Raw genomic sequence first — 49,049 nt, 5'->3', positions numbered from 1 at the left:
CTCATCCGCCGAATGGCGCTCAACCTACTCAAAACAAATGGTGACAAACCTAAAGTCAGCATTAATCGTAGAATGAACCGATGTGCATTGTCGGACAAGTATAGAGAAAATACCCTCAAATTTTAATGCGTTTGCCCTGCTACTATGACCGACCCTAAAACTGTGAAAAGGATAAGACGGATTTTCTTGACTAATTTTCTCTATTATTTTATAGAGATAAATCATGCGTAATTCTTTAGTACTATTCAGTTCAGCATTTTCAAGCTTTTCAATCTCATTTTTTAATTCTATTATTTGATTATTTATTTCAGATGTTTTTTCAATAATATATTGGTATCTGTTTGTAATCGTACTATACAGCTCTCCTTTATTTTGGCTTAATTTGGTGAAATCATTAGGATAAATATTTTTGTAGACTATCATTGCCAAAAGTTTATCTTGAGACAAACTTTCATTCAGTTTTTTGAAGTATACATGATACTCATTCATAATATTATAAAGTAGTCGCATGTCGTCAATAAAGAGTGAAATATCATCAACTAAACTTTCAGAAATTTTATATTTATTTAGTTCTATGAGCTTTAGTAATTTATCATTGGAGTTTGAAGAGTTTATAACAGGAATTACAGGAATCATAAAATCAAAGAACTTAGTTCGGTCTTTGTCTTGAAACATATCATCTCTTATAGCATAAATAAAAACAACATCATTTTCTATCTTCTTGGAGTTATTAATGAGAAGGTTTATTTCTCTTAGCTTTGTAAAAACATCTGTTTGCTCAAACCTGTCAAGGTCTTCGATAATTACAATGTTATATTTTGTAACTTCAAAGAAGTATAGGATCTCATCTATATGGTTATTGAGAATTGATTTGCTTATTTTATCATCAATTTCAATTGATGCATTATTTATCCCCAATTTTTTAACTGATAATCTTTTTAAGGTTCTAATTGAACTATAAACTATCAGTAAAATTCCAAAAGCAATTATTAGGACAGATAAATAATGAAAGAAAAAACTATTCTGAGCTGGTAGTTCTTTAAGGTAAAACTTTGCTAAAAAATCAGGAAATACTATGTGTAAAAATGATGTTGTAAAGATTAGCAAGCCAATAGTTATCAGCAATGAATAACTATTTTTTTGAATTTTAATTTTTTTAAACCTTGAGTCAGGTATTTTTGTGTCTTTTTCGTGATAAAAAAGCTGTTGTAAAATACTTAGTTCTATCAACCTTAGTAAGTCATCTTTAGTTTCAGGAATCGTTGTCTCACTATTCTTTTCTTCTTTAAAAGTTGCTAATGAAATAGGTAAAAATTTGTAATCATTATTAGATTTACACCTGTTTCGAAAAGTATTTATGATACTACTTTTTCCTGCTCCATAAGGACCTGCGATTGCAATATTTTTAATCTTATCCCTCTTGTTTAAAGCCCATTCAAGCGCATTTAAATAATCGTCAACTTTCTCTGCATTATCTGTAGGGGATAGTGAATTATAGGGTAAATTTATTTCTGTTTTTGTTAGTAGTTTTGTGTGTTGAATCGATAAAAAATCAATAAACAATTTTAATATTTTCAAAATACTATTCTTCATATTTTTAGTTTCTTTAAGTCTTTGGTTTAATTGCGCCCAACTTAAGCACTACCACAACTAAAATCTAAGTAAAACCCGCATTGCTTCTTTCACCTAGTCGTTAGCTGCGTGTATGTTTGCTTAGTCTACGGCTCATTTTATTCCGCCCAAGTGATTCAAAAAATTAATAATGCGTCACATTTGCGAATATAGCAAGGGATTGTTAATCCAACAAGCAATTACCCATTAAATTTTCCAATCATCAACCAGACTTTTAACCCAATTCCCCCTATCCTCGGTTGCAATTCCCCCCACATCCCCCTATCTTGCCCCTCGAAAATCTTAGATTAGCATGAAACCAAATCAATACTTCCTTTGGCTACTGGCATTCCTATGCTGTACCCTAGCCCAAACGAGTTATGCCCAAGCCGTCTGGACCGAGCCATTTTTCCCACGCCCCAACCAGCCCGTTACCGTGTATTTTGACGCTGCCCAGGGCACGGGAGGTCTCAAAGATTGTGGTTGTACTGTGTACGTCCATACGGGGGTGATCACCAACGCCAGCACCTCCACGAGTGACTGGAAAAACGTGCAGACCACCTGGGGGCAAGCCAATGCTGCCTGGGCCATGAGTGCCGTAGCCGGGCGACCCAATGTATACAAGTACGAAATCAAGCCCAGCATCAACGAGTATTACAAAATCACGAGCGGCACCGTACAAAAAATGGCTTATGTATTCCGCAATGGCACTGGCAACCGTGAAGGCAAGGACACTGGAGGCAAAGACTTCTTCCTGGACGTCTACAACCAAAGCGGCCTGCTGACCGCCCTGCTGGCCCCCACCAACCGCAACCAGGTGGTAACCGAAGGCACTTCCATCCTCGTCAAAGCCGTCGCCTCCGAAACCGCAGATTTGAAACTTCTAGATAATGGCGTTGAACTCACCCAAACCACTGGCACCGAACTCAACTACAATCTCCTCGCAGGCCCTCCAGGCAACCACAAGGTGCAATTCATCGCCGCCACTGCTTCCGCTCGGGACACCGAAATCTTCAATTACCTGGTGCCCATCGTCAAAGCGCCGCAGGATGCCCCCGCTGGCACCCAATTGGGCATCAACTACCTGGCCGACGACAAGGTGCGTTTGGCCCTTTACGCCCCCGGCAAAGTGGGCATTTACGTCATCGGCGACTTCAACGATTGGACCATTTCTACCGAATACCTGCTCAACCGCAGCATCAATGGCACCACCCACTGGATTGACCTGCCTACGCTCAAAGCGGGCGAAACCTACCGCTTTCAATACGTGGTGGACGGCACCCGCCGCATTGGTGACCCTTATAGTACGCTGGTGCTCGACCCTGACAATGACCGTTTCATCAGCGCACAAACTTTCCCGAATCTGCCTGCTTACCCTACCGGGAAAACCACGGGTATTGTTTCGGTGATGCAACCCGGCAAAGCGGCTTATCCCTGGAAAACCACCAACTTCCAGCGCCCGGCCAAGGAAAAACTGGCCGTCTACGAGTTGCTCCTGCGCGACTTTACCGCGCGGCACGATTACCAAAGTTTGATCGATACCCTGAATTATTTCCAGCGTTTGGGCATCAATGCCATCGAGCTGATGCCGGTCAACGAGTTTGAAGGCAATGTTTCCTGGGGTTACAACCCCTCGTACCACATGGCGTTGGACAAATATTACGGCACCCCCGAAAAGTTTAAGGAATTTGTGGATGCCTGCCATGCGCGCGGTATTGCGGTGATTTTGGATGTGGTGTTCAACCACGCTTTTAGCCAAAGCCCCTTGGCACAACTCTATTGGGACGACGCCAATTCCCGCCCCACTGCCGACAACCCCTGGTTGAACGTCACGGCCAAACACGATTTTAACGTCGGTTACGACTTCAATCACGAAAGTATCGCGACCAAGGAGTTTGTCAAAAAAGTCCTCCAATTTTGGCTGGCCGAATACCGGGTCGACGGTTTCCGTTTTGATTTGTCCAAAGGTTTTACCCAAAAACAAACCCTGGGCAACGTGCCACTTTGGGGCAATTACGACGCCTCGCGGATCGCTATTTGGAATGACTATGCAGGTTTTATCCGCTCCAATTCCACCGATGCCTACATCATCCTGGAGCATTTTGCCGACAACAATGAAGAAATTGAATTGGGCATCAATGGTATGATGTTGTGGGGCAACCAAAACAATCAATTCAACGAGGCCACCATGGGCTACTCCAATAGCTTGAGCAACCTGGATTACCGCACCCGTGGCATGACCAACCCCAGAGCCATTAACTATATGGAAAGCCACGATGAAGAGCGCCTGATGTACAAAAACCTGCAATTTGGGAATACCGCTGGGGGCTATTCTGTCAAAAACCTGAGCACGGCCCTCAAACGCCAGGAGATGGCCTCGGTGATTTTTTACAGCGTTCCCGGCCCCAAAATGCTCTGGCAGTTTGGCGAACTGGGCTACGATTACTCCATCAATACCTGTACCAATGGCACGGTCAGTGGCTGTCGCCTCGATCCCAAACCCATCCGCTGGGACTACCTCAATCAGCCGGACCGGAAACGTTTGTTCGACGTGACGCGGAGCATGTTGTACTTGCGCAAAAATTATCCGGTGTTCCACACCAGCGATTTCAGTACTCAATTGAGTTCAAGTGTGGAAAAACAAATCATCCTGCGCGACCCCAGTCTAAATGTGGTGGTGGCTGCCAATTTTGGGGTCTTGTCAACCAGCTTCAGCGTCAACTTCCCAGCCGCTGGCAAGTACTACAATTATTTTACCCGCGACAGCATCACAGTGAGCGGCACCAGCCAAACGGTTAATTTCCAACCTGGGCAATACTTTTTGTGGACTTCCAAGTTCCTGCCCGAAGCCCCAGCCCTGATTACCACCAGTACCCGGGCGGAATTGCAGGCGCGCTACCAGCTGGAGGTTTTTCCAAACCCTACCCATGGCGCCGCACAAATTCGCTTTGAATTGCCCGAGGCTACCCAGGTCAAAGTCCAATTGTTCAACAACCTGGGACAAAACGTGGGCACCGTTCACGAAGGTTACCTGAATGCTGGCAAACAGCAATTGCAATGGAATAAAGCTTTGAACCCCGGCCTGTATTATGTGAGCATGCAGATTGGGCAAGGAGTCCTAACTCAAACGCTAGTAGTGCAATAATTGTAATAGGTTATGACTTCGCCTTCGGCGAAGCGCAAACAAAATTTTTAGCCACAAATGACACAAATTTTCACAAATTAAGGCACGAACTTCGTTCGTGTTGGGAGCACAAACGAAAGTTTGTGCCTTAATTTGTGAAAATTTGTGTCGTTTGTGGCTTGATTTCAAAATAAGACGCCACCAAAGGTGGGGTCTTAAACTTGCACCAATAATTTTTCAATCCCTGACTGATGATCAATTGCCTGAACATCAGTCAAGGTAATATGCCTACATGGCATTTTGACAATTCATCATTTATCATTCATCTCTCATCATTATTTTTCCTATCTTCGCCCCGAAATTAGCAAACGCTAAGTGACATAAAACCATAGCCAACTAGCACATGGTGGGTGATCTAAAGAAAAAAAAAGCAGCTCGAGCGACTGAGAATGCGCAATGGAATCGGGAAGAGGTTCTCGAAGATTTCCGCATCTGTTGTGTGAGCCGCGAAGTCAGCCTGATGGCGCGGAAGGAAGTGTTGACCGGAAAAGCCAAATTCGCTGTAACGGGTGATGGCAAGGAGGTTCCACAAGTTGCGATGGCAAAGGCTTTTATGAAAGGGGATTACCGTGCTGGCTATTACCGGGATCAAACCTGGATGTTTGCCCTCGGAATCGTCAGTTTGGAAGATTATTTTGCCCAATTGTACGCCGATACCGAAAATGATCCATTTTCTGGCGGCCGACAAATGAACAACCACTTCGCTACCCCCATCGTTGATCCACAAACGGGGGAATGGGCCAATCAGCTCGAACAATACAACGTTTCATCGGATGTTTCCTGCACCGCAGGCCAAATGGCCCGGGCACTGGGTTTTGCCTTTGCTTCCAAGAAGTATCGGGAGAGCAAGGCCTTGTCGCAAGGCACCCCATTTTCGGTGAATGGCAACGAGGTTTGTTTTTCCACCATTGGAGACGCCAGTACTTCCGAAGGTATATTTTGGGAAGTCATTAATGCAGCAGGCGTCTTGCAAGTGCCGCTGGTCATTTCAGTATGGGACGATGGTTATGGCATTTCCGTACCCGTCGAATACCAAACCACCAAAGGCAGCATTTCGGCGGTTTTGAGTGGTTTTGAACCCGATGAAAACAACGCCGGAGTGCGTATTTACACCGAAAAAGCCTGGCGTTACCCCGAATTGGTGGCTTTGTACAAAAGCGTAATTGACGATGCGAGGCAGCAACACCAACCCGCGCTAATCCATATTCAGGAAGTGACCCAACCACAGGGGCACTCCACTTCAGGCTCCCACGAGCGCTACAAATCGAAGGAGCGTTTGCAATGGGAGCGCGATTTCGACTGCATCCTGCAAATGGAGCAATGGATGATCGCCGAGGGTTTGGCCAGCCCGGATGAAACCCGTCAAATTCGGGATAAAGCCCGCAAAACGGTTAAAGAAGCCCGCGACCGGGCCTGGAAAGCGTATGCAACGCCAACCATTCAAACCCGCAAACAACTGGAAGGCATTTATCAGGACATGTTGGGCAGTCACCCACGGATTCAGCCTTTGGTGAAAGAAGCCCAGGAATTGATTACCCCGGTGATCAGCGAGTTGTTGCAAAGTGCCCGCCGGATTGTGTACCAAACCATCGGTGAGGACTCTCCGGCAAGACAAACCTTGGTGAAGTGGGTAAAAGAAGTGGAAGCATTGGCCCAACAGCGTTACCATACCCACCTGTACAGCGAAACACCCAACGCGGCCCTAAAAGTGCCCGTCGTTGCACCTGAATACAGTGAAGATTCTCCCGTAAAAAACGGTTTTGAAATCCTCAACGCCTATTTTGACGCCATCATTGAAAAAGACCCTCGGGTGTATGGTTTTGGCGAAGATGTGGGCAAAATTGGGGATGTCAATCAAGGTTTCGCGGGCTTGCAAGCCAAACACGGCGAAGAACGGGTTTTTGATACGGGCATCCGCGAATGGTCGATCATGGGCCAGGCGATAGGCATGTCGATGCGCGGTTTGAAACCCATCGCTGAGATTCAATACCTCGATTACCTACTGTACGGTCTGGAACCCTTGTCCGACGACGTTGCTTGTCTGCGCTACCGCACCAATGGCATTCAAACTGCGCCGCTCATCGTACGCACCCGGGGCCACCGCCTGGAGGGCATCTGGCACGCGGGTTCTCCCATGGGCATGATGATCAACTCCTTGCGCGGCATGTATATCCTGACGCCGCGCAACATGACCCAGGCGGCTGGCATGTACAATACCATGTTGCTTTCGGACGAACCGGCCATCATCGTGGAATGCCTCAATGGATATCGTCTAAAAGAACAATTACCGGATAACATCGGCACTTTCACCGTACCCGTTGGTGTGCCCGAAACCCTGCAGGAAGGCACAGATGTGACCCTGGTGACCTACGGATCTTGTGTACGGGTGGCTCAAGAAGGTATGAAGATGCTGGAAAAAATGGGCATTTCGGTAGAACTGATCGATGCTCAAAGCCTTCTGCCCTTTGATGTACACCACCAAATCGTAGAGTCGCTGAAAAAGACCAATCGGGTGGTCTTCATGGACGAGGATGTGCCCGGTGGCGCCAGCGCCTACATGATGCGGGAAGTATTGGAAGTGCAGGATGGTTACCAGTTCCTGGATGCTGCACCCTTGACCATTACCGCCAAGGCGCATCGCCCACCTTATGGTTCGGATGGCGACTACTTCACCAAACCCAACCCGGAAGACGTTTTTGAAACGATTTATAAAATGATGTGTGAGGGGGAACCAGCTCGCTTTAAAGGCTTTTTAGGTTAATTCTAGGGGCGTCGCGAAAGCACACCCACACCTCACACTTCACACCCACACCTCTTATGTCCATTACTAAGGATTCGGAACTGTTAGGCATGAAACAAATCAGCGAAGTGGTGGGAGAAACCCTTCGCCTCATGCGTGAATTCGCCAGACCAGGCATGAGTGCTCAGGAACTGGACGATTATGGTGGTCAAATTCTGAATGGTTACGGGGCTAAATCTGCCCCTAAACTGACCTACGGTTTTCCTGGCTGGACTTGCATCAGCATCAACAACGAGATTGCCCACGGCATTCCCAGCGCCGGAAAAATCCTGCGGGAAGGTGACCTGGTCAACATAGATGTCTCAGCAGAAATGAATGGTTACTGGTCGGACAATGGAGGTTCTTTTGTCCTAGGCCGCGACTTGAACAAACACCAACACCTGGTAGATACCTCCAAACGCATCCTGCAAAAAGCCCTCAACAACATCCGCGGCGGCGTGCGCATCGCCGAAATTGGCCGCCTCATCGAAACCGAAGCAAAACGCTCTGGCTACCGCGTGATCAAAAACCTGACCGGGCATGGCATCGGCCGTAGCCTCCACGAGGAGCCACACGACATTGTAAACTATTACGATCGCTTCAATTATACGCGTTTTAAGAAAAATTCCGTAGTGGCAGTGGAGACCTTCATCTCTACGCGCACCCGTTATGCACACACGATGCCTGATGGTTGGACTCTGGCTTCCAGGGATGGGAGTTTTGTGGCGCAGCACGAGCATACCATTGTAGTGACGGATGGCAAGCCGATTGTGTTGACGGCGGGGAATGGGATATTTTAGGGTTGGATTGGCCCTGCTTCGCAGGTATTGCTTTTTCACCACCTAAGACATCTTAGTTCATCTTAGGCGCCACCTAAGGAAGATATTCCTAATTACTTCCATTCCATTCCTTGTCATTTAGGCGTAAAAATTCTGAAGTGCTGTAGGCTCTGAAGCTTGCGATCGTCGAGCCCGCTCGCGCAGCGAGCATCAAGGGATCGACGAGCGCCCACGAAGTGGCGGGTAAAATGCTCCGCTCATCGCATAGACATATTTCGGTTAACATCGCTCAAAACGAGCGCCCCAATAGTGGTACATAAAATGTTGGAGATTGTTTATATTAGAGCCCTTAGAAATGGATTAAAAAACTATGACCAGAGAAGGGATAAAAAACCTTATTGCCCAGGATTCTTTAGCTGATGCCATCGAGCAGTTGATGACTTCGGTTACGGCTTATTTGTTAACAGAAAAAGAGTCAGACGTTTTAGATATTCAGCATGTCCTTATTGTCAATTCTGCCAAGTTTAAAAAATGGGAAAAAGATAACAAGCGTGGTGTTTTGGATCATAAAGAAGAAGAGACCACCATCGCTCAAATTAGGGCTGCGGTACTTGATGTAATTGAAGCGTTGCCCGATAAATTTTGGACAATTCCATCCATTGCCGAGCAAGGTTTCGAAGCCCCCCCAAAAAAAATAGCAATTGAGGAAAGCGAAGGCTTTAAAACCTCTTTGCCTAAGCAGAAAGCAGACCTTTCAGAGGTTAAGAATTCAAACATGTTAATTGATTTCATCCTTAGCCATGGTGAAAAAGCTCCTGAATTTCAGTTTTTTCAGTTACACAAAGCAATTGAAAAAGAATTTGGCCGCATTTCTGAAGAGGATTTAGATAAATTAATTGTTGCTATTTCAGAAGAGGTGCAGAAGCGGGATGATGCGTTAAAAGTCCATATCCCCCAAGCAATGAAATTTTTTGTTGCAAAACACAAGGGAAACTGGGATCGGGAAGATGGATTATCCTTTATAAAGGAGCTTAATTTTAAATTTGAAGGTATATTGGACAAACTGGAGCTAGCCACTTTACTTGGAGAAGCACGTTCCACTTATTTAGCCCCTCTGCACGATTTCGTATTCATTAAAGGAGGTGATTTTTTTATGGGTACTTCGGATGATGAACCTGAATCGCTTAGTTATGAAAAACCACAACATAAGGTACAGATCTCGGATTTTTATCTTTGTAAATACCCAGTTACTTTAGCCCAATTTGAGGCCTTTATCTTGGCATCAGGTTACGAAACCGACGCAGATAAGTATGGAGGAATTAATAATTGGGATGGATTTAGGTGGGAAAAGAAAGAAAGTATCAATTGGCGATGTGATGTAGATGGAAAATGGCAAATGGATAAACAACACCCGGTCATTCAGGTTAGTTGGAACGATGCAAAAGCTTATTGTGATTGGTTAACTCAAGAATTAGGCTTGCCTGTGCGTTTGCCTAGGGAAGCGGAATGGGAATATGCTTGCCGAGCTGAGACATCCACTCCCTTCAACACGGGCGCAAACCTTACTTCGGCGCAAGCCAATTACGATGGGAATTTCCCCTATAAAAAATTCCCCAAAGGCTCTAGTTTGGAGCGTACCAGTCCCGTATGCAGTTACCCTCCAAATGCTTGGGGAATATTTGACATGCACGGCAATGTGTGGGAATTGTGCGAAGATTGGTACAGTGATGTCTATTATGAGGAATGTAATAAAGGTATCGAACCTGATCCAAAGGGCCCAGATTTAGGCTCTGTGAAGATTGTGCGTGGCGGCTCCTGGAGAGATAATGCTCATGACTGTCGCTCGGCTTTTCGCTACGGGTACGAACCTGAGTATCTCAGTACAGATACAGGTTTCCGTCCCGCAATTTCCTTGTAGCTCACAGGTATAGTTGGATGACAGCCACTGAACAGATGGACGCCCTGATCGGAAAGGCCTCTTGAGGTTTCCCGACAAAAACGTAGCGCTGGGGTGGTGCTAGTACAGGCAAATGATTTTTTGCGCCGAACGCTCTACAGGGGCAAAAAACTGGGCTTTAAACTTGATCAAGTTAAGGCCCTTCTTATTGGGGCTGAGGTAAAGTGGCTATCAAGCAATTGATAAAATTTAGGTTCAAGCAAGTTTATGATTTTTTGAGTGAAGAGTACATGAGTACATGACTTAAGAGTTTAGAAGTGGGCTACCGCAGCGACTTGTTCGGTGTCCTGCGTCTAGGTCGCTGCGGTAGCCCACTTCTAAACTCTTAAGTCATGTACTCTTAACTCATGTATTCAGTATGTAATGGGGTCTTTGCCAAAATCATTGAACAATTTACTAATTACCTGATAATCAAATCACCTCAAGTCTATCACTTATCCACCGCCGAATAAATCAACCTCGTAAACACCCCTTCACTACCCGGATCAGCCACCCCTTGCGTCTGCTTCATCAGCACCATGATCAACTTTTCCTTCGGGTCCGCCCAGTAATTCGTATTGAAATAACCACCCCAACTGAAGCGGCCAATGCTACCATTGCCCTTGTCTTGGCCCTGTTTGTTCAGTACACTGAAGGCCAGACTGAAGTGGGTATCACCCTTCTCGCCACCCAACAAATCACCGACCTGATTGGACTGGGTAAGCAAGTACACGTTGTAAGGTGCCAAAAAACGTTTGCCATTGAACACCCCACCGTTGACCAACATTTGTAGGAAAGAAGCGTAGTCTTTGGCCGTACTCGACAAGCCTGCACCGCCCGAAAACCAGGTTTTGGCTCCACTGATCGGGTAATTGGGATCGTAAAAAGTCACCGGGTACCGCTCCCATTTTTGGGCACCCTTGCTGGGGCGTTGCACGGGCACCAGGCGATCTTTTTTGGCATCGGGCAAATAAAAATAGGTATCGTTCATCCCCATGGGGTCGAGTAAGCGCGTGCGCAGGAATTGGTCGAAGGATTGCCCCGACCAAATCTCGATCAGGTAGCCCAACACGTCCAGGCCCAGGGCATAGGTGTATTTTTCGCCAGGGTTGTGTACCAGGGGCAATTTGCCCAGTTTTTTGATGTTGTCGGCTACCGTCACCGCTTTGGTGGTGTACAGGTCCACGATGCCCGCCTTGGCATTGATGGCGCTGAAGCGTTCATCGCCCGAAATAACCCCGTAGCTCAAGCCCGAAGTATGGCTCATCAGGTGCCTCACGGTGATTTCACTTTTGGCTGGAACGGTAGTGTAGCTTGTATCCCTCCAACTGAAACTTTGCAGCACCTGTGGGTTTTTGAACTCTGGAATCCACTTGGAAATCGGATCGTCCAGGGAAAATTTACCTTCCTCGTATAGCATCATCGCCGCTGTAGCCGTGATGGCTTTGGACATGGAGGCGATGCGGAAGATGTCATCGGTTTTGAAGGCGCGGCCCGTTTGGGCATCGGCGGTACCGAAGGCTTTGTGGTATACGATCTGTCCGTCGCGCACGACGAGGGCCACCATGCCCGGCAATTGATCCCGGCTGACGAACTCCTGAAAGACTTTGTCGATGCGGCTGAGGCGCTCGCTGGACATACCTGCGGCTTCGGGCGTTTTGGCCACGGTGAGCTGTTGGGGGCCACTGAGCTGGGCCGTGTTGGTTTGTGCGAAACAAAAACTGCTACTGAGCAGCAGGAAAAAAGTGTAGATGTAGGTTTTCATGAATCCTGTTTATAGCTTAAAAATAACAAAAGCGACAACAATTAAGTAAAGAGGGGCATTTCTGAGGTGTACCTTAAGTGCCTTAGGTTTCTTAGGTGGTGAAAAAATGTGCCGCTTTTTTTTTCCACCTAAGAAACCTAAGGCACTTAAGGTTCACCTTAGGAAGTTACCGCTCATCAAAACGAAAGCCCAGCCTCACGCCCACATACACCTGCGAAATCGCCGAATTATTCGATACCTCAAAATTGCCCACACTGGGATCGACCTCCAGCGCCTCCTCCAATCCAAACCAGCGTGCCTTCGGATAATACCGCAGCCCACCAAAAGGGGTGAAGGTGAATTGATCCGACAAACCAATGTCCAGTCCCATGCCCAGCCCCAAACTCGGCGCATAACTGCGACTGCGGGCCCGGGCACCACTGAACAAATCCGCTTTTCCTTCCAGCACGCTATACCCCGGCGATACTTGCAGGAACAATCCCTTGCCCAGTGTAGAACCCGACTTGGAAAAAGTTGGACATTGGCAATCCCCCTTCAAATCTAAAAAATAAAGGTTGAAATTGAGGAAAAGGCTACCCATTTGCTGCTCCAATTTTCCGATGTCGACAATCTCGGAGTCGTAGCGAGCATAGTTAAGCTCGGGCAGGAAGTCAAGGCGCAACCCTTTCATGGGAATCCAGACGTCGAGTCCAAAAGCAAGGTTATTGCCAGGCAGCTCATTGACGCTGTTGTTGACGGGATTGGAAAAACTCCAGCCGGGCGCATTGTTGAAGCGAAAGCTGGTGTTGATACCAAATTGAGCCTGAGCACTCAGTGCACAGAGGCTGAAACAAAACCACAGACCTATTCTAGACATGATGTTACCAGAGATTTTTTAGTTAAACGCATTAAACTTGGGCTAAAGTTTTCCTTTTAAAGGATTGCAGTTTTTATTTTTTTCCAAAAAGAATAAAAAAAATAAAAAGTATTTGCAGAATTCATGGCTTATACTACTTTTGCAATCCGGTGAGCGCACTTGGTGCTGCTCCTTCTAATCCCCCAGGGTGGAAACGCAGCAAGGGTACGAAGTTGAGCGCCCGTTGTGTGTCTCACCTTATTTTTTTCCTCTTCTTTGAGTCGTTCCGACCAGCTCTTACACTCCAATTCTGATTTCGTTCAAAAAGTGGACAATTGCCATTGACCTACATATCCCTGTTTTCCGACGATAATTAGCGGAAGCTTTGCTATTCCTTGTTATTTTCGCAACGTTCACAGAAAAAAGTTGTATACATGAAGAAATGGAGCCGCTTGGCGCAGATTGCAAGCTTCTTATGCTTACCGGTGCTGACCTGGGCACAAGCCGATCGTTGGCAACAACGGGCTGAATACCAAATGGAAATCGATTTTGACGTCGACAAAGACCAATTCAAAGGTACCCAACGCCTGGTGTACTACAACAATTCACCCGATACCTTGACCAGGGTTTTTTACCACCTGTATTTCAATGCTTTCCAACCGGGTAGCGCCATGGACGTGCGCTCGCGCAATTTGCCTGATCCAGACGGTCGGGTAGGAGCGCGCATCAGCAAGTTGAAGCCGAACGAAATTGGCTACCTCAAAGTCAACAAACTGACCCAGGATGGCAAGGAGTTGAAACACAGTACGGAAGGTACCGTTCTGGAAGTGACCCTGGACAAACCCATTTTGCCCAAAAGTAAGGTCGTTTTTGAGATGAATTTTGATGGACAGGTGCCCATCCAAATTCGCCGCTCGGGCCGCGACAATGCTGAAGGTGTGGACTATTCCATGGCCCAATGGTACCCTAAAATGGCGGAATACGACTATCAGGGCTGGCATGCCCATCCCTACATTGCCCGAGAATTTTACGGGATTTGGGGCGATTTTGATGTCAAAATCACCATTGATAAAAATTACGTCATCGGAGGCTCCGGGTATTTGCAAAACCCGGAAGAGATCGGCCACGGCTACTTGCCCGAAGGCCAAACGCCCAAACCTGCCAAAGGGGACAAACTCACCTGGCACTTCAAAGCACCCAATGTGCACGATTTTGTATGGGCCGCCGACCCCAATTACACCCATACCAGCCTCAAACGCCCGGATGGTCTGACCCTGCACTTTTTTTTCCTAAAAACCGAACGTACTCAGGACACCTGGGCTGCGCTTCCCAAGGTGATGGACAAAGCTTTTACGTACATCAACCGCCGCTATGGGCAGTATCCTTACCAGCAGTATTCCTTCATCCAAGGTGGCGACGGAGGTATGGAATATCCCATGGCGACTTTGATTACGGGGATTCGCTCGATGCCGAGTTTGGTCGGTGTATCGGTGCACGAGCTGATGCACAGTTGGTACCAGATGATCTTGGGCTCCAACGAAAGCCTGTACGCCTGGATGGATGAAGGTTTTACCGATTTTGCTACCCAAGACATTGAGAATTACCTGGCGGGTGAAAACCTGGTGCCTGGCTTAAGGAAAATGGACAACCCTTACCTGCAAACTTACGCAGGTTACTTCAATCTTGCTTCTTCCGGTGAGGAAGAACCGATGAGCACCCACGCTGATCACTTTTCCACCAACTTTGCCTATGGCCTGGCAGCCTACAGCAAGGGAGCCGTGTTTATGAATCAATTGGAGTACGTCATTGGTAAACCCGCTCTGGACAAGGGTTTGTTGCTTTATTTCAATACTTGGAAGTTCAAACACCCCAATTCCAACGATGTGATTCGCATCATGGAAAAGGCATCGGGCCTGGAGCTGGATTGGTACAAGGAATATTGGGTCAATACTACCCATACCATCGATTATGGAGTGGATGCCATTGAATCTGATGGCAATGGAGCCAAAATAACCCTCAAACGAGTTGGCAAAATGCCCATGCCCCTGGACGTGGTGGTGACCTATAAAAACGGCAACAAAGAAATCATCAACATCCCACTCGACATCATGCGTGGGGCCAAGCCCGCTGAAAACACCTCAACGCCTTATCGTGTAGCCGCCGATTGGCCTTGGGTCAATCCAACGTACGAGTTGCGCCTCAGTGTTCCGGCAACGGATGTGCAGCGTGTAGAGATTGATCCCAGCCTGCGCATGGCTGACGTAGACCGCAACAACAACAGCAGAAACTAAAAGATGGTAAAAACTTGAATCATCCCGATTTTTTGAAAGGCTAAAATCGGGATGATTCATTTTTGGCCCAACTACCAATACCATGATCAAAAAAAGCATCGCGGCAATCCCGCCTTTTACGGCTGGTGATGATACCCTCATTCGGGAGGTGTTGCACCCCAAGAATGAAGCAGTACCCATGTCTTACAGCCTGGCACATGCCGAATTGGAAGCAGGTAAAGCCTCTTTGCCCCATCGTTTGATGGAGCGTTCGGAGGTGTACATCATTTTGGAAGGGGAAGGTACAGCGTACGTGGATGGACAAGCAACTCATCTAAAAACAGGCGATGTGCTGTTCATTCCAGCAGGGGCAGAACAATACCTGGACAATACTGGGACACAAACCGTACGCTTTTTGTGTATTGTGGATCCGGCCTGGTCGGAAGAATCGGAAATCGTATAGATTTATTGAGTTGAGTTCCGGATACATGAGTTAATAGTTTAGAAGTGCTATGAACATCCTCCAATTGTGCAAAAAATTCCCTTTCCCACTCAAAGAAGGGGAAGCCATCGCGGTAAACTACCTCAGCCGAGGGCTCGTTGAGCAAGGCTGTGAGGTAGATTTGCTGGCAATGAACACCAGTAAGCACCCTTATACCCATGCGGAATGGCCGCAGGAATTTGACCATTATCGGGAAGTACAGGCGGTGGAGGTAGACAATCGGCTGAGTATTGGAGGAGCGATTAACAACCTTTTTTCCCGCACCTCCTATCATGTTTCCCGGTTCGATACTCCCGAGTTTGCAGCAGCACTCAGTGCTTTGCTCGAAAAAAATCAGTACGATGCCATCCTGCTGGAAACCCTTTACCTGGCGCCCTATATTTCGCTAATTCGCTCCAAAAGCAAGGCCGTAGTGGTCATGCGCAGCCACAATGTAGAATTTGCCATATGGGAGCGTGTTATAACTCATACCCGTTCTGCCTTCAAACGCAGGTATCTGTACTACCTCACCCAAAAACTGCGTCGATTTGAAATTGAGCAGTTGAAAAACTACGACCTGTTGGCCCCCGTCTCCGAACATGATTTACAGGTGTTCAAGGCATTGGGTTACACGGGGTATCATCTGGTGGCACCAATTGGCCTGGATCTGGAAGCCTATGTTGTAAAACCTTTGGACAAAAACGAAGCAATCAAACTCGGATTTATTGGTTCTTTGGATTGGATGCCCAATCAGGAAGGTCTGCAATGGTTTTTACAAAAAGTATGGCCATTGTTGCAAGGGCGTTTTCCGAATTTGGTTTTTGATATTGCTGGCCGCAATGCTCCCGAAGGCTTTTTGAGGGAAAAAATTCCGGGGGTGAATTTCCTGGGAGAAGTGCCCAATGCAGCAGATTTTGTGGCGACTCATCTACTTTCTCTTGCCCCTCTGCGTTCAGGCAGTGGTTTAAAAGTAAAAGTTTTGGAGGCGATGGCTTTAGGTAGGGTAGTGCTGGGAACCTCGATTGCGCTGGAAGGAATCCCCGCTCAGGATGGCCGCCATGTGTTATTGGCCAATACTCCGGAGGATTTCGTTCGGCAAATAAGCTTTCTGCTGGAAAAACCCGAACTAGCAGCAGGATTAGGAGCCGCTGCGCGGGATTTGATCCAATCCACTTTCGATTACCGCGATGTAGCTCGTAAAATGATCGCAAGTATCGCAAGAATAGGGGCATAAAAAATGAATGGTTATTTTTGCGGCACTAGATAGTTTAATCGTATGGAAAATAATGTGTTAGATACGGGCGAAGGGCGTTGGACCAGCTTCTCTTATGCTGATGAAAATGACCCCTGGTGGAAAAAAAAGCTGATCGAAACGGTTGAATTTTCTACCGGCCGAGCTAGGATTGAACGTTTGTACAACCGGATTCGCGACCTGGATGTGCCCGCCAAATCCCTCTGGAGCCTGGGCTTACAACAGTTGCAAATTGACATGTTGTACGACCGGGATAAATTGATGAGTATGCCCAAAACGGGCCCACTCATTTTTATTGCCAATCACCCCTTCGGCATCGTGGATGGCCTGATGTTGGCAGCCCTGGTGGCAGAGCTGCGCGACGAGTTTGTTTTTTTAGTCAACGAAGTTCTCACCCGGGACGAGCGACTCAAACCTTTTTTGTTGCCCATCGACTTTCGAGAAACCAAGGAGGCCCTGCGCACCAATCTGGACTCCAGGGAGAAAGCCGTGGAACGACTTAAAGCAGGTGAGGCATTGGCCATTTTTCCTTCGGGTGCAGTGTCCACCTCCAAATCCTATTTCGGCCCTGCCGAAGACTTGGAATGGAAAAACTTCGTGCTCAAACTGGTGCAACAATCCCGGGCTACGGTAGTCCCATTGTACATTGAGGGGCAAAACAGCCGGATGTTCCAAATGGTCAGCCAATTCAGTGTGGCCCTGCGTTTGGGCATGTTGTTGTATGAAACCGTCAATAAAATGAAGCGCCAGATTCGGGTACACATCGGCGATCCGGTTACCTATGATGAGTTGGAAAACAATTGCACCCGGCCAGAAATGCTGGGGTATTTGCGGAAGAAAGTTGAAGCGTTAAAACCATAAATGAAAAAACACAATTTCAATCCAGGCCCAGCCACCATCCCCACTCCCGTTTTGGAAGAAGCTGCCCAGGGTTTACTCGAATACCAGGGGAGTGGATTGTCTTTTGCTGAAATGAGCCACCGGGCACCACAAGTGATGGCAGTGGTGGAGGAGGCAAGTACTTTGATCAAAACCCTTTATGGCCTTGGCGATCAGTACGAGGTCATTTGGATGCAAGGTGGAGCCTCGGCCCAATTGGCCATTGCACCAATGAACCTGTTGGACGAGAAACGTTCTGTTGCCATTGTCAATACAGGGTACTGGGCAGTAAAGGCGATCAAGGCGGCCAGCGAAATTGGCCGGGTGAGCATATTGGCTAGTTCGGAGCAGAGCCGTTTTGATCACATCCCCAAAAACTGGACGCTTCCCCCTGATGCCCAATACCTGCACCTGATTTCCAACGAAACCATCGATGGCAACCAATGGCAGCAGTACCCGGATGTGGCCGTTCCCATTGTAGCGGACATGACTTCTGATTTTTTGACCCGCCCTCTGCCCATTGAAAAGTTTGGGCTGATTTTCGCCAGTGCCCAAAAAAACTTTGGAATTGCGGGCTGCACTTGTGTAGTGATCAACAAAGACTGGCTGCATGCCCGCAAAAAGCGGGCCATTCCAACCATTTTTGATTACCAAACCCACATCGAGACCCAGTCTCTGTACCATACTGCACCGACCTTTCCCATTTACTTGGCTTGTTTGGCGCTCCGCTGGACATTGGCCCAGGGAGGCTTGCCTGTCATGGCGCAACGCAATGCTGAAAAGGCCGCACTTTTGTATGGAGAGATTGATGCAAACCCCTTGTTTGAAGGGAGTGCCCAAATCGCTGATCGTTCCATGCTGAACGCCTGTTTCCGCATTACCCGACCAGAGTTGGAAGATGCTTTTTTGAACTTTGCTACTCAGCATGATGTGGTGGGTATCAAAGGATTCCCGACTGTGGGAGGTTTCAGGGCTTCGATGTACAATGCTTTGCCCTTGGAAAGTGTGCAGGTATTGGTAGATTTGATGCGCGATTTCGCTCAACGCCATTGAGTAACCTGATTTTACCTAAATAACAGCTACGACTATGCTGAGTTGCCAAAAATCCTTGTTCAGTATTTCCGAAGAAATCACCTACCTCAACTGCGCCTACATGTCGCCCCAACTCAAACAAGTGGAGCGCATCGGCCAGGAAATGGTGAGCCGCAAAAGCCAACCCTGGCTCATCCAACCCGATGATTTTTTCAAACCCGGCGAAGCGCTTAAATCCGCATTTGCCCGCCTGATCAATACCCCGGAAAAAGACCGTATCGCCGTAACTCCTTCCGTATCTTATGGCCTGGGAACGGTAGCGCGCAACCTGAAACTGAAACCCGGCCAAAACGTCATCGTAGCGGAAGAGCAATTTCCCAGCAATTATTACGCCTGGAAACGGGTGGTAGAGGTGGGTGGAGCCGAATTAAGAGTAGTGAAAGCCCCGGCAGGTTCACCACGTAGTAGCCTTTGGACCGAAGCCATCCTGCAGGCCATTGATGCAGGTACCGCCATGGTTGCTTTGGGCAATGTACACTGGGCAGATGGCACCCTTTACGATTTGAAACAGGTTCGCTCCCGAACTGAGGAAGTAGGCGCGCTGCTGGTGATCGACGGAACCCAATCGGTCGGCGCCCTGCCTCTTGACATAAGCGAGCTACGCCTGGATGCCCTGGTGTGCGGAGGGTATAAATGGCTGATGGGGCCTTATTCTTTGGGCGTAGCCTATTACGGACCTCGGTTTGACAACGGCATACCCCTCGAAGAAAACTGGATCAACCGCATGAACAGCGAAGATTTCAGTGGCCTGATCAATTACCGCGACGAATACAAACCCCAGGCTGGGCGCTACATGATGGGCGAACAAAGCAACTTTGTATTGGCGCCCATGCTGGCTGCGGCCATCGAGCAATTGCTGGAATGGGGTGTGGACAATGTGCAGGAGTATTGTAAACGCATTGCCGCCAATGCCATCGAAGACTTGCGGGAAATGGGTTGCCAAATCGACCCCAGTACACACCTGGCTCATCACCTGATCGGGGTGCGACTGCCCGAGGGCATGGATATGCCACGCTTGCAGGCGGAATTCAAAAAACGCCGGGTCTTTGTGTCAACCAGAGGGAATGCCATTCGGGTTGCGCCCAACGTGTACAATACGCCGGATGATTTTGAGGTGTTGTTGGATTGTTTTCGGGAGGTGCGGGGGTAGTTGCTTTAGACGACAGGCTAAATTCAAAATCGACCCCTACTTTTACCCACATTCTCCAAAAAAAACACTCCCCTTACCAAATCACCTAAAAAATCCCTATCATTGCGGGATAGAGTACCAACTATGACCGAAACCGAGACAACACTGCAAAACGACATCTTCCTCCGCGTGGCCAAAGGTGAAAGCACCGATCGTCCTCCCATTTGGCTCATGCGACAAGCTGGGCGAGTACTGCCCCAATACCGCGCTCTACGCGCCCAATTCGCCGGATTCCGAGAGTTCTTGTTCCATCCAGCCGCTGCTGCCGAGGCGACCATCCAGCCCATCGACGAATTGGGGGTGGATGCAGCGATCATTTTTTCTGACATTTTGGTGGTGCCCGAAGCCATGGGACTGCCTTATGATATGGTGGAAAAACGGGGCCCTTTATTCCCCAAAACCATCCAAACTGCACAGGACATCGCCGACCTGATTAGCGGAGAAGCCGCTGCCGACAACATGGAGTACGTGTACGAAGCCCTGCGCATCACCAAAAGGGAGTTGAACGGGCGAGTGCCACTCATCGGTTTTGCTGGAGCGCCCTGGACCATTTTTGCTTACATGGTAGAAGGGCAGGGGAGTAAGACCTTTGCCAAAGCCAAACAGTTTTTGTACCGCGAACCAGTTTTGTCGCACCTCTTATTGGAGCGCATCACTGATACTACCATTGCCTACCTCAAGCGAAAAATCGCCAATGGGGCTGACTTGATCCAATTGTTTGATTCCTGGGCGGGAATCCTTAGCCCGGCTCAATACCGCGAATTTGCCACACGTTACATCAGTAAAATTTGTGACGCCCTTACAGAAGTGCCCGTGACCGTCTTTTCCAAAGGGGCCTGGTTTGCCCTCGAGGACATTGCAGCCCTCAATTGCCAGGTAATTGGCCTGGACTGGAACATTACGCCGCAGGAGGCTAGGGCCAGGGTAGGGGAGCGGCCGGTGCTTCAAGGCAACTTAGATCCTTGCTTCCTTTATGCCGATCATGACACCATTCGGGCAGGGGCCTTACAAATGGTGCAGGATTTTGGACCTAAACACATCGTTAACCTGGGCCACGGATTGTACCCAGACCTCGATTTGGAGTCGGTCCGGGTATTTGTAGATACCATAAAAACTTATCGATATTGAGTTGAGAAGTTGAGGCTGTGTTGCGACTCACACCTCCACGCTCACACGTTTACACGCACCCTTGTTTTTTCTCCCCTTTTTGCGTTAATACGCTGTTTATTTGTGAGTAATGTGTTAAAAAATGTTCCGCCATGAGAAAAACACCTATTCTCTTGTTGGGGGCCGGACTGCTCGTTCAGTTTTGTCAAAACCCAAAACAGGCCCCGGAAATTGAAACAAAACCGATTGAACCCGCAGTAGCCAGATTTGCTTGCAGGGGAGCAAGCCCGGTATTGTGGTTGGTTGATATTTATCCTGATAGCATCGTTTATGAACGAGGTGGAGGGAAAAAAATCGTTTACCTCAAACGGATAGAAGAAAAAAAAGGTGACACCACGGTTTTTAAAACGAGGTTGAAGCTCTATGAAAAAGAAAGTAAAATGACCATCAAAATCATTCCTGATTCTTGCTCTACAGGCCAGGACGCATTGAGATTTCCCTATACTGCCATCATCGAACGGGATGGAGATGTGTTGAATGGTTGTGCCTCAGGTGCAGCTCCCAACTAATTTTGTAAGCTTTGTTTGATTTTTCGATGCGGTTCCCTGAGTTTACGCAGTATCCACCTATTTAAAAAGCACTATCTTGGATGCTCCATGTATCGAGTTATTGCTGCTTTGTGGTTGGTCTTTTTTGCAATCGAGCCCTTGATTGCCCAACAGCCCTTTTTTAAAAACTACCAAATCAAAGATGGGCTTTTGTCCAATTACATCTATTCGGTGTTTCAGGACAGCAAGGGCTACATTTGGGTCAGTTCCGATGTTGGCATCAGTCGTTTTGACGGCCAAAGTTTCACAAACTACAACACGGCCCATGGCATGCCCGACAACGAGGTGTTTTCGATGCACGAGGCCAGGGATGGACGCCTCTGGTTTGCTACACTGAGGGGTAAACCATGCTTTTACTTTCGCGACAGCATTTTCAGTGAAAACAACCTCCCTTTTCTCAAACGTTGCGACGTTCAAGGCATGATCATCAACATCATCGAACTGGAGGACGGGCGCATCGCCTATTGTTCTACCCACAAGGTTTTGATCATTGATTTGGTGCACAAAAAAGTGGAAGAGCGTTCTTGTGGCGAAGGGATTATTTTGGCCTGGAAAGATCGGTTTGGTCAATTGATGGGCGCTGGACGAGATTTTGGCCATATAACCAAGCATGGAATTCAAGCTGAAATGGTTCCCCCGGCTATCCTTCAACCGGCCAGGGCGATTCCGGCCGGGGACTCCGTTTTGATCTCCACCAGTCATAAGTTATACAACTGTTATCCCAGGAGCGGCCAATTGCAGTATCGCGAATTGCCTACTCCTTTGGAGAAAAACAATGAATTCATCTATTTGCGGCGAAGTGGAGCAAAACTTTGGTGTGGCACCCGCAACGGAGTGTATTTGTTGGATTATCCTTCTTTACAAGTTAACCGGTATTTTCTTGCTGGGCGCTCAGTTTCCTCGGTGTTGGAGGATCGTGAGGGCGGTTTGTGGTTCTCCACTTTTGAAGATGGACTATTTTACGTGCCGGCCCCCAATATTCAGCACTTTACTACTCAGGATGGGCTTATTTTTAACCGCATTACTTGTTTGAGCCAGGACGCTCAAAGCCGCCTTTGGATCGGTTCGGAAAGCAGTGCCTATTCCATTTATGATGGAAAAAAGATGCAATCCCGGCAAATTTTTCCCGAAAATGTCAAAAACAAAAACATTCGCAATATTCGCCACTTTGCCGATGGTACCACTTTGGTGATTGGCAAGGCCGCTTCCTTGTATTTGCGAGAGGGTATTGAAAGATACCTTTGCCACCGATCCCTCGATGTCAACATTGATCAGCATGGAGAATATTGGGTGGGAGGTACCGGGCTATTTCATTTGGATCTAAAAACACTGCCCGAGGTGTTGGTGTCACAACAGCAATTGCAAAAATTCGGACTAGAAAGTTTGTACAGCCGGGTAAAAATCAATCGACTACCCGGCATTCGAGTGGAGCGGCTTGTATTTGATGAAAACAACCGAAAATGGTTGGCTACACCGAATGGATTGTTTAGTTTTAAAGGTAAGGAAGCCGAAAAACTGATTCTACCCTATGGCATCAAAGACCTGGATTTTGATGATAAGAACCAAATTCTTTGGGTATTGACAGAATCAAAGGGGTTGTTCGTCATTAAACACGGTCGATTGATTGACAGTATCGCCATTGCCAACAAACGAGGTGGAGTCATTTGTTGGGATTTATGCAGGGATCAGCACAACGAAATCTGGATAGGCACCGCGGGAGGTTTGTTTCGGGTCCTTGGCAAACCTGGAAAACTAAAATTGATCGATTATTGGGGAATATTGGGGCTGGGGTCGGAAAAAATCAATGCCATCGAAGTCAGTAAAAATTACATTTACATAGGCAAAGATGATGGTTTGTTGAAAGTGCCTCGGGTGGTTTTAGCCTCGCCATCGCCACCACCGGTGGTGCTGCTCAAATCTTTACGGATCAATAATGTTGCCCAAGCCATTTCTCAAAAAAGAGCCATTCCTCTGCATTACTCAAGGGGACCTTTAAGCATTGAATACGAAGGACTTTCTTATCGGGAGTCCCAAAATATTCGCTACCGCTATCGTTTGGCGGGACTGGATGAAAAGTGGTACGAAACAGCCGTCGAAGCGGTGGAATATGTCAACCTTCAACCAGGGTACTACACCTTTGAAGTTATGGCCCTGAATGGGTCAGGGATCGCCAGCGTGCATAGTACCCAGCTGCGTTTGTGGATCAAACCTCCCTTTTGGCGTGAAACCTGGTTTTACGTTCTGTTAACCGCTTTGTTTATTTTGTCCATCATTTTGTATGTGAGAGCCCGGGAGCAAAAACTGCGGCGCAAATACGAGATTGAAAACTTGCTGATGAAAAGCAGCCGCGAAAACTCGGAGTTGCAAAAACGCATCTCTGATTTGCGGATGTTGGCCCTGCGCTTGCAAATGAACCCCCACTTTATTTTTAATGCCCTCAACACCATCAAAGGATATTACGGACAGGATAAGGTAGTGGAAGCCAATGCTTTTATTGGCAAATTTGCGCGACTCCTGCGCCTGAATCTGGACTATTCGGATAGCTTGATTCCTTTGGAACAGGAAATGGATTTACTGCGCATTTATGTACAGCTTTCCCAAATTCGCTACCCGGAGAAAATTGAGCTCGATATGCTGCTTACTCCAACCCTCAATGCTGCTGAAATTTTGATCCCCTCCATGCTGATTCAACCCTTTGTGGAAAATGCAGTTATCCACGGAGTGGTACCCAAAAAAGGCAAAGGCAAGATTACGATTGAATTTTCCGTGCAAGACCAAAACCTGGTGGTGCAGGTAAAAGACGATGGAGTAGGGCGCGCAGCTTCCGGGCAGCACAAACTCCGGGACATGCACAAACCCCTGGCTACACAAATCACCACGGACCGGCTAAAACTATTGGGGCAATCGGAAAAAACGCCGATTCAAATCCTCGATTTGGTAGACGAGCTGGGCCAGCCTTTGGGCACTGAAGTTGTCCTAATGATTCCTTTTCAACACAAAAAAAAGTTATGATCAGAGCCATTATCATCGATGACGAACCCGCTGCACGAGCATCTCTGGAGTTGGAGATTCGCCTGCATTGCCCGGAAATCAGGGTGGTGGCCGAAGCAGAATCGGTTCTGGAAGGAATTCGAATCATTCAAGCCACTCCTCATTTTGATTTGTTGTTTTTGGACATTCAAATGGCGGATGGTACAGGTTTTGATGTCTTGCAAAATGTAGAAACCGATCGCTTTAAAACTATTTTTACGACTGCCTATAGCGAATATGCACTGCGCGCCATCAAGTTTACCCCTCTGGATTATTTACTCAAACCCATTGATGCCGAAGAACTCAAGGCTGCTGTACACAAAGCCCTCCGCCAGCAACAAACCGATATCCAGGAACAAATTCGTAGCTACCTCAGTCACTTGGCGGCACCGCAATTGAGCCCACGGGTATCCTTGGCCACTGCAGAGGGCATTCATTTGTATTTTGTCAAAAACATTGTCCGCTGCGCTTCTGATGGAAATTATACCACTGTTTTTTTTGAAGACAAAAGTAAGTTATTGGTAGCCAAAACCTTAAAAGAACTGGAACTGTTGTTGGGCCCCTATCAGTTTGAACGCATCCACAAATCGCATCTGATCAATCTGGATCACCTGCGGCGCTACTACAACCGCTTTGCCGGAGAAGTAGAAATGAGCGATGGCGTCTTGCTTCCCGTTGCGCAACGCAAAAAGACCCAATTGTTGGAATTACTCAATCGTTTGAATTCGACACAATTGGGAGAATAAAACCTCACTTGCGAATACTCAATCAAAGCTATCGTTGATCCTTTTTAGGACTAGTAAATTAATTGTGCATACTATCATTGTGTATCGAATGGCTTGAAGGCCTGCCAATTATTGGCCTAATCTTCTCAAAAACTGATTGTATGCACAAAAGACCTCATTACCTTTTTGTTTGGGTAATTTTAATTTATGTAAATGTACCAGGCATAGCCCAAATTGATCCCCTCAAAGCGGCTAAGGATTTGGGGAAGAGTGTTCCCGTGAAAAGAGACCCCGCCCCCAATAATCCTAATTCCAGTAGGCCAACTTCTTCCAATAACAACCCTGCTCCCCCTTCAACAGGAACCAATTCGCCTACGCCTCTGGATGCCTCAGCAGAAAGTAGTCCGGCGAAAAGTTTCATCGCCAGTTTCTGGAAAGCCATTGATAAACTCAAGGCAGCATCGGCCGCGCAGCAATACCATTTGTACTACAGCAATATATCCAGCGCGGAAACCAATTTGCGCAACATCAAAATGCGTGACCCCAATTATGACACCAAAGCGCTTGAGGCTGAATTGGACAAATACAAAGCAGAGCAGCAAGGAGCCAGCGCTCAGAAAGAAACGACTCGGGACATAGCTGCGAACACCATTGGCTTCCTGTCTGATTTGTTTGGAAGCGACCAAACTTCTTATTCCACGAACCTTACTTATGAACAGGGCGTATCCGCACACCAAGAGAAACTCCAGGCATTCACTAGCAAAGTAAACCAGTTTTTGGCGTCTAATCCAGACCAGTCTGTGATCAAAAGTAAGGAAGCTATTGCTACCCAAAAAGCCAATTATGTGGCGGGAAAAGTTGCAGAATATGAAAAAAGCATCAACGAAAATACCTCTAAAGCGGGTTTGACTACCCATCGGGAATTGATTGGAATGGACGTTTATTGGAGCGCCGTCGTGAAAATTTTTCCAAATCTACCAGCCCCAGCTTTCGCCTCCCAAGCGGTCAAAGCAGCTTTAGCACGCCTGGGTACCGAGGCTGAAATGTTGGCCAAGTTCAATAAAAACGAGGTCGAAAAAATGAAAAACACCAAAATGCCAGCCGCAGTAACGGTGAATCCAGCCTTGGAAGCAGAGTTCAAAAAGGTAATCGCAGAAATGGGATGGAAGGAAAGTGTTGTAAAAATCAATTTGCTTACCCGGGATTGGACTACGCTCTACCACAGCGTTACCGGGAACATCATTGCCAGGACCCAGCAGGCAGCTGTAGTTGCCAAAAAGAATGACGGAAATTGTATCCTGTATAGCATCACCATTGTGCAGGAACATACGGGGGCTGGGAAGTACGGCTCCTCAAAGCATTATTCGGACGGGGTTCTTGCAGATAAGTTCCTCTGCGAAAACGCCAAATAATTTAGGGACGGGATTTCTCATATACTAGACTGAAAGGTCGGTCAGTAAGTTTTTATTTCCTTCGAAGGGGAAGGAGCACTTCCTATTCCATTTTTTAACCCAAAGGATCAAAGTAGTACATGTATAATCTCTGAACATTTTTGATTGAGGGGGCAGTTTTCTGCTCCTTTTTTTTTTACGATAGTCTGGGCGATTCTACTATTTTTGTAGACTCATCAACAGACACCATGGAAGTAAAGAAGAATACCTTTAAAAGCTCCGCTGCTGCCAACAATGACAAACCTCAGCTTGGTTTATGGAATGGCCTGGTCGACAGTTCAGTAGTCGAAATATTGTCCAGCGCAGGTTATGACTGGGTGTTGGTCGACGGAGAACATGCACCCTTCGACTTGCAAAGCATCCTGATTCAGTTGCAAGCCTCTTCACGCTACGAGGTGCCGATTTTTGTGCGGATTCCCAAAAGTGATCCCATCATCATCAAACAAATTCTCGATCTGGGAGTGCAAAATATCCTCGTACCCATGGTTGATTCGGCAGAAGAAGCCGAACTCATGGTGCAAGCAACCCAATATCCTCCCCGAGGCATCCGGGGAATCGGTACTGCCATGGCCAGGGCGGCGCATTGGGCCCAAAATGAGGATTACCTCTATACTGCAGGCCCGGAAATTTGTATGATTGTGCAGGTAGAAAACGTGCCCGGTATTCAAAACCTGGATGCGATTCTGGCAATAGAAGGCCTGGATGGGGTGTTCATCGGCCCGGCGGATTTGGCAGCCTCCATGGGGCATTTGGGCAATTCCAATCATCCCGACGTAAAAAGTACCGTTCTTGATGCCTTGCGGCGCATCCGCGAGGCTGGAAAAATTGCGGGTGTAATGGCACTGGACAAACCTACCGCCGATGAGTACATTGCTGCGGGCGCCAATATGGTGGCCATTGGAATTGATACTTTGTTGCTGATCAAAGCTTGCCGGGATTTGCTGCACAGTTTCCGGCCGCAGGATGATTCGACGGCTGGAACCAAATATTAAAACTTTGGAAAACCTATGCGTCTCTGTTATTGGCTATTGCTGCTGTTGATGTGTTGTGGAACATTGCCCTCCTGTTATCTTTTGAGGGCCTATAAATACCGTCACCTTAAGTTGGAATCCTTGTCTTCCCTCCGCTCGGTACCCCTGCAAAAGAGTAGGGAACCGTTTCGTTTCGTTGAAACAGGGGCAAACAAAACCCGGTTGAAGCGCACTCTGGACTCCATTCTGGCACCAACCCATACCTATTCTTTTTTGATCATTCGGAACGATTCCATTTTGTACGAGAATTATTTTGGCAACATCAAACCGGAAACCCAACTGCCCTCTTTTTCAGTAGCAAAAGCTTTTGTTGCTACACTAGTTGGCATTGCCCTGGATGAGGGAAAAATCAAAAGCCTAGATGATCCCATCACGACTTATTTACCCGAGCTAAAAAAACGCGATCCCAATCTGGAAAAAGTCACCATCCAACACTTGCTGGATATGCGCAGTGGCATCAAAAGCCTGGAAACTTCCAATAGCCCCTTCAGCAATGTGATCAAATTGAGTTTTGGCCACAACGTGACCAAAGTTGCCCTGAAATCCAAAACGGAAAAAACACCAGGTGAAAAAGAATACAAAAACCTGAATACCCAATTGTTGGGCCTGATTGTAGAAAGGGCAACCCAGCAGAAGCTCCAGGATTATTTGCAAACAAAAATCTGGACGCCCTTACAAATGGAAAGCAACGCGAGTTGGAATATCGACGCCCGCAAAACTGTTCGGGCCTTTTGCTGCATCAATGCCACCACCCGGGATTTTGCAAAATTAGGCCGCTTGTACTTGTGCCAGGGACAATGGAATGGTCAGCAAATTGTTTCTACAGATTGGGTAAGGGCGTGCACCGATCCAAAACTCATGGAACAATACAACGGCTATAAAAACCAGTGGTGGAGCCGTCCATCTACGCGCACTTTTCGGGATTCTACCGAAGCCTATACATTCAGCCAATCAACCCCGTACCCCAGCGTAGTAAATGCTCGTCCTGGCCGCGACGGGCGGGGGCGGTTTTATCGGGTAGCATACCGTTCTCCGGCTTATTACGCTGCGGGTGTGCTCAATCAATTTGTATTTGTGCACCCTACCAAAAATTTAGTGATTGTTCGTTTGGGGCATTATTGGGGGAATTCTTCATTTGGACCAGATGCGTTTTTGTATTGGGTGGGGGATCAGTTGTGAATTATCGTGAAAGTTTAATACTTCGCCTTCGGCGATGCGATAAATAAATTTTTAGCAACAAATGACACGAATTTTTACAATTTGTGTCATTTGTTGCTGTATAAAAACACACTCCACCGAAGGTGGGGTGCTAAATTTTCACAAATTATCGATACTGGTAAATCTGCACCAATAACTTGATCTCTTCCAGGGTTCGAGTTGGTGGGGTAAAGGGCGCGGGAATCGGCATTTGGGAATAGGTCTGAAAATACAAAACACAAGCATCGCGCCACCACAAGGCTTCACGGTATTGTGCGGCCAACCTGCCAGATACATCAGCATGGATTTCAGCGTCCATTTTTCCCTTCAGGCCGGCCCATTCTTTTTGTATGGTGGCCACTGCTTCGGCCCCGGTGTAATAACGGGTGCACAACTCATCCCAGAGACTGCGCCCGGTGCTGAGTTTTTTGGCCCAGGGTACATGGTGGTACCACAACAAGTAAGGCAGAGGGCAATTATCCACCTGGCTCCAGGCTTTGGCTGCATCGGGGTGGTACAAACCCAGGGCATTGCTGCCATTCACCCCCCGATCAAAACCCAATCCAATCGAATCAGCCCGATGGTAATAAATCGATGTCCAATCCGGGCGGGCGCTGCGCTCCAACCAGGGCTCAGGCCCATAGTGGATGCCTTGCCCCATAATGTGGTGCAAGCCCAGGGGAGTGGTGAAATCGACATACACCTCCCGGGAACGCTCCATGATGTTGCGAATGGTGGTCAAGGCAGTGGCGTCCTGGGACAAACTCATCTTGATCCACTCCTCAGCAATGCTGGCACTACTCAATTGGTGATCCCAGGCCAGGCGACCAAAGGCGTACCAGTTGGCCTGCGACATCAAATGCCCACACCAATTCCGATCCGAACCTGTATTCGCCACTCCGGCCATGACGCTGATGGGGTATTGATGCAAACTGCCATCAATGACTTTGGCTACACTTGATCCGGGCCCTTTGGCGTAGGTATCGGCATCCAGGCATTCTTTGAACAAGGGGGCGAGGTAAACCAGGTTGGTAGAAAAACCGAGATATTCCTGAGTAATTTGGAACTCCATGGCCAGTGGGGTTTTGGGCATGGCTCCGAAGAGGGGTGAGAAGGGCTCACGGGGTTGAAAATCAATCGGGCCATTTTTCACCTGCACCACCACATTGGGCAAAAAATTGCCGTCAAAGGGCTTGAATTCTTCATAGGCGGCCTTGAAACGATCTCCTTTAGGGTCGGCTTTGTACACAAATGCCCGCCAGATGACGATGCCTTTAAAGGGGGCTACGGCTTCTGCCAACATATTGGCGCCATCGGCATGAGTGCGACCAAAGTCTTGAGGGCCAGGTTCTCCTTCGGAGTTGGCTTTTACCAAAAAACCACCAAAATCAGGGATAATGCCGTAGATTTCTTTGGCCTTTTCCACCCACCACTGCCGCACTGCTGGTTCGAGCGGGTCGGAATTTTTCAACTTGCCTAAGATACGCGGTGCAGCAAAATTGACCGAAAGAAATACTTTAATTCCATAGGGTTTAAACACATCGGCCAATGCTTTGACCTTGAGCAAATACTCGCGGGTCATAAAACGGGCACTGGCATTGACATTGTTGAGTACCACGGCATTGATGCCAATGGAGGCGTTGGCCCGGGCGTAATCGCGGTAACGAGGATCGATGTTTTCCGGTAACTCATACCATTTCCAGAGGGATGCACCGGCATAACCGCGCTCGATGGTACCATTGGTGTTGTCCCAGTTGTTCAGCATGCGCAATTGCACCTTAGGGGTGCTGCTTCCTTGGATTTGGGTTGCCGGAGTAGCGGTTTGTACTTTGCGGAGCAGGGCGAAAGCGCCGTACAAGAGCCCGGAAGGGGTATTGGCACTGATGTTGATGTGGCCATTTTGGATGGCCAAGTTATAGCCTTCAGTGCCCAAGTTGGCAATAGGCGTTGAATTTAGGTTTAGCGCGATGCCCCCTGGCGCAGCACTGCCGGTGTTTTGTAGTCGGATGGTTTTGCCCAACAGGCCTTGCAAACCTGTCTGTAATTCCCGGACTGCGGTTTGGGCAACGGGGTCTGAAGAATTGTAGGCGATGTATTGGGCGTAGGCTAGGTATTGAGCGCGAACCGAGGTGTTTTTGAGCAGGTCGTACTTCAACCAAAGGCGGTAGCCATCATCGGCTTTGGCTACCATGCTGGCCAGTAAGAGTAGGAAAAGGCAAATTTTGTATCTCATGTTTTTGTTTGTTTGTTCGTGACAGTTTAGCAATCCACCGAATTTCGAATGCCCAATTCCAAACCCCGAATTTCTGCCAAACCTTTCAATCTGCCAATGGCCGAATAACCTGGATAGGTTTTTTTACCCAAATCATCCAGCATCTGGTGGCCGTGATCGGGGCGGAAAGGGATCTGGGCATCTTTGTAACCAGCAGCAGCACGGCGCCTTTCTTCCAGTACAATCGCTTTGACCACGGCATACATGTCCACATCCCCCGTAAGGTGATCGGCTTCGTGAAAATTCAGAGGATTATCTTCTCGTTTGGTAGCCCGCAAGTGAATAAAATGAATGCGGTCGGCAAAACGGGAAAACATGCTGGGCAGGTCATTGTCGGCGCGAACCCCCAAAGAACCCGTGCAAAAAGTAATCCCATTGGCGCGAACCGGACATGCCTCCAGCAATTGTTGCAGGTCGGCGGCAGTGCTGACCACCCGGGGCAAACCCAGCAGTGGCCGGGGCGGATCATCGGGGTGGATACACAGGTTGATGCCACATTCAGTGGCTACTGGCGCAACCTCTTGGATGAAGAAATACAAATTTTGCCGTAATTCCGCGTCACCAATCTGGGCATAATTGTCCAATAAACCCTGAAATGTATCCAGTGTAAACGCTTCCTCTGAACCCGGCAATCCCAACAATACCGTCTTTTGTAACTTGTCTTTTTCTCGGTGACTCATGCTGGAAAACTGGGCGACCGCAGCTTTTTGCACCTCGGGTGTGTAATCCTGATCAGCTCCCGGGCGCTTCAAAATGCACAAATCAAACACCGCAAAATCCTGCCAAACAAAGCGCAAGGTTTTGGCACCATTGGGCAATTCATACACCAGATCGGTGCGTGACCAGTCTAGTACAGGCATAAAATTGTAGCACACCGTTTTGATGCCAGCGGCGGCCAGATTGCGCAACGAAGTTTGATAATTGGCGATGTATTGCTCGCGACTGGGCAAGCCCTTTTTGATGGCCTCGTGAACGGGCAAACTCTCTACTACCGACCAATGCAGACCTCCTGCTTTTTCGATGATAGCAATTCGTTCGGCGATGGCTTCTGGTGACCAGATTTCACCTACAGGAATTTGATGCAAGGCTGTGACCACCCCTGTACAGCCCGCCTGACGGATGTGGGCAAGGCTTACCGGATCTTTTGGCCCAAACCAACGCATGGTTTGAATCATTTTTTAGAATTTGGACTGATTAACAATTCTTTACGTGGGCTTTCCGGGGGGCCAAGATAAGCATTTTTTACCCCGCCCAAATCGATGACGATTTTTTGTAAAACAATCCCCGGATCAATTACCCAGTATTTCAAAGTATGTGCTCCTGCCTGAGTTAACACATGTGTAGAGAATAGACTGCGAACGTTATTGGCAACACTGCGTTCCCAAGCTTGGTTTGATTTATCCTGGTGCAAATTTACAGTTTGAATTGGTCCGTCATCGATAGAAATGCCGTAACGCAGACCACTGGATTCGTTGAATTCTAGGGTAGGAGAGAAAAGGGCATTGACCCTGGTTTCACCAATTTTACCACTGTAAAAAGAGTATTCCAGACAAGGACTTCCCGGTCCGGGCGTTTTGATGCTTGCCGTAGCCGGACTACTGGTCATACCTCCTGCCTGGAGGCCAATGTCGGGCAATTGCTGCCATTTTACTTCTGGACTTTCAAGAGAGCGGGAAAAATGCTCCGCGAGCATTGATACATATCCATCGGTTTCAACGAAACCTTTAAAATTATTGAGTTCAGGACTGATGATATTTTGCACATCGACATATACGCTGATCTCCTGACCTGTAGATGCTTTGATGAGGAGCGGAAAGCGGGAGAAACCAGGTGGAGCTTTGCTCCAGTCTACCCGAATTTCAATCCGTTGTTCGTTTTCAATTTTTCCTTGTTGGGGCTCAATTTGCAGGCAATTGGTTGTGGATGTGATTTGGTAAGTAAAAGGAGTTATCCCCTGGTTAAAAACATCCAGGTAGTGCCCAATTTCTGGTGTTTGAGCATAAAAGCCAGGCAAAACCAGTGGATCTGAAGCATCCGTGCGCACCAGTGCATTTCCCTCTACTGCAACTCCCATTTTAGCTGCTATGGGTGCTTCGTAACTACTCAAATCAGGAATTTTATTCTGAGCTGGTTGCTGCCAATAAGTATAACCGATATGGGTTTGGTCCATCATGTGGTTCCATTTACCATTGGCCAGGGTTTTGTTGTAATAGTCGCTGATTTCGCTATCGCGCTGGTACAATGCCCGGGCTTTTTCGGCCATTTTATGGGTCGCACTACGCCCTTGTTTGGCATACAGGCGATTGAGTGCTACAGTGTAATACAACTCATTCAAATTGGCGCAAGCCTTAATCGGATGCAGCACCAATTGGAAAAAAGCATCGTGGTATGATGGAGGCAGACTGGTATTGATTTTTTCAGCCAGGGCCAAAAGAGCATTGTAATCTTTGACCACCGTTTCAGCTTCGCGGTAGTGCAATAAACTATAGGTATCCGGACTCAACAATTCAGGTTTGCGCCGGGAATTGTATTTGGCGTATTTGGCCAGAAGTCCGGCAATGTCTTTGGCGTAAGTTGGGCCAAATTGTTGGGCAGCCCATTGTTCACTGTATTGATCAATTTGATCGGACTTAATCCGCGTAGGATCCCAGGCCAGGTCCAAAAAAAAGGAAATGGGGAATTCCATGGGTTTGATGTCGCCCACGTTGACCACCCAGATTTGGCGGGCACCGTAAGTGTAAGCCAAACTCATCTGCTCATGAATGCGAGGCAGCGGATTGGTATTGAGCCATTTGTAATTGCGTGGCCCACCCACATAGTCGAAATGGTAATAAATGCCGTAACCACCAGCCCGGGGTTTGGCATCAAGTTTGGGCAGTTTGCGGATATTGCCCCAGTTGTCATCACAAAGTAAGAGGGTCACATCGTCGGGCACCCGCATGCCTTTGTCGTAATAATCTTGAACTTCTTTGTATAGGGCCCAGACTTGGGGCGTTTGTTCGATGGGTTTCCCGGTTGTTTCCGCGATGATTTGGCGCTGATCCTTCACAATGCGTTCGAGTAGTTCAATGGCAGTGCCCTGGGTCATCGGCGCGTCGCCATCGCCACGCATGGCCAGGGTGACCACACTTTCATTATTCCCCATTCGTTTGATGCCTGCTCGCCAGAATTCGCGCAAAGTAGAATCATTGTTCGTGTAGTTCCATTGCCCTTTTCCGTGGCGACGCCATTCGTCGTGCGCGCGCATGAGCGGCTCGTGGTGAGAAGTGCTGATGACCACCCCATATTCATCAGCCAAGGGGGCATTTAAGGGATCGTCGTCGTAAAAGGCATTGCCCCACATGGCTGGCCAGAGGAAGTTGCCCTTCAGGCGCAGGATGAGTTCGAATACTTTTTCGTAAAACTGGTGGTTGAAACCGCCAAACTTTTCCTTGGTCCAACCAGAAAGCGCGGGTGCCTCATCGTTGATGAAAATCCCACGATATTTGACCTTGGGTTCGCCCTGGGAGTAAACACCAGGCTTGATGTAAAGTGCCGATTTGGTTTGGACAGGCACATCAGCCCACCAATTCCAGGGAGAGACGCCAATCTGAGCGGATACATCGTAGGCACCGAAAATCGTACCACGTTTGTCACTGCCTACGATTACCAGTACCTTATCGATGTTGGAAAAAGGTTTGTTTATAGTTTGAATAGAAAAGGTTTCCCACTTGCCGGGCAAGTCGGAGCTATTGAGTTTTTTGCTTTTGACCAATTGATCGATTAAAGGGTGTTTGCCCAGCGTGCCAATGAGCACGATGGATTTTTTACCCTTGGGAATTTGGTCATAAACGATATCGGCATTCGCCTGGGTTACTTTTGATAAATCTGTCTGCAAATTGTGGATGGCCCGGTCCACTCCTGCATAATCTTGTTTGCTGGCTACAATCGTGGCCACTTGGCCCTTGGCAAACAGCGCAAAACCATCCTGGATTGCCGTTTCACTTACATACCGAGCCCCGCCTGCTATTTGTGCGTTTACGATGGTTGAACCAGGTAATCCAAGCATCAAAATTATTCGAAGCAGGTTTTGGATACACATGTCGATGTAGGTATGCTGGTGATGAAAAAACTGAGCTCATGTCAAATCATTTTCGCTTGAAAAAAACATTTTGACATGTGCGGAATCCTGGGGTAAATGTCGCAAAAGGATTTTGATTTACGAAATCGATTGTATGAAATATTTTGCAGCATTTCCAGGGGGAAAGTCAATAAATCAGTGGATTTTTGCTGTAAACCCAAATAATGCCCCGCGTTTTTATTTATTAAAATGAAATCGGTTGTATTTTTTTCGAATATTGGAGCTGGAATTTGGACACACGCACAAGCAAATATTATTGATCCAAAATCTCTGCGTTCAATTCTGTCAATTAATTGTATTCAACCATTTGGTTTTTACAAAAATCTGGGTTTAATTTCATTTAAAATAGTAATAGTTTTTATATTTGCATAGGTAAAAGCTATCAATAAGTGACACTTCAACAACTAGAATACGTCGTAGCCCTGGACAACCACCGCCGTTTTTCAACCGCCGCTGAAGAGTGTCATGTGGCGCAGCCCTCCTTGAGCGCAGCTTTACAAAAACTGGAAGACGAGTTGGGAGTAAAGCTCTTCGACCGCAGCCGGCAACCCATCCTGCCGACCGAATTGGGCATTCCTTTCATTCAACAGGCCCGCCGGGTGCTGCGCGAAGCGGAGGCCTTGCGCTTACTGGTGAGTGATCACTGTGAAACCTTGAGCGGAGAGTTTCGCTTGGGCATTATTCCCACCCTGGCCCCTTATCTTTTGCCCCTGTTTTTAAAAGATTTTTCGGATCGGTATCCCGATATCAAATTACACGTACACGAAAGAACCACTGAAAACCTGTTGGCCTTACTCAAACGGGAACAGCTGGACGCGTTACTTCTGGCTACACCTACTGATGAGGATATGTTTGTCAAAGACTGTCTGTTTTATGAAGAGTTCGTGGCCTATGCACCCAAAGAAGCTTCGATTTTGGAAAAACGGTATTTGATCACCGATGACATCGACCCCAATCGTTTGGTGCTATTGGAAGAAGGGCACTGCCTGCGCAATCAGGTGGTGAACCTTTGTGCTTTACAAAAGGCGCAAAGTGGCTGGAGCAATATCGCTTACGAAGCTGGTAGCCTCGAAACCTTGCGCCGACTGGTGGAGAATCATTCGGGCATCACCATCTTGCCCCAATTGGCAGTCCTGGATCTGGATGAGGATCAGATGCAATATGTTCGTTTTTTCCAGGCACCTGCTCCGGTGCGGGAAATCAGTTTATTGACCCATCCACATTTTAGCAAACGGAGGATTTTGGGGGCTTTGAAGGAGTCAATTTTGCGGAGTTTGCCGCTGTTTTTGCAAGAAGAGAAGGTGCGAAGGGTGGTGGAAATTGGGTGATTTAATGTGCTTGTAATAGTTTGGTTATCAGCAAATTGATGATTTTTTTTGAGTTACGAGTTCCGAATACATGACTTACGAGTTTAGAAGTGGGCTACCGCAGCAACTTGTACAAAGGCTACGTCTAAGCCGCTGCGGCAGCCCACTTCTAAACTCCTTCTTCATTTATTCGCCCTTTACTTCAAAAAACTCATGTACTCTTAACTCGTAACTCAAAATAGCTTATATCATTTCCAAATGATCAATAAACCTCAAATCTTTAATCATTCCACTTCCCATTCATGCACTCCAGCCGATACCCTTTCCTTCAACTGCAACTCTATTTTAATTGCCGTCGTTTTTACCGCATCAAATTTTACCTCATTCCAGGCGTCTTTGTTGGTGGTATAAGCCTGGCTGGTGGTTACCGGTTTCCATTCCCCATTGTCGAGGTACAGCACCCGCCAGGATTGGGGCACCCGGCACCCGCCGCCCGTAGCCCCATCGTCGAACCAATAGACCCGAACCTTGCTGACCTGTTGGGCCTCAGGGAAGGTATACTGCAGCCACTCCTGGGTACCAAAATGTGGCCACCAATGCACATAGGTACTTTCGCCATCGCCCGAAGTTTTGGGTGCGGATTGGTCGCTCGCAGCGGTCAATGCACCTTTCAGCTCGGGTGAGGCAGTCAATTTGCTCTTGTTCGCCAAGGTAGGTTGGGCAATGGCCTTGGCCACACTGACCTCGTAAGGCAACCAAACCAACATGTTGTCCCGGCCCCGGTTGGCCCAGGCATAATAGGGAATGGCCTTGAGGGACATGGGTTTCAGTTCAGCGCTGGTTTCGCTTAGTTTTTTGGTCACCAATTGCCCTTCAAATTGCAAGGTAGCCTGACCACCAAGGAGATTGGGTTCAAACTGGCGGCTGATCTTGGCATCCTTGCTCACGAGCATATTCAATACCCGATCATCGGCCTGGTCGCTGCCTTCGATGCAATACACAAAGGGGCCACTTTTCAGGGCATATCGTTTTTCATCCGCCTTCACGAGCGGGTGAGCTGCGACGCGTTGCACATCCATGGGTAGTTCAAATTCAAGCACATCACCTTTTTTCCAACTACGGGTAATCGCGGCGTAGCCACCCTTGACACTGGCAGGGAAGACCTTGCCATTCACCTTGAAGGTTATGGCCTGGGGTTTTGCATCTACAAAATTGTACAAACCCAAGGGGATGGCTTCGCCACGAGCCCATCCGGGAATGCGGATTTTTAGGCTGAAAGTATTGGTTTGTGCAGGATTGACGTGCACTTTGATCAACCCGTTGTTGGGATAGTCACTTTCTTGCTGAAGGTCTACCACGATTTTTTTCTTGCCCTTGGTAGTTTCAAAACTGGTCTGGCTAGCTGCAAAAAGATTGAGGTAAAGGTCGTTCCCTTTCTGAGCATAAAACAACCCAGCAAGTGAGCTGAAAAAACGAACTAGGTTGGGGGGGCAGCAGGCACAGCTGAACCACTCGGTACGCGCCACATTTTTGCGGCTTTCCAGCGGGTTGGGGTAAAAGAAATGGTCGCCCGACAAGGACATACCGGCATTCAGCGCATTGTATAAGGTCAGCTCTACTACGTCCAGATAGCGGGCGTCGCCAGTGAGTTGAAAGAGTTTATGGCTCCAGTTGACAAAAGCAATCGAGGAACAGGTTTCACAATAAGCGCTGTAATTGGGCAGGTCGTAGGCTCCACCAAAACCTTCGTTGCTACCCGTAGCTCCTACGCCACCAGTAATGTAAATTTGTTTGTTTACAATGTCCTCCCACACTGCTTTTAGTGCTGTGCTGTATTCATCGGTACCAGTCAGAGCGCTGATATCGGTGACAGCAGCATACATGTAAGCCAGGCGAACGGCGTGGCCTTGAGCGTCACGTTGATCTTTAACTTTGAGGTGGTTTTGACTGTATGGTTCACCATATCCACGCACATCGATGAAAAATTTGGCTAAATCCAACCAGCGTTTTTCCCCAGTTGTTTGGTACAATTTGACCAAACCCAATTCTATTTCCTGATGCCCAGGAGCCTTTTGCAACTTGCCTGGACCGAAGGCCTGGTCGACCAGATTCGCATTTTTGAGGGCTATGTCCAGCAGGTTTCTTTTTCCGGTGGCTTCGTACCAGGCCACCGCTGCCTCATACAAGTGCCCCGCATTGTACAACTCGTGGCTAAGGTCGTCCTCTTTGGCCCAACGGGGACCGCTCAACCAGCTCAGGTTGGCTCCGCGAGCATCCACATTGGCCACCAAATTGGGATTATTGCGGCGTTCCACAATGGTCCGAAAGGTGTAGAGATAACCATCTGGTTCTTGGGCAGCACCAATAATGGCGATCAAGCTGTCCACTTTGGCTTGCAGTTTGGGATCGGTTTTGGTTTGTAAAGCATAAGCAACGCCTTCGATCAATTTGTACAAATCCGTATCGTCGAATGGAAACACTGAACAAACCCGATCTGGGCTGCTGGAGGCAGCCATTTCGAAATTTTTTACCCGTCCAGTTTCCTGGTTTTTTCTAAAAACGTGTGGAATTGTGGAGTTACGAACGACTTCCAGACGGGGTGCCCAAAGTTTGTCTTGAAGCTTAACCTGGTGAAAGGGGATGGCTTGGATAGGGTAGTGGTGGGCATGGTCATGTTGGGCGATCAGGCCAGTTACGCAGATCGTGAATAGGAGGGTGTACAAAAAGGTTTTCATGGTTTGCCGCGATACGGTTTATGGATATCGATGGGGCTAAGTTAGAAAACTTTGATAATTGTAAAAGCGACTATTATAAAACGGGGACACAAAATCATCGGATTTTCCTTAACTTTGCCGCACATTTCCCTTAGCCACCCGAAGGCTAAAACAAAAAAAGATGGAATTACTGGCACCCGCCGGTTCTTTTGAAGCGCTCATGGCTGCGATGCAGGCCGGAGCGAACTCGGTGTATTTTGGGGTGGAACAACTCAACATGCGGACGCGCTCCTCGAACAATTTTTTGGTGGAAGACCTGCCAGAGATTGCCAAACGCTGCCAGGACCAAGGGGTAAAAACTTACCTCACCCTGAACACGATCATTTACGATCACGACCTGGCTTTGATGAAAAAAATTGTGGATGCAGCCCGCGAAAACGGAATCAGTGCACTGATTGCCTTCGACATTGCGGTGATGAATTATGCCCGAAAAACCGGAATGCCCGTCCACATTTCTACCCAATCCAACATCACCAACATCGATACCATTGAATTTTATGCGGCCTATGCCGATGTGATGGTGCTTTCGCGTGAACTGACCTTGATGCAGGTTGCTGCACTTACCCGGGAGATTGCCCGTCAAAACATCACTGGGCCATCGGGCCAACTGGTGCGTATTGAGGTGTTTGGGCATGGGGCCTTGTGTATGGCGGTGTCCGGGAAGTGTTATATGAGTTTGCACAGCAATTTTTCATCTGCCAATCGAGGGGCATGCATTCAGAATTGCCGCCGTTCTTACATCGTGACCGACAAGGAGAGTGGAACAGAATTTGAGGTCGACAATGAATACATCATGTCGGCCAAAGACTTGTGTACCATCGATTTTTTGGACAAAGTTGCTGAAGCCGGAGTATCTGTACTCAAGATTGAAGGGCGAGGGCGCAGTGCCGATTATGTGTACACCACCACCAAATGTTACCGGGAGGCCCTGGATGCGCTGGAGGCCAGCACTTACTCTCCATCCTGCTTTGAGGAATGGAAAACCCGCCTGGCAACGGTGTACAATCGTGGGTTTTGGGAGGGTTATTACCTGGGCCGCACCATGGGCGAGTGGAACAACGAATATGGCTCTAAATCCAGCAAACGTAAAATTTACCTCGGCAAAGGGGTAAAGTATTTTGATGAAGCCAAAGTGGCTGAGTTTAACCTGGAAGCACAAACCCTGAAAGTGGGCGACGAAATCCTCGTCACTGGACCAACTACTGGGGTGATCCAGCAAAAGATTCAGGAACTTAGAGTCAATGGACTGAAAGCAGAACAGGTCAAACGCGGCGAAAACTGTACCTTCATTTTGCTAGAAAAAATTCGCCCGTCGGATAAATTGTATAAAATTGTTGACGCAGAATGATCCGCATTTTTCAACAAAGAGCCAAGTGCATTGGCTGCAATGCCTGCGTGGAAGCTGCCCCTCAGCGCTGGCGCATTTCGCGCAAGGATGGCAAATGCACTTTGATTGGGGCCAAAGAAAAAAAGGGCATGTATCTGGTGCTGGTGGATGAGGAGGAATGGGTGGAGAATGTGCTGGCAGCAAAGCATTGTCCGGCAAGGATCATTCGGGTGGAGAAGGTTGAATGATGATGTTGTCCCTAAGTTACTTTAACCAAAAGTTGAAAAATTTTATCCTCGGTTTTTGTTGACCAAAATCATTCTAATCCTTGAAATAACTCTTTTCCCATCTCAAATTCCTGCCTTTTTTTTAACCTTGCAAACAAACCAAATTGCAAGCCCTACTCGCCTATGAAAACCGACATCGAAATCGCCCAATCTGCCACCCTGCGCCCGATTGCCCAATTGGCCTCCAAATTAGGGATCAATGAAGAACAAGTTATTCCCTATGGCCGCTTCAAGGCCAAAATCCCTTATGAGAATATTGACGAAGCCAAAGTAGCCCAAAGCAAACTTATTCTGGTGACTGCGATTACTCCGACCAAGGCGGGAATTGGCAAAACCACCGTCGGCATCGCCCTTGCCCAAGGTTTGCACAAACTGGGCAAAAACGCCATTCTGGCCCTGCGTGAACCCTCGCTGGGGCCTTGTTTTGGCATGAAAGGGGGCGCTTGTGGCGGAGGTTACGCCCAGGTTTTGCCAATGGAAGACATCAACCTGCACTTCACCGGCGATTTCCACGCCATTACCAGCGCCAATAACATGATTGCAGCCTTGTTGGACAATTACCAATACCAGAACCGGGGTAGCGACAAAGCCTTGAAACAAGTTACCTGGCGTCGGGTATTGGATGTCAATGACCGATCCTTGCGCTATATTGTTACCGGCTTGAACGGTGTAAACAATGGCATTCCGCAAGAGGCAGGTTTTGACATTACGCCTGCTTCGGAGATAATGGCGGTGTTTTGTTTAGCTACCAGTTTGGAAGATTTGCGCCAACGCATCGATCAGATTATTTTGGGCTATACCTTTCAAAATAAACCCTTTACCGTTGCTGATTTGGGAGTGGGAGGAGCCATCACTGTATTGTTGAAAGACGCCCTTGATCCCAATTTGGTACAAACCCTCGAAGGAGGGGCAGCCTTTATTCACGGTGGCCCCTTTGCCAATATCGCGCATGGTTGTAACTCGGTTTTGGCTACCAAAATGGCGATGACTTATGGTGATTATGTGATTACGGAAGCGGGTTTTGGGGCTGATCTGGGGGCGGAGAAATTTTTGAACATCAAGTGCCGTAAGGCTGGTTTGCGACCCAGCGCTACAGTCTTGATTGCGACCTCCCAAGCACTCAAATTGCACGGTGGTGTCCCATTGGAAGCCATAAAAGAACCCAATCTCAAAGGCCTGGAGGAAGGATTAAAAAACCTGGAGCGGCACCTGGAAAACCTGCAAAACTTTGGACAAAGTGTAGTGGTTACCTTCAATCAATACCATTTCGACAACAGTGAAGAAATGGTATTTACCGCCGAATGGTGTCGTGCGCGTGGTGCTGATTTTGCCCCCAATAATGGTTTTGCAGAGGGTGGGGAAGGGGCAAAACCACTGGCAAAAAAACTGATTGAGGTGGTGGAAAAACGACCATCCCAAGCCTTGAACCATACTTATGAACTTGAGGATAAAATCCCGGAAAAACTGCACAAAATTGTGACCCGAATATACCGGGGCAGGGGAGTGGAGCTGGGAAAAAATGCCCAGGCCGCTTTGAAAAAAATTGAATCCCTGGGTTTGTCCCATCTCCCGGTTTGTATTGCTAAAACTCAATACTCTTTTAGTGACGACCCCAATCAAATTGGCCTGGCTACCGATTTTATGCTGCACATTGAAAACCTGATCATCAATCGTGGCGCGGGTTTCATCGTGGCAGTGGCTGGAGAAATGATGCGGATGCCTGGGTTGCCCAAAGACCCGCAGGCTTTACACATAGACATTGTGGATGGAAAAATTACGGGATTGAGCTAAAATTGTATTGACAATTTCAAAGATTATACTAACTTTGTGTTTCAAAGTACTTCAAAATGACCCAACCGCAGCACCAACAATCTTTGGATACCCTCAAAGAGATTCGTTCCCTGATGGAGCGCTCCTCCCGGTTTATTTCCCTTAGTGGGTTATCCGGGGTTAGTGCGGGCATATGTGCATTGATCGGCGCAGCTTTGGCAGCATTGTATTTGGGGCGTTTTGACCGCCATGAGTTGAGTTATGAGCACCTGGCCGAACTGGAACGCTGGGGGCTCAAAGCGGGGGTGTTTTTTGCATTGGATGCTGCATTTGTGCTGGTTTTCGCTATTTTGTCGGCCATTTATTTCACGACTCGCGAGGCCAAGAAAAAAGGCCAAAAAATCTGGGATACTCTAACCCGGCGTTTGATCCTGAGCTTGGCTGTTCCTGTTGCGGTTGGAGGCGTTTTTATTCTGGCTTTGATTTACCATGGTTTGGTGGGATTGGTGGCACCTAGCACTTTGGTCTTTTATGGCTTGGGCTTGGTCAACGCCAGCAAATACACCCTGGATGATGTGCGTCAATTGGGTTATGCGGAAATCATCCTGGGATTGATCACCTGTTTCAATGTAGGGTACGGGCTGGAGAGTTGGGCACTCGGATTTGGGGGCTTGCACATCATCTATGGCCTTTACATGTACTACAAATACGAACGTACTTAGTAGTGGGGCAAAAATAAGTGTTCATTTTTAAGATGCTTAAAATGAATCGTTTAATTGTAAAAAATGAACACTTATTTTTCATCGCCCTTTAACTCAAAAAAGCATGAAAGTACTCATTGAAGGTTTGAGCGATACGTTTGACAATCGGGTGCGGCTGGGGGTGATGTCCATGCTGATGGTCAACGATTGGGTGGAGTTCACTACCTTCAAAACCATGCTGGACTTGACCGATGGGCGTTTGGCCAGTCACCTCAAAGTACTGGAAGCTGAAGCTTATATTGAAGTACAAAAACAATTCATTGGGCGCAAACCCAATACTTCTTACCGGGCAACGGCTCTGGGCCGCAAAGCCTTTAACGACCATTTGGATGCCCTGGAAAAATTGCTCAATCTGCGCAACCAAATTGGGCCTGAAGCAGTCGAAAAAAAGGAATAGCAAGAGCTGGGATTTTTTTTTGACCTATACTTTGAAATTCAAAGTACTTTAAGAATATGAAGAATCTAATGATCAATGAAAATTTAAGCTGGCCAGTGCGGAGCCTCAATGGCCAATTGTGGATTACACTTTTGCTGGGCGGCGGGGCGAGCTGGTACACCGTATTGTTCTGGAAGGCACAGTTGGGGCTCAACGCACTGTTGTTCTCCGGCTTTTTGTTGCTGGCGGTGTGGTTGTTGTACCCGGAAATGAGATCAGCCCGACGGATTTGGCTGGCGATGGGAGGGGTATTGCTGAGTGCCATCGCGGTGGTTTGGCAACACTCCCTTTTAGCCCAATTGACGCATGTGGTGTCGATTTTTCTCTTGCTGGGCTTTGCGCAGGCGCGCGAGTTGCGGTTTTTAGGGTTTGCCATAATGCTGGCTATCAGTAGCTTGTTGACCATCCCGGTGACCTGGTGGCGTCGCTGGGAAACCCAATACAAGGACACTTTTAGAAACATCAGCACCTGGACGTATTTGGCCATTTTTCCGCTATGTTTGCTAGGCATATTTTTTACCATTTATTACTTTGCCAATGCTGAGTTTGCGGGTTTGGTGGATTTAATTTTAAGTTGGTGGCCGAAGATCAGCCCATGGAAAGCCCTGGCTTTGTTTTTACAAGGTATGTTGTTGATTAGTGTCCTGATTTGGTCTTCGGTTTGGACGCCAGAAATATTGGAACAAGAACAGGGCTATTTCCTCAGGAAAGTGCACAAGAGGCCAAGCCTGAAAGCATTTATTCCTACCTTGGCACTGCGGCGGCATTATTATTCAGGGGTATTGAGTTTTGGATTGTTGAATGCATTGTTGCTGGTGGTCAATATAACCGACATCAAAGGTGTATGGCTGAATCAGTACCAGCACAGTGCTGCGGAGTTGAGTGAATTTGTACACCAGGGCACTTATTTGTTGATTGCTGCTTTGGCTTTGGCCATGGGGGTGATTGCCTATTTTTTTAGGGGTAATCTGCATTTTTTGCAAAAAAACCAAAGCCTGAAATCTTTGGCGTATACCTGGATTGTGCAAAATACGATTTTGGCCTTGTCTGTAGCCTGGCGCAATTACCATTACATTGCGGAATATGGGTTGGCTTACAAAAGATTGGGCGTATTGTGGTTTTTGGTATTGGTTATTCTAGGCTTGTATTCCCTGTATGTGATGATCCAGGAACGGCGTTCCTTGTATTACCTCTGGGTAGTCAACGCCTGGTTTTTGTACGCTAGTTTGTTGCTGACGAGTATGGCCAATTGGGATGTGCTCATCACACGCTACAATTTGAATCAGGCCCGCCATGATACGATTGACAGTGCATTTTTGTTACAGGAAGTTTCAGATAAAAATTTGCCTTTGTTGTTGAATGAACACGCATTACTACAAAAGAGAAGCAATTTAGATCCTCGTTTGGTAGACCGGAAATTGCAGGCAAAAATTAAACGTTTTGAACAGCGACAGGCCAAGTTGGATTGGCGAGGTTGGAATTGGGCGGATGTCAAAACGGCTAAGGTGTTGTAACTGAGGTGTCCCTTAGATGTCTTAGATGGTTCAATTAAAAAAAATGACTAATTGGTGAAAAAAGAGGTTTTTTGGCGGCTACGCCGCTTGTTTTTTCACCATCTAAGACATCTAAGGGGCATCTCAGTCGAAATAGTTAAACAGAATTGTGTTTTTAATCTGTTTAGTCTTGCTATTTTTGGGGCAAAACCATTCACCCCTTGAGCCAACTTCGCTACTTCGTTCTGCACAAACCTTATGGTTACCTGAGTCAATTCACACCGGAAGAAGCCGGGCAATTGACCCTGGCCGATTTGGGCCCTTTTCCGCCGGATGTCTACCCCATTGGCCGCCTCGATCAGGACAGCGAAGGGCTCCTGTTGTTGAGCAACGATGCCAAACTCAATGCCAAATTGCTCGACCCGCGCCACGCCCATTGGCGTACCTATTGGGTGCAAGTTGAAGGGAATCCAGATGCCGAAGCACTCCAACAACTGCGCAATGGCGTCGACATCCGCATCAACAAAAAAACACACCATACCCTGCCCGCCAAGGCAAAGGTGCTGGAACCTCAACCCGGGATCGCAGAGCGCAATCCACCCATCCGCTACCGGGCGAATATTCCAGAAACCTGGCTGGAGTTGTCTTTGCAAGAGGGAAAAAACCGGCAAGTACGGCGCATGTGCGCCAAAGTTGGCTTCCCGGTGCTGCGTTTGTTGCGGATAAAAATTGAAAACCTGGCCCTCGAGGAATTACCGATGGGCGCACATCAAGAATACGCTCAAAGCGAAATTTATCAGGCCCTTAAAATCAAATGAGGCTATGTTTTTAAGAATCGAAACCCTACCGAGTAAGAAGCTGATGGGGAAACAAATGCCAATGAGTTTCGGCCAGGATCGCACCGGGATGTTGTGGGGCAGCTTTATGCCCCATCGCATGAAAATCCAAAACAAGCTGGACAACAATTTATACTCCATGCAGATTTACAGTTCCCCACCTAGTTTCCAGGAGGATGTTGAATTTGTAAAATGGGCCGCGGTGGAAGTGAGTGATTTTGAGGTAATCCCCGAAGGAATGGAAACGTATGAACTGGCTGGTGGTTTGTATGCAGTGTTTCAACACATTGGGCCTGCCAGCGCCTTTCAAAAAACTTTTAACTACATTTTTCAGGAATGGCTGCCTGACTCTGGTTTTGCCCTTGACCATCGCGAGCATTTTGAATTGTTGGGGGAAAAGTACAAAAACAACGACCCGGAGTCGGAAGAGGAGATTTGGATACCGATTAAGGTGAAAGTTTAACGTAAAACCATCACTTTGGATAATTCGGAATGTTCAAACCCAAAATAATGTCGTGGTTGGCCACCCACAAACCATTTCCGTTTTTTACCAATTTTAAGATGCCGTTCCCGCCCCGGTTTGCATGGCCCTTGCGCCGTTCTGGAGTCATGAAGGGATCATCGTCGAACAAAAATTCATCGATGTAATAAGGTTCTTTCAACTTGGGCTCTTTGATGGTCACGTGGATATGGGCCAGGATATCAGTGCCGGGGTAAGATGCTGGCCGAATGGTATAAATGGCGTAATGCCCGTTCTGGTCACTTTTGACCCAACCGCGTAAGTACCCATGCCGCTCGGCACCCTTGGGCACAGCTGCATTCGGGGTATAATTTCCTTTGGTATCGGTGTGGTAATAATAAACCACTACGTTTGGGGCAGGTGTTTTGCCATCACGCTGGTAAACTGTCCCTTTGATCAGGATTTTATTGGCCCCTTTTTCATCCCAAGCTGCACTGGTATCCACACTGTTCATGGCTTTGGGGATGCCCAAAAACAGCAGATTGCAGCCTTCACAAGGGCCACCAACCTTGGGCCTGGCCTTGGTTTGCGCCTGCATTGAAATATTGATGATTAAAAAAGCCAATGAACACAAAGTGAATATCTTGCGCATGATGAGGTGGTTTTAAAGAAAGACAATCCCGACCTTAAACCGTTGCAAACCAAACGCCATTAATGGGCAAAATCAACTTCAAAATTCCCTTTGATCCGCTCCATCGGTGGATTGTAATAGCCGTATTTGATGTCTGGAAACTCTTCCTTGATCAACTCCATGACCTGCTTGATCCCCAGGATTTCCCCAGAGTCCGGTAAGTTGATGCGGCCCAGGTACCAGTCGGGATCGATGTTGAAGTTGCGCCACTGGATCATTTTCAGGCCCGTATCCTTGATGAAAGCGCGCAGGGCTTCGTATTCCTCCACCGAGTCGGTTTGGCCGGGGAAAGCAAAGTAGTTGATGCTCGTCCAACCGCCGTAACGGTTTACAATTTTGATCGACTCAGCCAGAGCATCAAAATCGTAGTTGTTGGGGCGGTAATAAGGTGTGTAAATGTGGCGCTGCAGGGAGTTGGTGCTGACCCGGATGCTGTTTAATCCTACTTTGCACAGGGCTTCTACTGCATCGGGCTTGCTGCCGTTGGTATTGATGTTGATCGAACCTTTGTCGGTGAATTTACGGATTTCGATGATGGCATCCCGGATGGTCTCCCACATCAGCAGCGGTTCCCCTTCGCAGCCTTGCCCAAAACTGATCAAGGGATAAGGGGCGGATTCGAGATGCGGCACGGTGAATTCGATGATTTCCTGTGGGGTAGGTTTGAACTGCAAGCGGTCTTGGTTCGATACCACCGTTTCATCCTCAGGTTGCTCCGAAATACATCCAATGCAATTGGCGTTACAAGCTGGAGATACTGGAACCGGGCACTCCCAGCGGCCCATGAAGTAGTTGCGGGCGGCAGGGCAGGTATAGGTCAAGGCGCAATTTTCAGCGAGATGCTCTACCAATCGGTTGTGCGGATAGGCTTTCCGCAATTCTTTAACCCCTTGCTGAACCACATTGTGGTCAAAACCTGCACATTCCTGGCGAATGTCATTTTCAACTCGGACGGCAGGTACATAAAACTTGCCCCGGTACCAACCTACGGCAGTGTAACAAAACAGGGAAAGGGTAGGGGCTTCGGGCTGATTTTCGTAGGCGGCCAGGTACAATCCGGTATGTGCTGGTGGAACAAAAGCGGCTACGGCAAAACCCAGATCGCAAAGGCGCATTTCCCCGGTTTTGACATCAATCCCTAGCGGTATGCGGTTGGGCAGGTTATACAAAGAGCCACCATCGGGCAGTTCAATCCAGTCCTCGTCTGGAATGGGGTCACAATACCATCCCGAACGGCCAACGGCGTATAAGCTCTTGTCCTCAAAAACGTTCCCTTCAGTATCCGCGTATAGCACGTATGGCGAGTGCTTGAGT

Annotated in this window: 35 protein-coding genes; 26 read left to right on the top strand and 9 right to left on the bottom strand. The window is 47.8% G+C overall.

Annotated elements, in window-relative coordinates:
- Window positions 1–24: 24 nt before the first annotated feature.
- Window positions 25–1,593, bottom strand: a complete 1,569-nt coding sequence (locus tag SFV55_RS13465; protein ID WP_320030032.1) for a P-loop NTPase fold protein — start codon at window positions 1,591–1,593, stop codon at window positions 25–27.
- A 331-nt stretch (window positions 1,594–1,924) separates the two neighbouring features.
- Here SFV55_RS13465 and SFV55_RS13460 point away from each other — a divergent pair, with 331 nt between their 5' ends.
- From SFV55_RS13460 to SFV55_RS13445, 4 genes are all read left to right on the top strand, one after another.
- On the top strand, window positions 1,925–4,756 hold the full coding sequence (locus tag SFV55_RS13460) for an alpha-amylase family glycosyl hydrolase (protein ID WP_320030031.1): 2,832 nt from the start codon (window positions 1,925–1,927) through the stop codon (window positions 4,754–4,756).
- Window positions 4,757–5,138: 382 nt separating this feature from the next.
- Window positions 5,139–7,556 carry a thiamine pyrophosphate-dependent enzyme gene (locus SFV55_RS13455; protein WP_320030030.1) on the top strand — a complete coding sequence of 806 codons (2,418 nt, stop codon included), beginning with the start codon at window positions 5,139–5,141 and terminating at the stop codon, window positions 7,554–7,556.
- 56 nt (window positions 7,557–7,612) lie between these two features.
- Window positions 7,613–8,374, top strand: a complete 762-nt coding sequence (gene map / locus SFV55_RS13450; RefSeq protein WP_320030029.1) for a type I methionyl aminopeptidase — start codon at window positions 7,613–7,615, stop codon at window positions 8,372–8,374.
- Between the two features lie 349 nt (window positions 8,375–8,723).
- Window positions 8,724–10,271, top strand: a complete 1,548-nt coding sequence (locus SFV55_RS13445) for an SUMF1/EgtB/PvdO family nonheme iron enzyme (RefSeq protein ID WP_320030028.1) — start codon at window positions 8,724–8,726, stop codon at window positions 10,269–10,271.
- A gap of 469 nt (window positions 10,272–10,740) precedes the next feature.
- Here SFV55_RS13445 and SFV55_RS13440 read toward each other — a convergent pair whose 3' ends face one another.
- Together SFV55_RS13440 and SFV55_RS13435 are read right to left on the bottom strand one after the other, a co-directional pair.
- On the bottom strand, window positions 10,741–12,054 hold the full coding sequence (locus SFV55_RS13440) for a serine hydrolase domain-containing protein (RefSeq protein WP_320030027.1): 1,314 nt from the start codon (window positions 12,052–12,054) through the stop codon (window positions 10,741–10,743).
- 166 nt (window positions 12,055–12,220) lie between these two features.
- Complete coding sequence (locus SFV55_RS13435) at window positions 12,221–12,910, bottom strand: hypothetical protein (protein WP_320030026.1); 690 nt, start codon at window positions 12,908–12,910, stop codon at window positions 12,221–12,223.
- Between the two features lie 413 nt (window positions 12,911–13,323).
- Between SFV55_RS13435 and SFV55_RS13430 the strand changes: the two genes are divergently transcribed.
- The 13 genes from SFV55_RS13430 to SFV55_RS13370 all read left to right on the top strand — a co-directional run bounded on the left by SFV55_RS13430 (window position 13,324) and on the right by SFV55_RS13370 (window position 29,183).
- The gene (locus SFV55_RS13430) at window positions 13,324–15,180 is read left to right on the top strand and encodes a M1 family metallopeptidase (RefSeq protein WP_320030025.1); all 1,857 of its coding nucleotides are present in this window, start codon (window positions 13,324–13,326) and stop codon (window positions 15,178–15,180) included.
- A gap of 82 nt (window positions 15,181–15,262) precedes the next feature.
- Complete coding sequence (locus SFV55_RS13425) at window positions 15,263–15,622, top strand: cupin domain-containing protein (protein WP_320030024.1); 360 nt, start codon at window positions 15,263–15,265, stop codon at window positions 15,620–15,622.
- Between the two features lie 49 nt (window positions 15,623–15,671).
- A complete protein-coding gene (locus tag SFV55_RS13420) occupies window positions 15,672–16,874 on the top strand; it encodes a glycosyltransferase family 4 protein (protein WP_320030023.1) in 1,203 nt (400 codons plus the stop codon).
- A gap of 42 nt (window positions 16,875–16,916) precedes the next feature.
- On the top strand, window positions 16,917–17,753 hold the full coding sequence (locus SFV55_RS13415; RefSeq protein WP_320030022.1) for a lysophospholipid acyltransferase family protein: 837 nt from the start codon (window positions 16,917–16,919) through the stop codon (window positions 17,751–17,753).
- The gene (serC, locus tag SFV55_RS13410; protein WP_320030021.1) at window positions 17,754–18,824 is read left to right on the top strand and encodes a 3-phosphoserine/phosphohydroxythreonine transaminase; all 1,071 of its coding nucleotides are present in this window, start codon (window positions 17,754–17,756) and stop codon (window positions 18,822–18,824) included.
- A gap of 34 nt (window positions 18,825–18,858) precedes the next feature.
- Window positions 18,859–20,013, top strand: a complete 1,155-nt coding sequence (locus SFV55_RS13405) for an aminotransferase class V-fold PLP-dependent enzyme (protein ID WP_320030020.1) — start codon at window positions 18,859–18,861, stop codon at window positions 20,011–20,013.
- A gap of 123 nt (window positions 20,014–20,136) precedes the next feature.
- On the top strand, window positions 20,137–21,180 hold the full coding sequence (gene hemE, locus SFV55_RS13400; protein ID WP_320030019.1) for a uroporphyrinogen decarboxylase: 1,044 nt from the start codon (window positions 20,137–20,139) through the stop codon (window positions 21,178–21,180).
- 131 nt (window positions 21,181–21,311) lie between these two features.
- Complete coding sequence (locus SFV55_RS13395) at window positions 21,312–21,728, top strand: hypothetical protein (RefSeq protein WP_320030018.1); 417 nt, start codon at window positions 21,312–21,314, stop codon at window positions 21,726–21,728.
- A gap of 87 nt (window positions 21,729–21,815) precedes the next feature.
- The gene (locus SFV55_RS13390; protein ID WP_320030017.1) at window positions 21,816–24,779 is read left to right on the top strand and encodes a two-component regulator propeller domain-containing protein; all 2,964 of its coding nucleotides are present in this window, start codon (window positions 21,816–21,818) and stop codon (window positions 24,777–24,779) included.
- Window positions 24,776–25,543, top strand: a complete 768-nt coding sequence (locus SFV55_RS13385) for a LytTR family DNA-binding domain-containing protein (RefSeq protein WP_320030016.1) — start codon at window positions 24,776–24,778, stop codon at window positions 25,541–25,543. Before SFV55_RS13390 ends, SFV55_RS13385 begins: the two co-directional genes overlap by 4 nt.
- Before the next feature lie 140 nt (window positions 25,544–25,683).
- Complete coding sequence (locus SFV55_RS13380; RefSeq protein ID WP_320030015.1) at window positions 25,684–26,934, top strand: hypothetical protein; 1,251 nt, start codon at window positions 25,684–25,686, stop codon at window positions 26,932–26,934.
- A 227-nt stretch (window positions 26,935–27,161) separates the two neighbouring features.
- Window positions 27,162–27,965 (top strand): aldolase/citrate lyase family protein, encoded by an 804-nt coding sequence (locus SFV55_RS13375; protein ID WP_320030014.1) that lies wholly within the window; start codon window positions 27,162–27,164, stop codon window positions 27,963–27,965.
- 201 nt (window positions 27,966–28,166) lie between these two features.
- A complete protein-coding gene (locus tag SFV55_RS13370) occupies window positions 28,167–29,183 on the top strand; it encodes a serine hydrolase (protein WP_320030013.1) in 1,017 nt (338 codons plus the stop codon).
- A 145-nt stretch (window positions 29,184–29,328) separates the two neighbouring features.
- Here the strand turns inward: SFV55_RS13370 and SFV55_RS13365 are convergent, their stop codons facing one another.
- Genes SFV55_RS13365 through SFV55_RS13355 form a run of 3 tightly spaced genes read right to left on the bottom strand, consistent with a single transcriptional unit; the run spans window position 29,329 to window position 35,521 of the window.
- Window positions 29,329–31,434 carry an alpha-glucuronidase family glycosyl hydrolase gene (locus SFV55_RS13365; protein ID WP_320030012.1) on the bottom strand — a complete coding sequence of 702 codons (2,106 nt, stop codon included), beginning with the start codon at window positions 31,432–31,434 and terminating at the stop codon, window positions 29,329–29,331.
- 26 nt (window positions 31,435–31,460) lie between these two features.
- Window positions 31,461–32,648, bottom strand: a complete 1,188-nt coding sequence (uxuA, locus tag SFV55_RS13360) for a mannonate dehydratase (protein WP_320030011.1) — start codon at window positions 32,646–32,648, stop codon at window positions 31,461–31,463.
- Window positions 32,645–35,521, bottom strand: coding sequence for a glycosyl hydrolase 115 family protein (locus SFV55_RS13355; RefSeq protein ID WP_320030010.1), 2,877 nt, complete (start codon window positions 35,519–35,521; stop codon window positions 32,645–32,647). Before SFV55_RS13355 ends, uxuA begins: the two co-directional genes overlap by 4 nt.
- A 461-nt stretch (window positions 35,522–35,982) precedes the next feature.
- Between SFV55_RS13355 and SFV55_RS13350 the strand changes: the two genes are divergently transcribed.
- Window positions 35,983–36,921, top strand: coding sequence for a hydrogen peroxide-inducible genes activator (locus tag SFV55_RS13350; RefSeq protein ID WP_320030009.1), 939 nt, complete (start codon window positions 35,983–35,985; stop codon window positions 36,919–36,921).
- A 263-nt stretch (window positions 36,922–37,184) separates the two neighbouring features.
- Here the strand turns inward: SFV55_RS13350 and SFV55_RS13345 are convergent, their stop codons facing one another.
- Window positions 37,185–39,635 carry a glycoside hydrolase family 127 protein gene (locus SFV55_RS13345; RefSeq protein WP_320030008.1) on the bottom strand — a complete coding sequence of 817 codons (2,451 nt, stop codon included), beginning with the start codon at window positions 39,633–39,635 and terminating at the stop codon, window positions 37,185–37,187.
- A 160-nt stretch (window positions 39,636–39,795) separates the two neighbouring features.
- Here SFV55_RS13345 and SFV55_RS13340 point away from each other — a divergent pair, with 160 nt between their 5' ends.
- From SFV55_RS13340 to SFV55_RS13305, 8 genes are all read left to right on the top strand, one after another.
- The gene (locus SFV55_RS13340) at window positions 39,796–41,022 is read left to right on the top strand and encodes a peptidase U32 family protein (protein WP_320030007.1); all 1,227 of its coding nucleotides are present in this window, start codon (window positions 39,796–39,798) and stop codon (window positions 41,020–41,022) included.
- Window positions 41,019–41,249, top strand: coding sequence for a ferredoxin (locus SFV55_RS13335; RefSeq protein WP_320030006.1), 231 nt, complete (start codon window positions 41,019–41,021; stop codon window positions 41,247–41,249). The genes SFV55_RS13340 and SFV55_RS13335 overlap by 4 nt, the downstream gene beginning before the upstream one ends.
- A 162-nt stretch (window positions 41,250–41,411) precedes the next feature.
- Window positions 41,412–43,079: a formate--tetrahydrofolate ligase gene (locus SFV55_RS13330; protein ID WP_320030005.1), complete on the top strand. Its 1,668-nt coding sequence runs from the start codon at window positions 41,412–41,414 to the stop codon at window positions 43,077–43,079.
- A gap of 56 nt (window positions 43,080–43,135) precedes the next feature.
- Window positions 43,136–43,780 (top strand): hypothetical protein, encoded by a 645-nt coding sequence (locus SFV55_RS13325; RefSeq protein ID WP_320030004.1) that lies wholly within the window; start codon window positions 43,136–43,138, stop codon window positions 43,778–43,780.
- 103 nt (window positions 43,781–43,883) lie between these two features.
- Window positions 43,884–44,216 carry a transcriptional regulator gene (locus SFV55_RS13320; RefSeq protein ID WP_320030003.1) on the top strand — a complete coding sequence of 111 codons (333 nt, stop codon included), beginning with the start codon at window positions 43,884–43,886 and terminating at the stop codon, window positions 44,214–44,216.
- A 56-nt stretch (window positions 44,217–44,272) separates the two neighbouring features.
- Window positions 44,273–45,769: a DUF4173 domain-containing protein gene (locus SFV55_RS13315; protein ID WP_320030002.1), complete on the top strand. Its 1,497-nt coding sequence runs from the start codon at window positions 44,273–44,275 to the stop codon at window positions 45,767–45,769.
- A 200-nt stretch (window positions 45,770–45,969) separates the two neighbouring features.
- Window positions 45,970–46,566 carry a pseudouridine synthase gene (locus SFV55_RS13310; RefSeq protein WP_320030001.1) on the top strand — a complete coding sequence of 199 codons (597 nt, stop codon included), beginning with the start codon at window positions 45,970–45,972 and terminating at the stop codon, window positions 46,564–46,566.
- Window positions 46,567–46,570: 4 nt separating this feature from the next.
- Window positions 46,571–47,047: a GyrI-like domain-containing protein gene (locus SFV55_RS13305; protein WP_320030000.1), complete on the top strand. Its 477-nt coding sequence runs from the start codon at window positions 46,571–46,573 to the stop codon at window positions 47,045–47,047.
- 10 nt (window positions 47,048–47,057) lie between these two features.
- Here SFV55_RS13305 and SFV55_RS13300 read toward each other — a convergent pair whose 3' ends face one another.
- Both SFV55_RS13300 and SFV55_RS13295 read right to left on the bottom strand, forming a co-directional pair.
- On the bottom strand, window positions 47,058–47,696 hold the full coding sequence (locus SFV55_RS13300) for an intradiol ring-cleavage dioxygenase (RefSeq protein ID WP_320029999.1): 639 nt from the start codon (window positions 47,694–47,696) through the stop codon (window positions 47,058–47,060).
- A gap of 59 nt (window positions 47,697–47,755) precedes the next feature.
- On the bottom strand, window positions 47,756–49,049 hold a 1,294-nt coding region (locus SFV55_RS13295; protein WP_320029998.1), incomplete at its 5' end, for a radical SAM protein.

It is taken from the genome of Haliscomenobacter sp., assembly GCF_033763495.1.
Lineage (GTDB): Bacteria > Bacteroidota > Bacteroidia > Chitinophagales > Saprospiraceae > Haliscomenobacter.
Note: the sequence above shows the minus strand (reverse complement) of the source record. Positions and strands in the feature narration are given on the sequence as shown.

Excerpts from the sequence above, each read along its gene's own strand:
- SFV55_RS13375 (WP_320030014.1), top strand. The coding sequence starts at position 27,162 with ATGGAAGTAAAGAAGAATACCTTTAAAAGCTCCGCTGCTGCCAACAAT.
- SFV55_RS13460 (WP_320030031.1), top strand. The coding sequence starts at position 1,925 with ATGAAACCAAATCAATACTTCCTTTGGCTACTGGCATTCCTATGCTGT.
- hemE (WP_320030019.1), top strand. The coding sequence starts at position 20,137 with ATGACCGAAACCGAGACAACACTGCAAAACGACATCTTCCTCCGCGTG.
- SFV55_RS13305 (WP_320030000.1), top strand. The coding sequence starts at position 46,571 with ATGTTTTTAAGAATCGAAACCCTACCGAGTAAGAAGCTGATGGGGAAA.
- SFV55_RS13445 (WP_320030028.1), top strand. The coding sequence starts at position 8,724 with ATGACCAGAGAAGGGATAAAAAACCTTATTGCCCAGGATTCTTTAGCT.
- SFV55_RS13395 (WP_320030018.1), top strand. The coding sequence starts at position 21,312 with ATGAGAAAAACACCTATTCTCTTGTTGGGGGCCGGACTGCTCGTTCAG.
- SFV55_RS13390 (WP_320030017.1), top strand. The coding sequence starts at position 21,816 with ATGTATCGAGTTATTGCTGCTTTGTGGTTGGTCTTTTTTGCAATCGAG.
- SFV55_RS13465 (WP_320030032.1), bottom strand. The coding sequence starts at position 1,593 with ATGAAGAATAGTATTTTGAAAATATTAAAATTGTTTATTGATTTTTTA.
- SFV55_RS13430 (WP_320030025.1), top strand. The coding sequence starts at position 13,324 with ATGAAGAAATGGAGCCGCTTGGCGCAGATTGCAAGCTTCTTATGCTTA.
- SFV55_RS13455 (WP_320030030.1), top strand. The coding sequence starts at position 5,139 with ATGGTGGGTGATCTAAAGAAAAAAAAAGCAGCTCGAGCGACTGAGAAT.
- SFV55_RS13405 (WP_320030020.1), top strand. The coding sequence starts at position 18,859 with ATGCTGAGTTGCCAAAAATCCTTGTTCAGTATTTCCGAAGAAATCACC.
- SFV55_RS13320 (WP_320030003.1), top strand. The coding sequence starts at position 43,884 with ATGAAAGTACTCATTGAAGGTTTGAGCGATACGTTTGACAATCGGGTG.
- SFV55_RS13355 (WP_320030010.1), bottom strand. The coding sequence starts at position 35,521 with ATGCTTGGATTACCTGGTTCAACCATCGTAAACGCACAAATAGCAGGC.
- SFV55_RS13365 (WP_320030012.1), bottom strand. The coding sequence starts at position 31,434 with ATGAGATACAAAATTTGCCTTTTCCTACTCTTACTGGCCAGCATGGTA.
- SFV55_RS13380 (WP_320030015.1), top strand. The coding sequence starts at position 25,684 with ATGCACAAAAGACCTCATTACCTTTTTGTTTGGGTAATTTTAATTTAT.
- uxuA (WP_320030011.1), bottom strand. The coding sequence starts at position 32,648 with ATGATTCAAACCATGCGTTGGTTTGGGCCAAAAGATCCGGTAAGCCTT.
- SFV55_RS13315 (WP_320030002.1), top strand. The coding sequence starts at position 44,273 with ATGAAGAATCTAATGATCAATGAAAATTTAAGCTGGCCAGTGCGGAGC.
- map (WP_320030029.1), top strand. The coding sequence starts at position 7,613 with ATGTCCATTACTAAGGATTCGGAACTGTTAGGCATGAAACAAATCAGC.
- SFV55_RS13425 (WP_320030024.1), top strand. The coding sequence starts at position 15,263 with ATGATCAAAAAAAGCATCGCGGCAATCCCGCCTTTTACGGCTGGTGAT.
- SFV55_RS13340 (WP_320030007.1), top strand. The coding sequence starts at position 39,796 with ATGGAATTACTGGCACCCGCCGGTTCTTTTGAAGCGCTCATGGCTGCG.
- SFV55_RS13300 (WP_320029999.1), bottom strand. The coding sequence starts at position 47,696 with ATGCGCAAGATATTCACTTTGTGTTCATTGGCTTTTTTAATCATCAAT.
- SFV55_RS13420 (WP_320030023.1), top strand. The coding sequence starts at position 15,672 with ATGAACATCCTCCAATTGTGCAAAAAATTCCCTTTCCCACTCAAAGAA.
- SFV55_RS13440 (WP_320030027.1), bottom strand. The coding sequence starts at position 12,054 with ATGAAAACCTACATCTACACTTTTTTCCTGCTGCTCAGTAGCAGTTTT.
- SFV55_RS13435 (WP_320030026.1), bottom strand. The coding sequence starts at position 12,910 with ATGTCTAGAATAGGTCTGTGGTTTTGTTTCAGCCTCTGTGCACTGAGT.
- SFV55_RS13330 (WP_320030005.1), top strand. The coding sequence starts at position 41,412 with ATGAAAACCGACATCGAAATCGCCCAATCTGCCACCCTGCGCCCGATT.
- serC (WP_320030021.1), top strand. The coding sequence starts at position 17,754 with ATGAAAAAACACAATTTCAATCCAGGCCCAGCCACCATCCCCACTCCC.
- SFV55_RS13385 (WP_320030016.1), top strand. The coding sequence starts at position 24,776 with ATGATCAGAGCCATTATCATCGATGACGAACCCGCTGCACGAGCATCT.
- SFV55_RS13415 (WP_320030022.1), top strand. The coding sequence starts at position 16,917 with ATGGAAAATAATGTGTTAGATACGGGCGAAGGGCGTTGGACCAGCTTC.
- SFV55_RS13325 (WP_320030004.1), top strand. The coding sequence starts at position 43,136 with ATGACCCAACCGCAGCACCAACAATCTTTGGATACCCTCAAAGAGATT.
- SFV55_RS13335 (WP_320030006.1), top strand. The coding sequence starts at position 41,019 with ATGATCCGCATTTTTCAACAAAGAGCCAAGTGCATTGGCTGCAATGCC.
- SFV55_RS13345 (WP_320030008.1), bottom strand. The coding sequence starts at position 39,635 with ATGAAAACCTTTTTGTACACCCTCCTATTCACGATCTGCGTAACTGGC.